Genomic DNA, 56,847 nt, shown 5'->3' with positions numbered 1-56,847 from the left:
CCCGGTCCTGCTCCACGATGGCCAGGGCCAGCGCCTGGCGGTGATCGCGCTGGACAGCGCCACTGCCAGCAGCTTTGCCGCCTTCGCCAGCGCCGCGAGCGAGCGCCATTACCTGTATCTGACCGCCACCCGCGCCCGCGTGCTCGGCGTGGAGGCGCCCGAGGGCGCGCGCCTGCCACTGGCTGGCGTTGCGTTCGATGCCCTGCCCTCGTTGGGCTACCTGCGCGAACCCGGACCGATGCCCGCAGCCTGGAGCGCAGGCGATGCGTTCGATGCCGGCGCGGTGGAACTGGCCCGGCTGGGCCTGCTGTTGCCGGCGATGGTGGCCGTACGCTTGGACCCAGACGACGCCACGTTCGATGGCGCGGCCGAGGTTGCCCTGTGCGATCTGGCCGAAGGCGCTGCGCACGCCGCACATGATTACGAACTGGTGGCACGTTCGCCGGTGCCGCTGCGCGACGTCGGCATGACCACCTTCGCGGTGTTCCGCGGTGGCGTCGCCCAGCGCGACCAGGTTGCGATCATCGTCGGCGAACCGGACCTGTCCGCAGTGGTGCCGGTGCGCGTGCATTCGTCCTGCCTCACCGGCGACCTGTTCGGTTCGCTCAAGTGCGATTGCGGCGACCAGTTGCGACGTGGCCTGCGCAAGTTGAAGGAACTGGGCGGCGGCGTGCTGCTGTACCTGGACCAGGAAGGCCGCGGTACCGGCATCGCCGCGAAGATGCGCGCCTACGGTTACCAGCATGACGGCCTGGATACCATCGAGGCCGATGCGCAGCTGGGCTTCGGCGCCGACGAGCGCCGCTATGGCAGCGCGGTGGCGATGCTGCGCGGGCTGGGTGTATCCCGTGTTGCCCTGCTCAGCAACAACCCGACCAAGGCACAGCGCCTGCGCAATGCCGGCATCGAAGTGCTGGACTGTATTCCGGTCACCGGCGAGATCACCGCCGAGAACGAGCACTACCTGCGCACCAAGGCCGACCGCGCCGGCCATCTGCTGGATGTCGACGCGCTGATCCAGGCCGCCCAGTAACGCGGGCGACCTGCTAACGTCTGCGCGGTGCGGCCATCACCGCGCCTGCCCGCCCTGCTGCCCGACGGACGCCCGCGTGACCGAACTTCCTTTGCCTGTTGCTGCCACCGAAATGCCCCTCGACCACTGGCACCCCCTGCCGCGGCGCGCTGCCCGGCTGGCGGCACTGGAGGGCGCCTTCGGCGGTCTGTTCATCCCCGGCGCACCGCTGGTCGCCCTCTGGTGGTTCTTCGATCTTCCGGGTGGTCTGTGGGCGGCGATGCTGGGCCTGCTGGTCGGCCTCGCCTTCGGTGGCTGGATCGGTCATCGCCGCATGACCCGCACCCGCTGGCGGCTGGACGCGCAGGGTCTGGGCCTGCGCCGCGACCTGATGTGGCAGCTGGAGACCCGCATCCCCATTTCGCGCGTGCAGCACCTGGACCTGCGTCGCGGGCCTCTGGAGCGGCGTGCAGGCCTGGCCACGCTGATCGTGCACACCGCCGGCACCCGCCTGAGTGCGGTCACCGTCAGCGGCCTGGACGAAGCCGATGCCGAGCGCCTGCGTGACACCCTGGCCCATCAGCTCGACCAGGACGCCGACGCCCTGTGAGCCTGCCGCCGCCCCTGCCGCCGTCGCTGCCCAGCGGTGGCGAAGAGCATCGACTGCACCCGTGGTCGTGGCTGTTCGTACTGCTTATGCAGCTGCGCCACTATTTCCTGCCACTGGTCGCGTTGCTGGTGTTCGGCCAACGCGGCGACCGCGATCCGATGTGGGCACAGTTGATCCCGTTGACCGCCATCGCCGCGCTGGTGCTGGTGTCGGTGCTGCAGTACCTCAGCTACCGCTATCGCATCGGCAACGATGCGATCACCGTGCGCAGCGGCCTGCTGGCGCGCAACCGGCGCGAGATTCCCTTCGCCCGCATCCACAACGTGGAAGTGCGGCAGAACCCGTTGCACCGGTTGTTCGGGGTTGCCGAACTGCGCCTGGAATCGGCCGGCGGGGTGCGTCCGGAAGCGGAGATGCGCGTGCTGCGGCTGGACCAGGCGTTGGCCCTGGAACAACTGGTGCGCCAGCGTGGACAGGCGCCCCAGCCAACGCCGGGCGACGCGCCGGCTGCCGATGTCGTGCCATCCGACGACGAGCAGGTACTGCTGCGCCTGTCGAGCTGGGATGTGCTGCGCATGGGCTTGCTGTCCAACCGTGGCTGGGCGCTGGCGATCGCCGCCTTCGGCGTCCTGTTCCAGACCGTACCGCGCCAGACGATGGACGATGCCATCCAGCGCGGTGGGCGCGAGGCCTTCGGCTACGCCAGCCATCTGCATGCCGGGGTGACCGGTGGGCTGGTGCTGTTGGCGGCGGCGTTGCTGCTGGGCTGGCTGTTGTTGCGGGTGCTGTCGGTGGTGTTGACGCTGCTGCGCTATCACGGCTTCACCCTCAGTGAGCGCGAGCGGCGCCTGACCGTCTCCACCGGCCTGCTCAGCCGCACCCGCAGCAGCGTCGCGCGCCGCCGCATCCAGGCATGGACGCTGGGCGAGAGCACCCTGCAGCGCTGGTTCGGGTTGCGCCAGCTGCGTATCGACAGCGCCGCCGGTGGCCCCGCGCGCGACGACGACCGCGCGCTGCGCGAACTTGCTCCTCTGGCTGGCGCGGGCACCTGCGACGACCTGGTGCGCCATCTGCTGCCACAGCTGCAATGGCCACCACAGCAGTGGCAGCCGATACCGCAACGCGGTTGGTGGCGATTGTCGTTGTCCACCCTGCTGACGGTGCCGTTGCTGACCGCCGCGCTGTACTGGCGCTGGGGCCTGCCGGCCTTGGTACTGCTGGCCTGGCTGCCGGTCAGCCTGTTGATCGCGCACCGGCAGATGGCACGGATGGGCTGGCACCTGGATGGCCAGTTCGTGGCGGTGCGAGGTGGCTGGTGGAAGCGCTGGTGGCGCTGGGCCGAGCTGGACAAGGTGCAGGGCCTGCGCCTGCAGCGTTCGCCGCTGGACAAGCTGCTGGGTACGGCCAGCCTGCAGCTGGACACCGCCGGTGCGCATGGCGATGTGGCACTGGCACTGCGCTACCTGCCGCAGGCGCGCGCACATGCCTTGATGGAAGAACTGGCGACGGCGCTGGCACGGCGCAAGCTGCGCTGGTAAGCGGTCGATCGTTGAACCGCCATCCACGCATGGCGTGGATCTACTACTACACGCGCTGCTCTACGGTAGTGGCGGCCGCTGGCCGGCAAACGCAGGCATTCCGGTGGTTGCCGGCCAGCGCCCGGCACTACCCACATCAACGCTGCGACGGCCCCCAGTAGCCTAGGTCCTTGCGGATCTGCAGGTCCCGGACCCAACTACCAAACGGCTTGCGACGCAGCGTGCCCATCTCGCCGGACAGGAAATCCTCGGTGGCGGCGATCACCCGCTCGCTGGACAGGCCATCGCGGTAGGGGTGGATGGCATCGGCGTAGCGCACGATCTCCGCCTGCAACGCAGCATCGGGATGCAGCGCGTGCGCCAGCATTGCCGGCAACTGCTGCGGATCGTCGAAATCGATCATGTGCGGCTTCGGCACGCGGTTGCGGAAGGTCACCACCGGCTTGTGCTGGACGATGAACTCGGAAACGATCGATGAGGTGTCCGATACCAGCACGTCGGCGGCGCGCTGGGCGGCCATCACCTGCTCCGGTTCGATGAACCGCGCATTGGCGCCGGCCAGCGCGCGGTAGCGTTCGAACAGTTCCGGCGGGCACTTCGGATGCAGGGTCAGCAGCCAGTAGTGCTGCCCGGCGGCGATGTCGGCCGCGATCTGCGCATGCAGGTGCGGGGCGGCGCTCAAGCGCTCGGTAAAGGTAGATCCAAACAGGATCACCGGGCGTCCACCGGCTGCACTGCGCAACGCGGCACTGTCGCCGCCGTCGTCGCGGAACAGCGGGTCCAGCTTCGGCCAGCCGGTTTCCGCCACGGCGAAATGGCCCTGCACTGCCGCGATCTCGCGGAACGGCGCGGTGGTGGCAGGGCCCTGCGTGCAGTACAGGTCGAACATGCCGCGCACCCGGAAGTGGCCACGCGCACTGTCGCGTTTTTCCACGTTGAAGCCATGGAACAGCTGCACCTTGGCCCCCGACAGGAAGGTCGGCACCCAGTTGGCCGCGCTGAACACCGCCCGCGGCCGCATCGCCAGGGCCTGCTTCAGGCCGATGTTGGGCACGCCGGGCAGCTGGCTGCCAGCCGCACCATCTTCGAACCAGGCCGCCACTTCCTGGCCGGAAGCGTGCAAGGCCTGCACCAACGGGGCGAGAATAGGCAGCGCATAGCGCTCCGTCGCAAACAACAGGTACCCGGCCATCATGTCCTCCACGACCGCTCCCATCGAACGGCCTCGCATCTCGGCCTGCATTATCGCGTTCAACGAGGCCGGGCGCATCGGCGACTGCCTGGCCTCGCTGGCCTTCTGCGATGAGATCGTGGTGGTGGACTCCCTGTCCACCGACGCCACGGTGGCCATCGCCGAGGCTGCCGGCGCCCGCGTGCTGCAGCGTCCGTTCGATGGCTTTCGCAGCCAGAAGGCGTTCTGCGTCGAGCAGGCTACCCACGAGTGGGTACTGTGCCTGGACGCCGACGAGCGCATCAGCCCGGAACTGCGCACGGCCATCGAGCAGGCCCGCGACGGCGGCTTTGCAGGTCATGCGGGTTACCGCTTCGCGCGCCTGTCGGAGTACTTCGGCAGGTTCCTGCGCCACGGCAATGCCTATCCGGACCGGGTGCTGCGCCTGTTCGACCGCCGCCAGGGCGGCTGGCGCGGCAAGCGCGAGATCCATGAGGCGGCCAGCGTCGATGGCACCGTCGGCACCCTGCGCGGGGACCTCATCCACTTCCCCTACCGCTCGCTGCAGCAGCAGCTGGCCAAGACCGAGAAGTACGCACGGATGATGGCCGAGCACGAGTTCGCGCGCGGCAAGCGGGCCACCCTCGGCAAGCTGGTACTGGCGCCAGCCTGGCGGTTCTGGCGCGGCTTCCTGTTCCGTGGCGGCTTCCGCGACGGCTGGCATGGCCTGGTGTATGCCTATGTGCGCGCCAACTATGTGCGGCAGAAGACCATCATGCTGTGGATGCTGGGCAACGGTCAGGCCGTGTCCGACCCGCCCAACCCCTGAACGGGAAGTCGGCCAGGGCTGGACGCTACGGCGCGATCTTTGCCCGGTGCCGGGCACCTTCCACGATCGACAGGCCGGTCAGCAGGCCGACGATGGTGACGTAGAAGCTTGCGGTCATCTGGTGCGCGAACATCGACTGGGTCAGCCCGCACAGGATGTAGGACACCACCACCATCACGCCGGCGGCGGCGGGGCCGCGGAAGGTGGTGTGCCCGCTGCGCCGGTGCAGGCGTACGAATACCCAGAGGGGCACGCCATACACGGCCAGAAGCAGCAACACGCCCGGCAGGCCCTGGGTAGCTCCCCACTCGGCCAGATCGTTGTGCGCATGGCGCAGGTGGCAGCGGATTTCCTGCGGGTTCTCGCGGCAGACCGGCACCCGCTTCATGGCCGTGTCGAAGTGGCCGATGCCTATCCCGGTCAACGGATGATCGAGGAAGGTCTCCCACGCCACCTGCAGGCGCTCGACGCGCGCCCCGGCCGAAGAGTCACTGTCACCCTGCTCCATGCGCTGCACATCGCTGTGCAGTTCGGACAACCGCACCTGGTGGCGCAGTTCGGGCACCGACAGCAGCAGGGTCGCGCCGATGGCCAGCATGCCGGCAAGCACTGAAAGACGCGCCACGCCGGTGCGCCAGCGCAGGCTCAGTGCCAGCACCACCAGCAGCGCCAGCAGAGCCGCGAACACGCCTCGGCTTCCGGTCAGGATGATGGTTCCGCACCCGGCGGCCATGCCGACGATTACCAGCGACCAGCGCCGCGACGGCCGGCAGAACACCAGCAGCACCATCAGCATCATCACGATGTCGGCGAGCACGATCGCGTTGGTGAACAGTTCGGCGCGTGGCGCGCCCTGGGCCACCTGCAGCGCCGAAAGCACGAAGGTGCCCACCAGCCCGGCCAATGCACCGCGCCACAGCCAGCGCATGTCCGGGCGCAGCGCACACACCCACAGTGCGATCCACGGGATGACCAGGAAGCGGGATCGATTGTCGACATCGCGCAGGCCCTGTTCGAACAGCACGACCGACACGAGGGCCATCGCCAGCACCGCCAGCATCAGCCAGCTGAGGACCTTGATCGGCTGCATGTCCATACGCCGAGCCTGCCACAGCAGGCCGGGCACCATCGCCGTGCTGACCAGCAGCAGCAGCGCGTAGGGCAACAGGTTGATCGGAATCGTCAGCACCAGCGCCGGCATGCAGAACAGGCCGATCTGCGCCAGCCAGTGCGCCGCACGCGGACGCCTCCCTGCGGGGACGCCCAGCGGATCGCCGATCGTGGATTCCAGGTTGTGCTTTGAAGCTGCCACGTCGAAAAAGTTCGCTGCAATCCGGCGGAATGAACGGGATCACCGATACGGCCGATCCCACGCTGACGTTTTACTGCCTTTGCTGCCGCTTGGGCAGTCTGGACAAGCGCGGGCCAGGATGGTTATTCCTCACGCTGCAATCGCCGTTCACGTTCGCGCTCCTCCGCGCTGGCCACGCACCGGCCCTGCACCGCAGTGGCCGGTACCAGCCACCAACGGCGGCGGTTGGCGATCCCGGCCAGCTCGGCACGGTCGCGGTCGATGCAGGGCAGCAGCGCGTCTTCGTGGACCAGCAGCCAGCGGCGCCGGGGCGCCAGCTGTTGCCATTCCACGGCTGCGGCCAGCTGCGCATCCCAGGGCTCGTTGAAACCGAAGGTGGCTGCCGGGCGGTCTGCCATCAGCAGATTCTGCTCTTTCCAGGCCACCAGCCCCAGCTCCGCATCGGCGCCGATACGCTGGCCGGTGTGCCGCATCAGGCCGCGGGCGGAACTTGAATCATTCAGCAGCGGATAGCCGATCAGGCTGTACAGCACCCAGACGGCAGTGAGGGTCGAAACCAGTGCCAGCTGACGGCGGCCGCGCCCGAACAACAGCAGGCTGGCCACACCCCAGCCGCCCATTGCCATGGCCGCCCAGGCCAGGGCGTTCATCTCGCCATTGCCGATGCCCCGCGTCTGCATCAGCCGCACTTCGAAGCCGGGCTTGCCCAGCAGGGCAGACAATCCGGCGGCCAACGTCCCCAGCGACAGCAGCAGGGTGAACGCGCCCAGCAGCCATTGCACATCGCGCCGGCGCAGCAGCCCCGGCAGCAACGGCGCCAGCGCCAGGCAGAACATCGGCAGCGCCGGCAGGATGTAGACGTCGCGCTTGCCATTGGGGATCGAGAAGAACAGCACGATCAGCGCCCACCAGCCCAGCAGCAACAGATAGCGCGCGTCCCGACGCTGCAGCCGGCGCCGCCAGGCCGGGATCGCCCACGGCACCGCCAGGAAGGCGGGAATCCACATCGACGGCATGGTGCCCAGGAAGTACCACCAGGGCTGGTGGTGGTCCCACGATTGCGCATAGCGCTTGGCGGTCTGCCGGAACAGGATGTCGTTCATGTACGCCAGGTACTCGCCGGAGCGGGTCGCCAGCGCGGTCATCACCATCGGCACCAGCCACAGCGCGACGGCCAGCACGAACGCCAACGGCGCCAACCAGAAGCGCAGGTCGCGTGCATGCAGCCGCACCCGCGGCCAGTGCAGCGCCGAACCGATCACCGCTGGCACGATCATCAGCAGCGCGATCACGCCCACGCCCTTGGTGATCACCCCGATGCCGGCAAAGAACCAGCCCAACCACCACCAGCGCCAGGCGGGCCCCAGCAGCAGGTGGCGCAGCAGACCATAGTTGGCCAGGGTGATGAAAAACACCACCAGCGGGTCGATCTGCGCCTTCTTCGACTGGAACGTGAACTGCAGGGCGAACAGCAGCGCCCAGCCAGCGTACAGGCCGATCTGGCGTGTCCACAGGCGCCGGCCGAGGTCGACCACGCACCACAGCGTGCCCAGTGCAGCGATCAGCGAAGGCAGCAGGAACGCCACGCGCCAGTTGCCGATCACGCTGTACAGCGTGGCCTGCCACCACATCAGCATCGGCGGCTTGTCCGAGTACAGCTCCAGCCCACGGTGCGGGAACAGCCAGTCGCCGCTGTCCACCATCTGCTTGGCGACCAGGGCGAAGCGCGGTTCGTCCGAGGGCCAGGGATCGCGTAGTCCCAGCCCGGCACCCAACACCAACAGGGCCATCACAACGAACAGCCATGTCTGGCGTGACGCACGGGTTTTCAGCATGGGGGCTCGGACAGCGGTTGGGTCAGCCCTTTTTTAGCAGACGCGCGTAGAAAAATCCGTCAGCATCGTTTTCACCGGGCAGGCGCTGGCGAGCAATACCGTCACAATCCAGACCAAATGCGTCATCCAGCGCGACCGCTTCCGCATCCGCGTGCCATTTCAGGAAGCCCTTCACCTGATCGACGTTCTCCGCGCGCAGGATCGAGCAGGTGGCATAAAGCAGCACGCCACCTGGGCGCAGCATCGACCAGCAGGCTTCCAGCAACCGGGCCTGGATGCCGAGCAGCGCATCAATGTCCTCCGCCCGCCGATGGAACATCACGTCCGGCTGCCGGCGGATGACGCCGGTGGCCGAGCACGGTGCGTCCAGCAGGATCGCGTCGAACGGAACGCCGTCCCACCATGCCCCCGGATCGCTGGCATCGGCCACCTGCACCTGCGCGCCTTCGCCCACACCGGTACGGGCGAACGTATCCTTGGCGCGCGCCAGACGACGCGCATCGATATCCAGCGCCAGCAATTGCAGGCTGGGGTCACGCTCGAGCAGGTGCGCCGACTTGCCGCCCGGGGCAGCACATGCGTCGAGCACGCGGCTGCCAGTCGGCGGCGCCAGCGCGTCAGCAGCACACTGCGCCGACAGATCCTGCACCGACAGCAGGCCTTCGCCGAAACCGGGCAGCTGGTTCACCGGAACCGGCACGGCCAGCCGCAGCGCATCGGCGCTCAGTGGGCAGGCTTCGGCGGCAATGCCCGCCTCGGCCAAGGCCGCCATCATCTTGTCGCGCCCGCCCTGCTGGCGGTTGGCACGCAGCCAAAGCGGCGCTGGCTGCAGGCTGGCAGCGAAGATCGCCTCGGCCTGTGTCGGCCAGTCGCGCTCGATGGCCTCGGCCAGCCAGACCGGAAATGCGTCGCGTGCCGGTTGTTCGGGGAAGCCCTCGCGCTGGGCGCGGCGCAGGATCGCATTGACCAGACCCGCCTGGCGTTCACGGCCAAGTGCGCGCGCAGCATCGACCGTGGCCGACAGCGCCGCATGGGCGGGCAGTTCCAGCACATCCAGCTGGGCGAAGCCCACCATCAGCAGCGTGCGCAGGTCGGCATCGCGTGCGGACAGCGGCTTCTGCATCCACGCCTGCAGGGCAGCGTCATAGGTGCTGCGACGGCGCAGCACCGCAAAGCACAACGCTTCAAGCAGTGCGCGGTCGCGGGTGTCGGCCAGCTTGGGCAGCGCCCAGGCCAGCTCGGCCTTGAGCGAACGACCGCGGGTGAACACCTGCGCCAGCACGCGCGCAGCCAGCATACGGGTGGCCGCGCCCGGCGCCGCCTTGGCGATGGAGAAATCGTTTGCCTTGCTCACCCGTCAGACCCCCACGCGCAGGTCACGGCGGGCATTGAGGTAGTCGGCGGCGGTAATCGCCTTGCCGCCCTCCCGCTGCAGTACACGCAGACGCAGCGCGCCCTGCCCGCAGGCGATGTCGATGCCCTCACGGCCAGCGGCCAGCACCGTGCCCGGCGCTTGGCCATGGGCCACATCCAGCGCCACCGCGCCGTGGATGCGCACGCGCTCACCGGCCAGCAGTGCCTCGGCAATCGGCCACGGGTTGAACGCACGCACCGTGCGCGCCAGCGCTTCGGCGTCCTGCGCCCAGTCCAGTTTTGCCTCGGCCTTGTCCAGCTTGTGCGCGTAAGTCACACCCTGCTCCGGCTGCGGCCGCGCGATCGGCTTGATGCCGGCGCGCAGCAGGCCCAGTCCGTCGGACAGCACCTGTGCGCCGAGCTCGGCCAGCTTGTCGTGCAGCTGGCCACCGGTATCGGTGGCGGCGATGGGCAGCTCCTGGTGCAGCAGCACCGGGCCCGTATCAAGGCCAGCTTCCATCTGCATCAGGCAGATGCCGGTCTTGTCGTCACCGGCCTGGATGGCACGCTGGATCGGTGCAGCACCGCGCCAGCGCGGCAACAGCGAACCATGCACGTTCCAGCAACCATGGGTCGGGATGGTCAGTACCGCCTTGGGCAGGATCAGGCCATAGGCCACCACCACCATCAGGTCCGGCTGCAGGTCACGCAGCTGCTGCTGGGCCACCTCGTCCTTCAGCGTTTCCGGCTGGTACACGGGGATGCCGCGGGCGACCGCTTCCAGCTTGACCGGCGAAGGCGCCAACCCACGGCCGCGACCGGCCGGGCGATCAGGCTGCGTATAGACAGCCACCACCTCGTGATGACGCGCGGCCGCGCGCAGCGACGACACCGCGAATTCCGGCGTACCGGCAAAGACAATCCTCATGGCAACCCCACTTGCAGGATGAAATCGTGCAGGAAAAAAAACGGCGCCGTCGGCCGGCGCCATGCAGCCCGCGCGTCACGCGCAGGCGCGGGCCACCCCGAAGGGCGGCCCACAACAGCCATCACGCCACGTGCTTGCGCTGTTTGGCCAGCTTCTTGCGGACCATCTCGCGCTTCAGCGGCGACAGGTAGTCGATGAACAGCTTGCCGTCCAGATGGTCCATCTCGTGCTGCACGCAGACCGCCAGCAGGCCGTCGGTGGTCAACTCCTGCGGCTGCCCCTGGCGATCCAGGAACTTGACGGTGATGGTGTCGGCACGGGTCACGTCGGCGAAGATGCCGGGCACCGACAGGCAGCCTTCCTGGTACACCTGGCCCCCGTCCTTGGCGACGATTTCCGGGTTGATGAAGACGCGCGGCTCGTTCTTTTCTTCGCTTACGTCGATGACCATGAAGCGCTGGTGCACGTCCACCTGGCTGGCAGCCAGTCCGATGCCCGGCGCGTCGTACATGGTCTCGAACATGTTGTCGAGCAGCTCCTGGAACGCCGGCGTGGTCACTTCGGCGGCATCGATCAACGCAGCCTTGGTACGCAGGCGCGGATCGGGGAACTCAAGGATGGGGAGTAAAGCCATGGCAGTTTCCGGGGTTGGGGCCGGGTTACGCCGGCATACGTCGCAGATTCTAGCTCCAACGCTTGCCTTGCGCCCCGGTTTCTGGACTATAGTGCGCGAACCTGTTGGGGAATCAGGGCTTCACACCTATGTTGCTTCGTTTTCGTACGGTCGTCGCCGCGGCGATGCTGACCGTGGCTGCCTATGCTACCGCCGTGGAAGTGAATGGCGGGCACCCGGACACCTATGTGGTCCGCAAAGGGGACACCCTGTGGGATATCGCAGGACGTTTCCTGCAGAAACCATGGCTGTGGCCGGAGATCTGGCAGGCCAATCCGCAGGTCGCCAATCCACACCTGATCTATCCCGGTGACGTCCTCAGCCTGGCCTACCTGGACCGTGTAACGGCCCAGCCCGGTCCGCGCCAGGAAGCCCCGGTCACCGGCGTGCCGCTGGCACAGGTGGAACCGTTCCTGAAACAGCTCAGCGTGGTCGACAGCATCGAGCAGCTGCCGTACGTGGTCGCGCTGGAAGACAACCGCCTGCGCGCCACCGGTGGGCAGACCGCCTATGTGCGCCTGGCCGACGCCCAGACCGGGCAGCGCTGGGCCGTGGTCCGCCCGACCGTGCGCTACGCCCAGCCCAAGCCAACCGAGGACCTGACCGCCAATGGCGATGTCACCCCGGGCAGCGGCAACCTCTGGAAGGCCTTCAGCGCGCCCAACCACCGCCGTGGCGTACTGGGTTACGAGCTGGCACAGGTCGGCACCGGCACCATCACCAAGGTGGCTGGCGGCAAGACCGAAGCGTCGACCCTGGTCCTGGACAACGCCAGTGGCGGCCGTGAAGTGCGTGCCGGCGACCGTCTGGTGCCGGTCGAGGCCACGCCGTACGACCTGCAGTTCTTCCCGCATGTGCCCGCAGCCGGCGTGGAAGGCGTGGATGTGCGCGTACTGGCAGTCACCGACATGTTCAGCACCGGCGGCCCGCGCGATGTGATCGCGATTTCGGCTGGCCGCGCCCAGGGCGTGGACAACGGCACCGTGTTCTCGCTGTGGCGCCATGGCAGCCACGTGGCGCACCGGATGAAGTTCCCGGGGTCCTCGCGCATGGACGATTCGGTCAGCACTGGCGCCGGCCGGGTCAGCCTGCCGGATGAGTACGCCGCGCATGCCATGGTCTTCCGCACCTTCGACAACGTCAGCTATGCGTTGGTGATGCAAGGTGTGAAGCCGGTACGTGTGGGCTACAGCGCGCTGCATCCGGACGCGAAATGAGCCAGCGCCGGGCCCCGCCCGGCTTCGGCAGGGAGTGCCGGCCGCATCGGCCGGCAACCTCCGGGATACCCTGACAGCGATACGCGAAGGCGCCCTAGGGCGCCTTTGTTGCGTGAGGCCGATAGTCGGGGGATGACTGAACATGTACATGAGGCGCTGCTGCGCCTGTTGATCGCGGGGGGAGGCCTGGCACCCAGGCGCGCCCTGTTGCAGACCGCCGGCAATGCGGATGCAGCGCTGGCGCTGGGCGTTGCAGGCTGGCGAGCCCACGGTTGCACGCCGGAACAATGCGCTGCGCTGCAGCGTCCCGATACCCGCGCCCTCGCACTTGCGCAGCGCTGGCTGCAGCAGCCTGATCATCATCTGCTGGCCTGCAACGATCCGGCCTTCCCGCCCCTCCTTCTTGATGCACCCAACCCGCCCTTGGCCCTGTTCGTTGCCGGGGATCCAGCCATCGCCTGGCGCCCCGCGGTGGCCCTGGTCGGCAGTCGTTCACCCACTCCTGCCGGTCGCGCCCTCGCCGCCCGGTTTGCCACCTGTTTCGTCGAGGCCGGGCTGGCGGTGACCAGTGGATTGGCGGCGGGCATCGATGCGGCCGCCCACCAGGCGGCGCTGGACGCAGGCGGCTGCACCCTCGCGGTGATCGGCACCGGCCCGGACCGCGCCTATCCCACCAGCCATGCCCGCCTGCAGGCAACAATCGCTACCGAAGGCGCAGTGCTCAGCGAGTACCTGCCAGGCACGCCCGCACGGCCGGGCCACTTCCCCGCGCGCAACCGGCTGGTGGCCGGGCTGACCCTGGCCACGGTGGTGGTCGAGGCCGCGCAACGTTCGGGCGCCCTGATCACCGCCCGGCTGGCAGCCGAAGCCGGCCGCGAGGTCTGCGCGATACCCGGTTCGGTGCTCAATCCACGCGCCGCTGGCTGCCACCGGCTCATCCGTGAAGGGGTTGCCCTGGTCGAACGTCCCGAGGAAGTGCTGGAACTGCTGGCCCCGGCATTGCGTCACCAGCTTCCGGGCTTGCAAACCCGGCTTGCCACCCCCACTGAACAGGCAGCGCCGGCGGACCTGCCGGCTTGCTGGGCGAACGACGCTGACTACCAGCGCTTGTGGCAGGCGCTGGGGCACGACCCAATCAGTATGGATTCACTGATCACGCACTGTGGATTGACGGCGTCGGAGGTGTCCTCCATGCTGCTGGCCATGGAACTTGCGGGGATCGTGGTGTGCGTACACGGCCGCTACTGTCGACGTCCCTAGTTTCTTCACCTCCACAGCGTCGCGCGACGCAGGCCGAGGGGCAATGAAAGAGAGCATCCTGGATGTACTGTTGTACCTGTTTGAACACTATTTCAGCGAAGATGCGGACCTGATCCGTGACCGCGACTCACTGCAGAATGGCCTGATCCAGGCCGGTTTCAGCCCCACTGAGATCAACAAGGCATTCGAATGGCTCGATGCCCTGGCAGCGCAGCGCCCAAGCGCGGCCCAGGCCCGGGTCGATGGCCCGGTGCGCATCTATCACGGCCCGGAGCTGGACAAACTTGATGTGGAATGCCGTGGTTTCCTGCTGTACCTGGAACAGCACGGCATCCTCGATGCCGGCCAGCGCGAGCTGGTGCTGGACCGGGCAATGGCCCTGGACCAGGACGAACTGGACCTGGACGACCTGAAATGGGTGGTGCTGATGGTGCTGTTCAACCAGCCCGGCGCCGAGGCGGCCTACGCCTGGATGGAAACGCAGATGTTCGTGGACGAGCCAGAACCCCTGCACTGACCGTACACTTGGGGGCCGTGCGCATTCAGGAGCGTCCCCCGTGAGTGAGTGGTTCCATGCCGAAGGCAACCGCCAGCAAGGCCCGTTGCCCTCGGAACAGTTGATCGAGCTGTTCCGTAGCAACCAGATCACCCTGGACACCCTGGTCTGGCGCGACGGCTTGCCGCAATGGCAGCCGTTGCGCAACGTGGTCGACGAACTGGGCCTGATCGTGCCCGCTGTTGATGCAGCCGCCACTGCCGCTGCGGCGCCGCCACCTCCTGCCGCTCCTCTGCCGCCAACCCTGCCACCTGCGTCGCCCTATGCGACCACGCCGATGGACGCTGCACCGGCCGCGAAGAAGGGCCTGTCCGGCTGCGCGTTGACCGCCATCATCGGTGGCGTTGCCCTGCTGGTGGTGGTGCCGATCCTGGCCATCCTGGCGGCCATCGCCCTACCGGCCTACAACGACTACACCATCAAGGCCAAGGTCGCCGGCGCGATCACGGCGCTGCAGCCGCTGAAGGACAAGGTCCAGCATTTCGCCGATGACCAGGGCCGTTGCCCGGGCGCCAACGACGCTGGCTTCCCGGCAGCGGACGAATTCGCAGGCCAGGGCCTGTCGGCCGTGCATATCGGCCGCTTCAACAATGGTCACTGCGGCATCGAAGCAACGCTGGCGGTTCCGGGCAAGAGCCAGGACGGCGACCTGCTGTGGCTCGAGTACGACCGTGACAGCGGGCGCTGGGAATGCAGCGGCGAAAGCGACGACAAGTATCTGCCCACGCAATGCCACGGCTGAGCCGCGCATCGGGCAAACCCACCAAGGACGACCCAACAGGGGACATGCAATGACTGAGTGGTACTACGCCGAAGGACAGCAACGCCAAGGCCCGTTGGAGATCACCGAGATCCGCCAGCGTTTCCAGCGCGGCCAGTTGACCCTGGACACCCTGGTCTGGCGCGAAGGCATGGGACAGTGGGCACCGCTGCGACAGATGGTGGACGAACTGGGCCTGCAGACCCTGGCTGATGCCAGCACCTCCACCGCCACCGGTGGCTTCGACCTGCGCAACGACTACGCCGCGATCGACAACGGCACCGCGCCATTGCCGGGCACCGGCGCCCTCAGCGGCTCGCCGTACACTGCGCCCGGCGCAGGTGGTGGTGACTATTCGCAGCCGGTGCAGGGTGGCGAAGTGGTCTACGCGGGCTTCTGGAAGCGCTTTGCCGCCTACCTGATCGACTATTTCGTCCTGCTGATTCCCAGCGGCGTGGTCGGTGGCGTGCTGGGCTTCGTGCTCGGCGCCGGCATGGGGGCGACCGGCAGCGGCGAAACAGCGGTGGAAGTGGTTACCCAGCTGATCAGTGGCCTGGCTGGCCTGTTCATCGCCGCCGCCTACTACGGCTGGTTCCATGCCTCCCGTGGCGGCGCCACCCTCGGCAAGATGGCCATCGGCATCAAGGTCGTGCGCGGCAACGGCGATCGCCTGACCCTGGGTCGCAGCATCGGCCGCTACTTCGCCACCATCCTCAGTGGCCTGACCCTCTGCATCGGCTACCTGATGGCCGCCTTCACCGAGCGCAAGCAGGGCTTGCATGACCTCATCTGCGACACCGTAGTGGTCGACCGCTGGGCCTACACCGACCAACCGCAGCTGCAGCGCCGCGAGCTGGGCACGGTGACCATCGTGATCCTGGTGCTGGGCGGCCTGCTGATGCTGGCCGGTTTCGCCGCGATCATCATCGCCGTCGGCGTCATCGCCAACATGGCGTCGTGATCGGGGATCGAGGGCCAATGCGCCGTCGCGGACGGCCATCCTCACGCCCCCCTGCTTGACAATGGCAGGCCGGGCGTGATTCCTCTAATAAGGTGAAACCTGAACGCCCGGCACAGTCCCGGGCGTTCAGTTTATTGATTTGCCCGTGGCCGCTTCACTAATGCGGCCGTTTGCTCCACCCTAGCGGCCCTTCCCCGCGGCTTACCCACAGACCCTGCTGCCATGCCCAAGCACCTGCTCATCGTTGAATCGCCGGCCAAAGCCAAGACGATCAACAAATACCTCGGCAAGGACTACACGGTCCTGGCCTCGTATGGGCACGTGCGTGACCTGATCCCGAAGGAAGGCGCGGTTGACCCGGACAACGGGTTCGCCATGCATTACGACGTGATCGAGAAGAACGAAAAGCATGTCGATGCGATCGCCAAGGCCGCAAAGGGCGCCGACGACATCCTGCTGGCGACCGATCCGGATCGCGAGGGTGAAGCGATCAGCTGGCATATCGCCGAGATCCTGAAAGAGCGCGGGCTGGTCAAGGACAAGCCGATGCAGCGCGTGGTCTTCACCGAGATCACGCCGCGCGCGATCAAGGAAGCGATCAGCCAGCCGCGCGAGATCGCCAGCGATCTGGTCGATGCCCAGCAGGCGCGCCGCGCGCTGGACTACCTGGTCGGTTTCAACCTGTCGCCGGTGCTGTGGCGCAAGGTCCAGCGCGGCCTGTCGGCAGGCCGCGTGCAGAGCCCGGCGCTGCGCATGATCGTCGAGCGCGAGGAAGAGATCGAAGCCTTCATCGCCCGCGAGTACTGGTCGATCGCCGCCGAGTGCGCGCATCCCTCGCAGCACTTCAACGCCAAGCTGGTCAAACTGGACGGGCAGAAGTTCGAGCAGTTCACCGTCACCGACGGCGACACCGCCGAGGCCGCCCGCCTGCGCATCCAGCAGGCCGCACAGGGCGCCCTGCATGTCACAGACGTGGCCAGCAAGGAGCGCAAGCGCCGCCCCGCGCCGCCGTTCACCACCTCCACGCTGCAGCAGGAAGCCTCGCGCAAGCTCGGCTTCACCACGCGCAAAACCATGCAGGTTGCGCAGAAGCTGTACGAAGGCGTGGACATCGGCGGCGACGAAGGCACGGTCGGCCTGATCTCGTACATGCGTACCGACTCGGTGAACCTGTCGCAGGACGCGCTGGCCGAAATCCGCGACGTGATCGCCCGTGATTACGGCATCGCCTCGCTGCCCGACCAGCCCAACACCTACCAGACCAAGTCCAAGAACGCCCAGGAAGCGCACGAAGCGGTGCGCCCGACCTCGGCATTGCGTACCCCGGCCCAGGTCGCGCGGTTCCTGACCGACGACGAGCGCAAGCTGTACGAGCTGATCTGGAAGCGTGCAGTGGCCTGCCAGATGATCCCGGCCACGCTCAACACCGTCAGCGTGGATCTGTCGGCCGGCAGCGAACACGTGTTCCGCGCCAGCGGCACCACGGTGGTGGTGCCCGGCTTCCTGGCCGTGTACGAGGAAGGCAAGGACAGCAAGAGCGCCGAGGATGACGACGAAGGCCGCAAGCTGCCGGCGATGAAGCCGGGCGACCGCGTGCCGCTGGAGCGCATCGTGGCCGACCAGCACTTCACCCAGCCTCCGCCGCGCTTCACCGAAGCGGCACTGGTGAAGGCGCTGGAAGAATACGGCATCGGTCGTCCTTCGACCTACGCCTCGATCATCCAGACCCTGCTGTTCCGCAAGTACGTGGAAATGGAAGGCCGCAGCTTCCGCCCGTCCGATGTTGGCCGTGCGGTGTCCAAGTTCCTGTCCAGCCACTTCACCCAGTACGTCGACTACGACTTCACCGCCAAGCTGGAAGACGAGCTCGATGCCGTCTCGCGCGGCGAGGAAGAGTGGATTCCGCTGATGTCGCGCTTCTGGGGACCGTTCAAGGAACTGGTCGAAGACAAGAAGGAATCGGTCGACCGTGCCGAGGCCAGTGGTGCGCGCGAACTGGGTACCGACCCGAAGACCGGCAAGCCGGTCAGCGTGCGCCTGGGCCGGTTCGGGCCATACGCGGCCATCGGCAGCACCGCCGAGGATGCCGAGGACAAGCCCAAGTTCGCTTCGCTGCGGCCGGGCCAGTCAATGCACACCATTTCCCTGGAAGACGCGCTGGAGCTGTTCCTGATGCCGCGCGCGCTGGGTGAGGACAAGGGCGAGGACGTCAGCGTCGGCATCGGCCGCTTCGGCCCGTTCGCCAAGCGCGGCAGCACCTACGCCTCGCTGAAGAAGGAAGACGACCCGTACACCATCGACCTGGCCCGCGCCGTGTTCCTGATCGAAGAGAAGGAAGAAATCGCGCGCAACCGGATCATCAAGGAGTTCGACGGCAGCGACATCCAGGTGCTGAACGGTCGCTTCGGCCCGTACATCAGCGACGGAAAGATGAACGGCAAGATCCCCAAGGATCGTGAACCGGCATCGCTGACCCTGGCCGAGGTGCAGCAGTTGATGGAAGAGACCGGCAAGCCGGTGCGCAAGGGCTTCGGCGCCAAGAAGGCCGCCGCCAAGAAGGCCCCGGCAAAGAAGGCGGCGGTGAAGAAGGAAGCCGCGCCGAAGAAGGCCGCTGCCAAGAAGGCACCGGCAAAGAAGGCGGCTGCGAAGAAGGCCGTGGCCAAGAAGGCACCGGCAAAGAAGGCCGTCAAGAAGGCTGCCAAGTAGATTCACGCCATGCGTGGATGAGGTGCCAAGGCGTGCGGACCAACGGTCCGCACCCACCGCTCCACCCGCTCTGCACGCAGCGGGGGGATAATGAAGGCCCACGCCGGGCCCGGTCGCCGCCATGAAAGAACTCACACTGGACACCGCAGTCGCCACGCTCCGCAGTGGCGGGGTGATTGCCTACCCGACCGAAGCGGTCTGGGGCCTGGGTTGCGATCCTGCGCACGAGGCAGCGGTGCACACGCTGCTGCGACTGAAGCAGCGCCCGATCGAGAAAGGCATGATCCTGGTGGCCGCTGACCTGTCGCAGCTGCAGGGCTGGGTGCGCCTGCAGGCGCTGCCCGATGCACGCCAGCGCGCAGTGCTCGCCAGCTGGCCCGGCGCCAACACCTGGATCCTGCCCGCCGGTACCCGCGCGCCCGGCTGGATCACCGGCGAACACAGCGGCATCGCGGTACGCATCAGCGCCCACCCGCTGGTCGCAGCGCTGTGCCAGGCCTGGGGTGGCCCCCTGGTATCAACCAGCGCCAACCTTGCCGGCGAGCCCCCCGCGCGCAGCCGCGAAGAACTGGACCCACGCCTGCTGCGCCTGCTCGACGGCATCCTCGATGGGCAGACCGGCGGCCTGGCCCAACCCACGCCGATCCGCGACGCGCTCAGTGGCAACGTACTGCGCTCCTGACAGGTCGATTGCGTCGGCGTTGCCGATCGCGCACGCTGCGCCCATGACCCTGCTGCGCCCTGTCCTGTCTCTGGCCCTGCTGCTGTCGTTGCCGGCCCTTGCCGCCGACGACGTGCGGGTCTACCGCTGCGTCGCCAGCAATGGTGCCGTCGCGCTGCAGGACAAGCCCTGCACGGCCGGCCGCCAGCAAGTGCGCGACCTGCAACGGCCGCGCGACCCGCCGCCACGGGTGGTCAGCACTGAGGCCGCGCCGCCCGCACCGGTGCAGACGCCAGCGATGCGCGAGCGCGAGGTGCGCCATGTCTACATCCAGCCGCCACAGCCGATGTACGAATGCGTGAGTGAAGACGGCGACCGTTACACCAGCGACAACAACGAAGGGAATCCGCGCTGGGTGCCGCTGTGGACCACGGTCTGGTACCCGCATGGTCATCCTGGCGGTGCGTACCCCGGACCGCATCCGGGGCCGCGTCCGGCCGGCAGCGGCAACACCATCGGTACCCCCATCGGCGGCGGGCCTGCGGTGTATCGCCCGCCGTCAGTGGGCGTCGGTGTCAACGTGCCTGCCGGCAACATCCTGGTGCGCGATACCTGCCACGCCCTGCCCCCGCAGGAAGTGTGCGCACGCCTGCGTGATCGTCGCTGGGAACTGGACCGGCGCTACAACAGCGCGCTGCAGAGCGAGCGCACCGCGATCAGCAAGGAGCAGCGTGGCATCGACGCGCGGCTGGCGCAGGACTGCGGCGGCTGAGACCCACGCTGAGGACGGTACCCCCGCTTTGGTAGACGCCCACCTTGGTGGGCGCTGGCAAACAGCGGTGCCAACCAAGGTTGGCAACTACCACGGCATGGGCACTGCGGGTGCCAACCAAGGTTGGCAACTACCGGGGCATGTGCCACCGCTGTAGGCTGATCGCATGAGAAGACTGATCTGGCTGGCCATGGGCCTGTTGTCCGGCAACGCGTTGGCCGACGACATGGTGATCTACCGCTGCATGGGCAGCAGCGATGTTCCTACGTTGCAACGCACCCCCTGCCCCGCCGGCACCCGCCAGCAGATCCAGCGCGTCCCTGCGCCAGCTGCCGCAGCACCAGCTGCGCCGGTGCAGGACCGCCCCCTTCCGCCGCCTGCAGCGATGCCGTCCGTGGACGCCGCCGCCGAGCCTGCCGCGACGCAGCCACGTGAGGGCCGCACGATCATGGAAGCACGCATGGTCGAGCACGAAGGCGGCGACGCCATCCTCGACAGCGCGATGCTGCCACGGGCGACCGACGCCACGGCGGTGGATGGCAGCGTGCCACCGAAGCCTCCGCTGCCGACGATCTTCCAGTGCATCGACACGCAGGGCGGTTCCTACCTGCATGAGTACGAGGCTGCACCAGGCCGCTGCGAACTGTTGAACGTGCAGGGCCTGGGCGGAGCGACACCGGTGAACGCCGCCAGCTGCGAGGTGGTCAGGGACCGCTGCACTGAAGTGGTCGAAGCGCAGCGCTGCGGGAGCTGGCAGCAGCGCTTCCGCGATGCACGCGGACGCGAGCGCTTTGCTGCGCCGGAAAACCAACCGGCAGCGCGCGGCGAACGCGAGCGCCTGCAGACCGTGCTGGAAGCCAGCGACTGCCCCGTACCGAAGTAGAGAGCATCCACGCCCGCCGTGGATGTCTCCATCCGCAGCGGGTGGTCCCGTCAGAACCCGTATCGCAGGAAGCCGCCATCCACCGCGATGCATTCGCCGGTGACATAGCTCGACGCCGGCACGCACAGGAAGCCCACGGCCGAGGCCACTTCCTCCGGCTCACCGATGCGCCGCATCGGCGTGCGTCCGATCACTTCCTCGTAGTAGTCGGTATCGGACAGCGGACCGGAAGTGCGACGGGTCCGGATGTACCAGGGCGCTACTGCATTGACCCGGATGCCATCCTCGGCCCACTCCACCGCGAGGTTGCGGGTCATCTGGTGCATCGCCGCCTTGGTCATGCCATAGACCACGCCGCTGCGCACATGGGTCAGGCCAGACACGCTGCCGACGTTGACGATGGCCGATGAAGCGTGGCGCGCGAGCAACGGATGCGCATAGCGCGACAGTTCGAACGCCGAGAACAGATTGGTCTCGAAAATGCCGCGCCACTCGTCTTCGGAATACTCCGTGGCGGGCTTGGTGATGTTGCCACCGGCATTGTTGACCAGGATGTGGAGGCCGTCGGCGTGGTCCTCGACCCAGTCCAGGATCTGCCGGCGGTCTTCGTCGTCGGACACATCGGCGGCCAAGGCGTGCACCTGGTGCTGCGGATACACATCCAGCAGTTCGTCGCGGGCACTCTCCAGCATGTCCAGGTCGCGGCCGACGATCATCAGATCGGCGCCGAGACCGGCCAGTTCATGCGCGATCGCCAGGCCGATACCGGCGCTGGCACCGGTGATCAGGGCCGTCTGCCCATCCAGGCGCCACCGTTGCTGGGTCATATGTCCTCCGGGGCCGCGCCCACTGTGTTTCGATGCGGCAAGGATACGCGCTCACGACCGTCCACCGCCCGGGATGCGACACTGACTACACGTCCCTCGTGGAGAGCTGCCATGCGCGTCCTGATTCCCGTTCTGCTGTCGGCCGCACTGCTGGCCGGGTGCCAGCGTCCCGCACCGCCGAATCCGGAACGACCACCGGAACCGCAGGCATTGGCCAAGGCAGTCAATCAACCACTGGACCGCGCCAAAGGCGTGCAGAAGACCCTGGACGAGGCGGCCGAACGCGAGCGCAAGGCAGAGGCCGACGCGCAGTAGATGCCCGCATACAACAACGCCCGGCCAAGGCCGGGCGCTGTGCGTTCAGTAGTTCCACGCCATGCGTGGACATCCCCAGTAGACCCACGCCATGCGTGGATGGGCCATCAGAACCCGCAGAAGCAATACGCCAGCGACTTCACCGGTGCACCATTGCCCTTCTCGCGGGCCGCGTTCTCAACGAAGCGCAGCTGCGTATCGATTTCCGGCATCGTGCGCGCCAGCATCATCCGGCCCACGCCGGAATCGGCCAGCATCCAGGCGCCGGCGTGGCTGCCAGCGAAGCCGCTGACGAACTGCGCGAACGGCGTCGCCGCCTTCTCGATGTAACGCACGCGGTACTTGTCGGTCGCGCCCAGCTTGGCCCGGCCAGCAGCGTCAGCCACGGCGTCCTTCAGGCCACCGAAGGCATCGACCAGACCGCGCTCCTTGGCCTGTGCACCGCTCCAGACGCGTCCACGGGCCACTTCGTCAATCGCCTCGACCGGCTTCTTGCGGGCCTCGGCAACACGGCCGGTGAAATCGGCATAGCCCTTGTTGATCACCGACTGGATGACCTGGCCCACCGCCGGGTCCATCGGCCGGGTGACGTCGAAGGCACCGGCGAAACGGGTGGTGCCGACGCCATCGGTGTGCACGCCGAACTTGTCCAGCGCACGGCTGAAGTTGGGGATCATGCCGAAGATGCCGATCGAACCGGTGATGGTCGACGGATCGGCATAGATGCGATCGGCGTTCATGCTGATCCAGTAACCGCCGGACGCAGCGAGGTCACCCATGGACACCACCACCGGCTTGCCGGCAGCCTGAAGTGCCACCACTTCGCGACGGATCTGCTCGGAGGCGTAGACTTCGCCACCCGGCGAATCCACGCGCAGCACGACGGCCTTGACGTCGTCATCGTCGCGGGCCGCACGCAGCAGCGCCGAGGTCGATTCACCACCGATACGGCCGGCCGGCAGATCGCCGCCACTGATTTCACCGGAGGCCACGATGACCGCGACCTGCGGACGCGAATCAACCGGGTTGCGGCGCGCATCGAGCTGGGCCATGTAGGTGCCGAAATCGATGTTGCGGAAACCACCGTCGGCGTCTTCATCGGCCACGCCGCGCTCGATCATCAGATCCTCGAATTCCTCGCGGGTCTTCAGCGCCGTAACCAGCTTCTGCTGCAGGGCGAACTTGGCCAGGTCGCCGCCGGCGGCAGCGACGCCTTCAGGCAGGGTGTCGATGCCGGCCGCCAGCTGTGCCGGATCCAGGCGGCGGACCTTGGCGATATCGCCGAGGTAGCGCTGCCACACATCGTTCATCCAGAACAGATCGGCTTCCTTGGATGCCGGCGACGCCGCGTCGAGCACGTACGGCTCGGCGGCCGACTTGTACTCGCCCACCTTGAACAGGTGCACGTCCACGCCCAGCTTGTCCTGCAGGCCGGTGCGGAAATACTGGCGGTAGCGACCCAGGCCTTCCAGCACCACCGAACCCATGGGGTCCAGGTAGACCTCGTCGGCCTGTGCGGCCAGCAGGTACTGCGACTGCCCCATGCTCTCGCTGAAGGCCACCAGCTGCTTGCCCGAAGCGCGCAGTTCCTGCAGCGCGGCGGACACTTCGCGCAGCGAGGCGAAACCGGACGGCTGCAGCTTGTCCAGTTCCAGCACCACCCGCTCGATCTTCTTGTCGTCGCGCGCGCTCTCGATCACCCGGATCAGATCGCGCAGCTGCACTTCCTCGGCACCGTTGTCACCGACGGCCTTGGCCAGCGCGCGGCTGACCGGATCGGCACTGTACTGCTCGACCAGGCGGCCTTCCGGCGCGATCACCAGGGTGGTGCGGTCCTGCAGCGCCTTGCTGGCACCTGCGCCCATGCCCGCAGCGACGATGAACATCACCAGCACCAGCAGCAACAGGCCGAAGAACACCAGGTTGAGGATCAACCGGCGGGTGAAATTCATCACGTCCCACAGCCCGATGAAGAAGCTGGCGACAGGATTGCGGTTCGCCGGGGGCAGCGGCGGCACGGGTTGGTTCATGGAGCACTCCGGATGGCTTCTTGCCGTGGTAACAGCATAGCCGGTGCCGCGTGAGGCAGCATCGGACACAAGTCAGGGGATCGCCAGTCACGGTTGCCCGGGACCGGCGTGATGTCAGGCCAGCCTGGACTGGCCAATGCGTTTGCTGCTGCGGCTCAGGCGCCAGCCCATCAGGATGGCGGCGGCGGTCAGGCCGACGATCAGGCCGATCCACATGCCCTGCGGCCCCATGCCCAGGCCCAGGCCGAGCCCGGCACCCAGCGGCATCCCCAGGCCCCAGTAGGCGAACATGGCGATGAACATCGGCACGCGGGTGTCCTTCAGGCCGCGCAGCGCGCCGGCCGACAGCACCTGGATGCCATCGGGGAACTGGAAGGTGGCCGCGTACAGCAGCAGGGTCGAAGCCAGACCGGCCACGGCCAGGTCGTTGGTGTAGACGCCGACGATGGCGTCGTGGCCGAACAGCAGTGCCGCCGCCGACAGCGTCTGCGTACCCATGATGATCGCGTAGCCGGCCCACGCCGCACGACGCACGCCGAAGCCATCACCACGGCCAACCGCATGGCCGACCCGCACGGTGGTCGCCTCGGCCACGCCCATCGGGATCATGAAGCACAGCTGCGCCACGTTGATCGCAATCTGGTGCGCGGCCGCTTCATTGGCGCCCAGGCGACCAATCAGCAATGCAGTGACGATGAACAGGCCACCTTCCATCAGCACGGTGATGCCGATCGGCAGGCCGGTGCGCAGCAGGTCCCAGATCGCTGACCAGCGCGGCCCCTCGAAGTGCGAGAACAGCTGCAGGTGGGCAAAGCGCTTGGTGAACCACAGGTAGGTACCGAAGGCGATCGCCTGCAGCCACATCATCACCGCCGAGGCGATGCCCAGGCCTTCAGCGCCCATTTCCGGGAAGCCCAGCTTGCCGTTGGCCAGCACGTACCCCATCGGCGCCAGCACCAGCAGGCCACCAAAACCGAGCAGCATGGTCGGCAGCGTCCAATGCATGCCTTCACTGAGATAGCGCATGCAGAAGTACAGCGTCAGCGCCGGGCCACCCCAGCGCACCGCATGCAGGAAGGCCGTTGCGCCGGGCACGATGTCCGGGGCGATGCCGAATGCCGGCAGCAGCGGCGGCACCACGGTGAGGAAGGTGAACATGATCAGGCCCAGGCCCAGCGCCAGCCACAGCGCCTGCCGGAACAGCGGGCCGATCTCGCGCTCACGGCCGGCGCCATGCAGCTGCGACACCGAGGCGGTGAGCGATATCAGCGTGCCGATCGGGATCAGCATCGGCAGCCACAGCAGCGCAGTGCCGATGGTCACTGCGGCCAGGGTGGATGTCGCATGGTGGCCGGCAATCACGTTGTCGACGAAGGAGATCAGACCGGTGGAGACGTGCCCGAGCACAAGCGGCAGGGCAAGCAGACCGGTAGCGCCGACTTCCTTGCTGAAGCGCGGCGCGGAGGTTGCAGTAGACATAAGGTGCTTGACGCGAACTACGGTTGCGCGCGAAGGGCACAGGCACCGGGTTGCGGCCGGCCATCTTACGCGCGCTGGGCGGTCATTCCCATGACTGCCCCATAAAGGGGACGGAGGGAATTAAGTCGTATCCGGCACAGTCGAGCCAAAAAACGACTTAATTCCCTCCGTCCCCTTTTTGCTTACTGCCCGGCCTGGCGCTTGAGCCAGGTGTCGCGTTCGGCGGCGGGGACCGTCAGGAATGCGCTGCGTACGCTGTCGCGTTCCTGCGGCGGCGTGCGCTGGGCGACCAGGGCCAGCTGCGCCAACTGCGACGGACTCAACTGGCGCAGCACGGCAAGCACGGCATCGCGCTGTTGCGGCGGTACGAAGCCGAACAGGCCGTGCAGCTTGGGGAACTCGGCGCCCAGTTGCGGGCCCAGCCGCCAGCCTTCGCGGAAAGCCTGGTCCTGTGCCTGGAACTGCGCGCGCAGCCGTTGCTGCTGATCGGCCGGCAACGCGGCAAAGCGGCTGGCGGCCTGGCGGATGCGCTCGCGCTCGCCCTCCGGCAGGGCGCGCCACGCGGCGTAGTCGCTGCGACGCTGGCGTTGCTGGGCGGGATCGAGTTGCGCGAATGCCGCCGCCGCAGTGGGCGCGGCCGATGGTGTTGCCGACGGTGCGGGCAGCGGCACGTTCACTGATTGCGGAGCAGCCGCCAGCGACAGCGGCAGGGCCAGCAGCAGGCCGGCGAAGAAGAGCTTATTCATCGGCAGCAGAGGTTTCCAGCGCTGCGCCGACCGGTTCCGGACGGGTCGGCTTGGGTTGTGACTCGTCCACCGGCAACGGGCCACCGGCGGCACTCCAGGCATGCATGTCGGCCTCGGCCAGCAGCGGGTAATCGCGGTCGGCCAGCATCGCGGCATCTTCGCTGGCCTGCGCATCGCTGCCCGCAGCGGGGCGGACATCGCTGGCTGGCAGCGCCTCGACGGTGACCGGCCCGGCCTCACCCACCACGCCTTCGGGCAGGGGGCCATCGGCAATCAGCGCACGGCCCTGCCAATGGCGCCAGCCCAACGCAGCCAGCAGCAGCACCGCCACGGTGATCAACAGGATCACCGGGCCACGCCAGCGCGGCTTGGCATTGGGGCGGCGACGCTTGCCGCTTGTAGATGCGCGTTCGTCGCGCGGCGGCGCACGCCAACTGGAAGCAGGTGCCTGGTTGTTGGCCGCTGGCGCGGACGGCTGCTGCAGCTGCTGCAGGCGCTTGGCCGGCAGATCGCGGACACGCAGCTGCACCTGTTCGGCCAGAGCGCGCCATGCAGCGGCGTCGGGCTGGCCATCGGCATCGCGTGGGCAGGCCGTGGCCAACAGGCGCTGATAGCCTTCTTCGTCGACATCCAGAACGCGGGTGGCGATGCCTTCGTCCAGGCTGCCCCCCACCCGCAGCAGCAGGGCCAGCCGCGGCAAGGGTGCCATCTCACCCAGCGCGGCCAGCGAAGGCGGCCACTGACCGGTGGCGGGCTCGCGCAGCGCCTGGCGCTGGCCCAGCAGGGTCCAGAAGCGGCTGGGCCACTGCGCCATCGGCAGGTCGCTGGCGACCGCGGCGAAGGCGCGCATCACCGCCACCAGCGTCTGTTCGGCACGGGCGGGGTCACCGCACTGCAGTTCGGCCACGACCAGGGCACGGCGTTCGACGCCACGCAGAAATGCCGACAGCGCGCCGGCCGCGGTCGAGGAAACAGGGGCGGGCACAGCCGTCATCGGTCACTCCAAAGGTCTGCCGGCATGATAGCGGCAGCCCATCGCTGCCCGGCAGGACTTGCGATTGCAGACGCTTTCTGCTGCAGGTTGTGCACAGCACCACGCGGGAACCGGGCGATTCCTGCGTGAATGGCTGAATTCACCCTGTTTCAGCAATGTTTCACACTTAAGTTATTGATTTTTATTACTTTTAAAGTGTGGCTATTTTTTGACCAACCGAAGCGTGAGGCCGTCGCCATCGGCCTCATACGGCGCCATGAGCCGCTAACGCACAGACTTATCCACAGAAGATGTGGATAAGACTGAATCTCCAATAGACACCGATATTTAGGTGACATTTATGATTCGCCGGAGGGCATGGCAGTCGCATCTGCCACTGCCATGCGCCCTCGCATGGGCCGTTACACTGACCCGATGCTTGCCCCTGAATCCGGCCCTGTCCCGACCCTGCAGGTTGCCCTGCCCGTGCCCCTGCCGCGCCTGTTCGACTACCTGCCACCGCAGGGCGAAGGCCCGTCGGTAGCGGTCGGCTGCCGGCTGAAGGTGCCGTTCGGCAACCGCGAACTGATCGGCGTGGTGGCAGGGCATGGGCAGGTGGAGGACAGCCAGGGGCTGCGCCAGGCACTGGCCTGGTGTGACACGACACCGCTGTTGCAGGGCGAGTTGTGGCAGAGCCTGCAGTGGCTGGCCCGCTATACCCACGCCCCCTTGGGCGAAGTACTGAGCACCGCCCTGCCCGGCCCGCTGCGGCATGGCGAACCGCTGCCCGACACCCATCACTGGGGCTGGCAGCTGACAGCCGAAGGCCATGCCCAGCGCGAGAAGCTGCGCGCCGGCAGCCGTCCACGGCAATTGGCCGAGCTGCTGGCCGAAGCCGTGGTGGACGAAGATGTCCTGTCCGCACGCATGCAGGACTGGCGGGTGGCCGCACGCAGCCTGGGCAAGCGCGACCTGGCCGAGCGCATCGCCCTGAGCGTGGTGCCGCAGCACGCCCAGCCCCTGCCCGGCCCCACCCTCAATCCGGAGCAGGCCGAGGCCGTGGCCGCGATCACCGCCACCGAAAGCTTCCAGGCATTCCTGCTGGACGGGGTGACCGGCAGCGGCAAGACCGAGGTCTACCTGCAGGCGATCATCCATTGCCTGGCGCAGGGCAAGCAGGCCTTGGTGCTGGTGCCCGAGATCGGCCTGACCCCGCAGACCCTGGCACGCTTCCGCGGCCGTCTCGGCATTGCCGTGCACGCGCTGCACTCGGGACTGACCGACAACGAGCGCGCGCGGGTCTGGGCCGCGGCCTCGCGCGGCGAAGCACGGGTGATCGTGGGTACGCGTTCGGCGGTGTTCATCCCGCTGCCGCAACCTGGCCTGCTGATCGTGGACGAAGAGCACGACGGCAGCTACAAGCAGCAGGACGGCATCCGCTACCACGCACGTGATTTCGCTCTGGTGCGGGCCAAGGCGCAGGGCATTCCGGTGCTGCTGGGCAGCGCCACGCCGTCATTGGAAACCCTGCACAACGCCTATGCCGGCCGCTATGAGCACCTGCGCCTGAAACAGCGCGCCGGTGATGCCCGACCGCCGCGCGTGCGCATCCTCGACGTCCGCAAGCGTCCGCTGCGCGATGGCCTTTCCGCCGACGTGCTGGCCGGCATCGGCGAACACCTGCAGCGTGGCCAGCAGGTGTTGGTGTTCAAGAACCGCCGCGGCTATGCACCGGTGCTGCTGTGCCACGACTGCGGTTGGACTGCACCCTGCAACCGCTGCGATGCACCGATGACCGTGCATGGCGGTGGCCGTCGCCTGCAATGCCACCACTGCGGTGCGCGGCAGCCGGCACCACTGGCCTGCCCCGCCTGTGGCAGCCTGGCGCTGCAGCCACAGGGCATCGGCACCGAGCGACTGGAAGAACACCTGGTCAGTGCCTTCGCCGATTTTCCGGTGGTGCGCATCGACCGTGGCACCACCGCCCGCCGCGATGCACTGGAGCAGCAGCTGGCCAAGCTTGGCAACGCGCCCGGCATCCTGGTCGGCACGCAGATCCTGGCCAAGGGCCACGACCTGCCCAAGCTGACGCTGGTGGTGGTGGTGGGCATCGACGAAGGCCTGTTCTCGGCCGATTTCCGCGCCAGCGAAAAACTGGCGCAGCAGCTGATCCAGGTAGCCGGCCGCGCCGGTCGCGCGCGCGATCCGGGTGAAGTGTGGCTGCAGACCCATCATCCGGGCCATCCGCTGCTGGAGACGCTGGTGAACGGTGGCTACCACCCGTTCGCGCAGGCCGAACTCAACCAGCGCCAGGCAGCCGGGTTCCCGCCCTTCGCGCACCTGGCATTGATGCGTGCCGAAGCGCAGCAGGTCGAGCACGCCAACGCGTTCCTGCTCGCTGCGCGGAAACTGCTGGGTGAACAGGACATGGTGGAGGCCTACGGGCCGATGCCGGCGCCGATGCCACGCCGTGCCGGTTATCAGCGCACGCAGCTGCTGCTGTCGGCGGCACAGCGGCCGCCGCTGCATGGGGTACTGGCACAGCTGGTGCCGCAGTTGTACGCGCTGCCGGAGGCACGCAAGGTGCGCTGGTCGCTGGATGTGGATCCGACGGATCTGTACTGAGGGCAACGCGCTGGGGTCGGAGCCCACCCGCTGGGTGGGATCCGGCCCCGATGGCTTGAGGTCGGATCCCCGCAGAAAAGGGCTCTGACCCCGAACGTCGCCCCTTCGCTTACGTCATCGGTGACATCACGCCGCGCTGGTACGCCGGGCGTTCGCGCAGGCGTGCATACCACTCGGCCAGGTGCGGCAGGTCCGGGCGTTGGATCGGCAGCTCGAACCACGCGTAGATCAACGAGCCCAGCGCGATGTCACCCATGGCGAACGTCTCGCCCGACAGCCACGGCTGCTTGGCCAGGGTTGCGTTGGGCAGCGCCAGGAAATCACCGGCGCGCACGATCGCCGCATTGATGCGCGCCTCATCGCGGTCGGCCGGTGCGGTGCGCATGATGCCCCAGATCAGTTCGGAGTACAGGGGCGCCATCCGCGAGGTGCTCCAGTCCATCCACTTTTCGGCCTGGGCGCGTTCCATCGGATCTTCGGCATACAGCGTGCCCAGCGAATAGCGCGCGCTCAGGTAGCGCACGATGGTGTTCGACTCCCACAGCGGCAGGCCGTGGTCTTCGATCACCGGCACCAGGCCGTTCGGGTTCATCGCCACGTACTCCGGCGACTGCGTGCCACCGTGGCTGCCACCCACTTCGATGGACTCGTACGGCAGGCCGATTTCCTCGGCGCACCACAGCACCTTGCGGACGTTGCTGGAATTGCGGCGGCCCCAGATCTTCAACATGCGGGTTTCCTTGCGTGCAGCAGTGCGCCGCGATGGCGCGGAGCCGCTACGATACGCCCATCCACAGGGAGAGACGACATGACCGCATGGGATGCAGTGAACTACACGCTTCTGGCAGCAGGACTGGTGATGCTGGTGCTCGGGTACCGGCGCTCGAACCGCAACATGCTGCTGTGCGCCGGCGTACTGCTGCTGGCCTTCAATGGCGTTGAAGACTTCGCCAACGGATTTGCGGAAGGCTACGCCGGCTCCAGCGCACGTACGCTGTAGCCTCACCGTGTCTTCCGCAGTGCTGCGCGACCGGCACACGCTGGGCAACGCCCGGCGCTACCGGTTCTTCTTCGGCAGCGCGCGTACGTAGGAGGATTTACCGTCCTTCTTCAGTTCGAACAAACCAATCGCCGCCAGCAGGTCACTGAGTTTTCCGTAACCGTAGTTGCGCGGATCGAACGAGGCCTGGTTGCCGATCTGGCTGCCGACCGGACCCAGGTGCGACCAGCCATCCTCGCCTTCTGCCGAGGACACCGCACGGCGCAGCATCTTCACCAGACGCGTGTCGCTGCGCATCTCCGCCCCGCTCTTGCGTGGGCGCGCATCATCGCTGGTGGCCTGCTCGCTGGGCGCCTGTCCGTTCGATGATTGTTCGTTCGCTGCCTGCTCCACATCCTGCACGCTGGCGTGGGTCTGGCCCAACGCTTCGAGGTAGGTGAACTTCGAGCACGCGTTGACGAAGGGTTCCGGCGTTTTCTTTTCGCCGAAGCCATACACCTTCACGCCATCGGTCAGCAGGCGCATCACCATCGGGGTGAAGTCGGCATCGCTGGACACGATCGCGAAACCATCGAGGTTGCGCGCGTACAGCAGATCCATCGCGTCGATCACCATCGCCATGTCCGACGCGTTCTTGCCCTTGCTGTAGGCGAACTGCTGGATCGGCCGGATCGCGTACTCGTGCAGCACCGCCTCCCAGCCTTTCAGCCGAGGGCTCTTCCAGTTGCCGTAGGCACGGCGGACGTTGGCCACACCGTAGCGCGCGACCTCGGCCAGGACTTCGTCGATCTTCGAGGCCGGTGCATTGTCGGCGTCGATCAACAGGGCGATGCGCTTTTCCGGTTCGCTCATGGACTCCTCACGGGCAGTTGCCTGAACCCGAGTATCGCCGATCCCGATGCACGCTGACGTGACAAGGAGCGGCCGTGCGAAGATGCCAGGCACTTCCCCCATGCCCCCCTGGAGTGAGTCGATGAGTCGTGATCGCGTCCCCCACCTGGTCGTTGTCGGCGGCGGTTTCGCCGGCCTGTGGGCCACCCGTGCGCTGGCCCGCGAACGCATACGCATCACCCTGGTCGACCGTCGCAACCACCACCTGTTCCAGCCGCTGCTTTACCAGGTGGCCACCGCCGGGCTGTCCGCTCCGGATATCGCCGCACCGCTGCGCCATATCCTCGGCCACCAGCGCAACGTGGAGGTGCGGCTGGGCGAAGTGGTAGCCATCGACAAGCAGGCCCGCCAGGTGCGCATGGCCGATGGCAGCACGCTGGACTACGACAGCCTGCTGCTGGCCACCGGCGCCACCCATGCCTACTTCGGCCACGACGAATGGGCGGACGATGCGCCCGGCCTGAAGACCCTGGACGATGCCATCGCCCTGCGCCGCAAACTGCTGCTGGCGTTCGAACGCGCCGAAGCCGAACCGGACCCGGAAAAGAAGGCGGCATGGCTGAGCTTTGCCGTGGTGGGCGGTGGGCCGACCGGCGTCGAGCTGGCCGGCACCCTCGCGGAAATCGCCCGGCATACGCTGCGCAATGAATTCCGCCACATCGATCCGGCCAGCGCCAAGGTACGGCTGGTCGAGGCCGGTCCGCGCGTGTTGTCCACCTTCCCCGAAGTGCTTTCGCTGAAGGCACGCCGGCAGCTGGAAAAGCTGGGCGTGGAAGTGATGACCGGCACGCCGGTGAGCCACATCGATGGACAGGGCTTCAACCTGGGCGACCAGTTCGTGCCCGCGCGCACCGTGGTCTGGGCCGCCGGCGTGGCCGCCTCACCGCTGGCGCGCACTCTGGACGTACCGCTGGACCGCGCCGGTCGCGTGCAGGTGCAGCCCGACCTGACCCTGCCTGGTCACCCGGAACTGTTCGTGGCCGGCGACCTTGCTGCGCTGAACCAGGCCAACGGCAAGCCGGTACCGGGCGTTGCGCCTGCCGCCAAGCAGATGGGCAAGTATGTTGCTGAAACGATCCGCGCACGCCTGCACGACAAGCCCGCACCCGGGCCGTTCAAGTACGCCGACTTCGGCAACCTGGCCACCATCGGCCGCATGGCCGCGATCGTGCACCTGGGCAAGCTGCAGCTGTCCGGCGTGCTGGCCTGGTGGTTCTGGCTGGCCGCGCACGTGTTCTTCCTGATCGGGTTCCGCAACCGCGTCGTGGTGCTGTTGAACTGGGCGGTGGCGTACTGGAGCTATCAGCGCAGCGCGCGGATCATCTTCGGCGACGACCGCGAAGACCGGCGACCGAAGCGGTAGGGTCCACGTGCAACGGGGTCGGATCCCTTTCCGCAGGAAAGGGCTCTGACCCGCCCCTGCAGTAGATCCACCCCATGCGTGGATGAGTTCCCGCACTCCCCCCATCTTCAGCCACGCGTCAGCCCCGTGTATTTTGAGCAGCCGCAGTCAGGAATGATGGCTGTGCCTTCCGCCGCACTCATCAAGCAACATATCGAATCACCTTTCCGTTGCAACTGAAGCCCAATTCAAACGCCATGTCGATAGCACGTTCCGCGCTACCCACGACATATTCCTGTAGCCCCTGATACTTTGAATACTGCGGGCTGATGACATGGAACTTCGCATCATTCACGGGAGAGAAGAAGCCCTTTCCACATAGGGCATTGTCAGGCAAACCGTACTGCGCATCGTCGACGCCGGGCACGGGGATGGAGATACTCAGCTCGAATTCCTTATCGGAAGGAAATCGCCTCGCGCGCTTGAAGATTCCAATGGCGTTGGTGTTGCGGATCGTCACGCCCACCAGCAGTCGCCATCCTTCCAAGTCAATGACGTTTACCTGTTGGATCCTGGCATTCAGAAACTGATTCACCTTGTCGGTGGCTTCAACATCATCCAGTGCATCAACGATGTTGGGTGATTCGCTCGAAATGATGGATCTGATCTGCGATTGCATCGACGTCCTACGGGACAACACCGGACACCAAAGTTTGCCGAAAATCGATCGATCAAACAAATCTGCCACTCCGCGCACGAAGACCTATGCCGATATGGTCCGTGGGACAGCATGTGGAGATATCTCGATTTTCAACGGTTGCAGCCATCCGACAGGCCAATCGACAGCGGGCAGCCCATACGACCTGAGTGCAGATTCGAGTGCCGGAAACGACATAGATCGCAGCGCGGTCATCATCTTCGGTGATGATCAGGATGATCGGCGACCGAAGCAGTAGGGCCACGACTATCAGGAGTTCTACGCCTGAGAGTAGATCCACGCCATGCGTGGATGAATCCCCGTGCAGGCTGCATGAGGCGCGGCCTCGCGTGGCGTGGCCCTACTGCCTCATGGGACCGCCCGGGACCCGCCGTTTCGACCATGCCCGGCAGAAATCTTCTTTCCTCGCGGTATCGGCAATCTGTGCGGCACTCCAATGCCGGGTGATCCAGATCGCCAACGCGGTGCTGCTCAGATGCCAGCGCAGCATGTCGTGCTGCGGCTGCCGCCACAGGTGGCGGCGGGCAATCCAGTAGGCCTCCCGCTCGACATCCGGCACCTTCTTCTTCATCGCATCCTTGTCGAAAAACTGCGCGGTGAAGCTCCAGGGGCTAATCGGTTGGTGCCCCATGCGCGGCTCACTGCTGCATGCCGCCACACCACTGGGCGCGCGGTCGGCGGGCTGCGGCCAGCCCTCCACCCAAGCGAGCCCAAGCAGGTACAACAGCCCCGGTAGCAGGGCAACGAAGGCCAGCAACAGCAGTAGCGCGATCCATGCACGGCCAGCAGCACGCATGCGTCACTCCGTCTTCGGCTTCGGGTACCACAGCGCGTTGACGATGACCCAGCGCTGCTCGAAGCGGCCCATGTGGAAGTAGTCGACGAACCACGGGGTTTCCAGCCGCACCGATGCGGCGTTGCCGGTCACGTCCAGCACCGTGCAGCGGCGATCCCATTGATCTTTCGGGGTCTTCAACGCGCCCTGCTTCGTCAACGCAACCAGCTCTTCCTTCGACATCCGGCGCAGGCCCAGGCGTTCGTCCGGTGTATCACCGAGCACCGCGCGCTTGGCCAGGTCCGGATGCAGGGAGCGGGCGACGCGCTGCGGGTCGGCCTCCAGCTGGCCATCCACGTAGTCATGGCAGGTGGCTTCGATGGCTGCGATCGTGGCGGCGTCGGCGGCGGGGCTTGCTGCTGCGGAAAGTGCGAACAACAGGGCAACGGTGGACATCCGGGTCTCCAGCGCTGAGGGCTGGGCGATCATGGCATGGCCGGATGCGCCCCATCCACGCATGGCGTGGATCTACTGCAACAGCCACGCCAGTTTGCGTTCGCGCGGCTGCCGCTTGAGCTCCCATTCGGCACGCGAGGCCGCTGCACGGTCCGGGTACTCACGCACCGCCAGGACCCGCAGTGGCGGCCGCGACCGGGTGTAGCGGGCCCCCTTGCCGGCCTGGTGTGCAGCAAAACGGGCCTGCACGTCGGTGCTGATGCCGGCGTAATAGCTGCCGTCGCGGCATTCGAGCAGGTACAGGAACCACGGGCGGGAGGGCGAAACCATTGCCGGATTATGCCGTGCTGCACTGCAGCGGATATACTGGCGACCGAATGCAGGAGAGAGGCGCCGCGCTGGCGCCCGCCGAAGGCGCAGGCTCCCATGATCGCTCAGGCCGGTGGGCTGGAATCCCACCAACCATGCATTCGACTCGCCGAGCTGGAGAGAGGTCACCGGGCACGCCCGGGACGATCCGCCGAAGGGGCACGCGGCTCACGCCGCTGAACTCTCAGGCAAAAGGACAGCGGGAGCGGCACCGGTCATCGTCATCCCGTCATTGCGCAGGCAGTGGCGATAGTGATGCATGGCCGGCCACACCGCGCCCGGAGCCTGTCCCATGCTGCTGTCCATCATCTACCTGATCGCCATTTCCGCCGAAGCCATGACCGGTGCCCTGTCTGCCGGCCGCCGCCGCATGGACCTGTTCGGCGTGGTGATGATCGCCTGTGTCACCGCCCTCGGTGGCGGCTCGCTGCGCGACATCCTGCTTGGCCACTATCCGCTGGGCTGGGTGAAACACCCTGAGTACCTCGGCTTCACTGTGTGCGCCGCACTGATCGCCACCTGGGTGGCGCGCTGGATGCACCACTTCCGCCGCACCTTCCTGGTGCTGGACGGGCTGGGCCTGATCGCCTTCACGCTGATCGGCTGCTCGATCGCGCGCGAGGCCGGCCATGCACTGCCGATCGTGCTGATCGCCGGCATGCTCACCGGTGCCTTCGGCGGCGTGCTGCGCGACATCCTCTGCAACGAGGTGCCGTTGATCTTCCAGAAAGAGCTGTACGCCATCATCTCGCTGCTGACCGGTGCGGTGTATCTGCTGTTGCTGCACTGGGGCGTGGCCGATGCCACGGCGATCCTGTGCTGCCTGGGTGGCGGGTTCGCCGTGCGCCTGCTGGCGATCCATTACCGCTGGGAAATGCCGAAGTTCGTGTACCACGACGAAGTGCATTGATCGTTTGACGGTGGTGCCGGCCGCTGGCCGGCAGCACTGCGCACGCCTGCAGATTCCAACAGGTTGCCAGCCGGCAGCCGGCATTTCTGGTTGGGTCGCATGACCAAGGTCACGCGGCGACGACCCCCGTAAACCGCTACCATTAGCGCCCCGTCGCACGCGCGACGGCATCCAGCCACGCCGCGTCCGCGGCCCCGCCAGACAATCCCCCTCCCCGCTGCCCGTGGCCCTTCGTGGTGCCGACGGGCCCGCATGACCCTGCGTGCACGCAGGGCGCAGGATGCCCATGTCTGTCGCCGAAAACTCCCGCTCACGTCGTGCCCGCCTGCTGCTGGTCGTTGCCGGTCTTGCCCTTGTCGCTGGCCTGGCGTGGTGGCTGTGGCCGCGGGCCGAGGCGGGCAGTGGCGAAGCCGGCAGCGGCAAGACGGTGCCTGTACGCATCGCCCTTGCCAGCGCCGAGCCGCTGGTGCTGCGGATGAAGGCGGTCGGTACGGTCACTCCGCTGCACAGCGTGGTGGTGCGCAGCCGCGTGGACGGCGAACTGATGCGCCTGCATTTCCAGGAAGGCCAGCAGGTCAACGCCGGCGACCTGCTGGCACAGATCGATCCCCGCCCCTACGAAGTGAAGCTTGCGCACGCACAGGGTACGCAGCAGCAGAACCTGGCCGAGCTGGAGAATGCCGAGCGCCAGCTGCAGCGCTATCGCGAACTGCAGCGACAGAACTACGTGTCGGCACAGGAACTGAGCGACCAGCAGAGCAAGGTGCGGCAGCTGCAGGGGCGCCGCCTCAGCGACCAGGCATCGGTGGACGAAGCACGCCTGCAGTTGCAGTACACGCGCATCATCGCCCCGGTCAGCGGCCGTGTCGGCCTGCGCCGGCTGGACGTAGGCAATCTGGTGCACGCCAGCGATACCGAAGGCCTGGTCACGCTGGCGCAGACGGCGCCGATCAGCGTGCTGTTCACCGTGCCCGAGCCGGAGCTTCCCGCCCTGCTCGATGCGGTGCAGGCGCAGCCGGCGCTGGCGGTGGAAAGCTGGGACCGCGAAGAACGACGGCAGCTCGCCAGCGGCACCCTGTCCAGCGTCGACAACCGCATCGATACCGCCACCGGCACGCTGAAGCTGCGCGCGCAGTTCGACAACGCCGACCAGGCGCTGTTCCCCAACCAGTTCGTCAATGTGCGCCTGCAGCTGGGCGAGCATCCCGCGCTGCTGGTTCCCGACGCTGCCGTGCAGTTCGGCAGTCAGGGCAACTACGTGCACATCATCGACAAGGACAACAAGGCACAACGACGCACGGTGGTACTCGGCCCGGCGGATGACGGTCGCGTTGCGGTGCGTTCCGGTCTGGTGGCCGGTGACAAGGTGGTGATCGAAGGCATCGATGGGCTGGAAGACGGCACCGCGGTGGAGATCATCACCGAGGAGGCATCGACCAAGGCCGGCGCATGAACCTCTCGCGCGCCTTCATCCTGCGCCCGGTCGCCACCACCCTGCTGATGGTGGCGCTGCTGCTGTCCGGGGTACTGGCCTATCGCCTGCTGCCGGTGGCGGCGCTGCCGCAGGTCGACTACCCGATCATCCAGATCACCACGCTGTACCCCGGTGCCAGCCCCGAGCTGACCACGCGCACCATCACCGCGCCGCTGGAGCGCCAGCTCGGGCAGATTCCCGGCCTGAAACTGCTGTCGTCCACCAGTTCCGGTGGCGCCTCGGTGATCACCCTGCAGTTCGGCCTGGAGGTGTCGCTGGGCGTGGCCGAACAGGATGTGCAGGCGGCGATCAACGCGGCTGGCAGTTTCCTGCCAGGCGACCTGCCGGTGCCACCGGTGTACCGCAAGGTCAATCCGGCCGACACGCCGATCCTGACCCTGGCGGTGACCTCGCAGGGCCTGTCACTGCCACAAGTGCACGATCTGGTCGACACCCGCATCGCGCAGCGGCTGGCGCAGTTGCCGGGCGTGGGTCTGGTCAGCCTGGCCGGTGGCCAGCGCCCCGCCGTGCGCATCCAGGTCAATCCGGCCGCACTGGCCGCCAACAACCTTGGCATGGACCACATCCGCACCGCGATCGCTGCGGCCAACGTCAACCTGCCCAAGGGCAGCTTCGATGGCCCGATCCGCGCGGTGATGCTCGATGCCAACGACCAGATGCGCAGCGTTGCCGAATACCGTGCACTGGTGCTGGCCTGGCGCGACGGCGCACCGCTGCGGCTGGGCGATGTCGCCACCATCACCGACGGCGCCGAGAACCGCCAGCTGGCGGCATGGAGCGGCACCACCCCGGCGGTGCTGGTGAACATCCAGCGCCAACCCGGCGCGAACGTCATCGCCGTGGTCGGACAGGTGCGTGCGTTGCTGCCGCAGCTGCAGGCCACGCTACCGGCCGGCGTGCAGATGACCGTGCTCAGCGACCGCACCGAATCGATCCGCGCGTCCGTGCGCGGCGTACAGAAGGAACTGGTGCTGGCCATCGCGCTGGTGGTGCTGGTGACCTGGGTGTTCCTGCGCAACCTGCCGGCTACGCTGATTCCCAGCGTGGCGGTGCCGCTGTCGCTGATCGGTACGTTCGCGGTGATGCTGCTGGCCGGCTATTCGCTCAACAACCTCACGCTGATGGCGTTGACCATCGCCACCGGCTTCGTGGTGGACGATGCGATCGTGATGCTGGAGAACATCGCCCGCCACTTGGAAGACGGCGAAAGCCCGCGCGAGGCAGCGCTGAAAGGTGCCAGCGAGATTGGTTTCACCCTGGTGTCGCTGACGGTATCGTTGATCGCCGTGCTGATCCCGCTGTTGTTCATGGCCGACCTGGTGGGCGCGCTGTTCCATGAGTTCGCAGTGACGCTGGCGGTGGCCATCGGCATTTCGCTGATGGTGTCGCTGACCTTGACGCCGATGCTGTGTGCGCGCTTCCTGAAACCACATGCCAAAGGGTCAGCGCCCCACGGGGATCTGACCCCGCCCGGGTCGGATCCGGTCAGGGCTCCGACCCCGAAGCGCGACGTGTTCGATCGCATCATTGCCCTGTACGACCGCCAGCTGCGCTGGGTGCTGCAGCGCCAGCCACTGATGCTGCTGGCGACCGTGGCCACGCTTGCGCTGACGGTGGCGCTGTATTTCGCCGTGCCCAAGGGCTTCTTCCCGGTGCAGGATGCCGGCCTGGTGCAGGGCATCAGCGAAGCCCCGCAGGCGATCTCGTTCCAGGCCATGCGCGAGCGCCAGCTTGCCCTGGCCACGGCCATCGAACAGGACCCAGCCGTGGCCAGCCTGTCTTCCTACATCGGCGTGGACGGCAACAATGCCGCCCTCAATACCGGCCGCCTGCTGATCGAACTGAAGCCACACGGCGAGCGCGAGGGCGCCGACGTGGTGATGGCGCGGCTGCAGCAGCGCGTGGCCAGGATTCCCGGTATCACCCTGTACCTGCAACCGGTGCAGGAGCTGGGCATCGAAGACCGCATCAGCCGCAACCAGTACCAGTTCACCCTGACCACGCCGGACCTGCAGACGCTGGAAACCTGGACACCGAAGCTGTTGCACGCGCTTCGCCAGTCGCCGGCGCTGCGCGATGTGGCCAGCGACCTGCAGATGCAGGGCCGGCAGGCCAGGGTGAGCATCGACCGCGATGCCGCCGCGCGCCTTGGCGTGAGTGTGGAAGCGGTGGCCGACGCACTGTACGACGCCTACGGGCAACGGCAGATCTCCACCATTTTCACCCAGGCCAGCCAGTACCGGGTGGTGCTGGAGGCCGATCCGGCGCGGCAACCGGGACCGGAGGCGATCAGCGGCCTGCGCGTGCGCAGCAGCAACGGCCAGACCGTGCCGCTGGGCGCGGTCGCGCGCATCGAGCAGGGGCCGACGGCGCTGCTGCGCAACCATGTCGGCCAGTTCCCGGCGGCCACGCTGTCGTTCAACCTTGCGCCCGGCGCATCGCTGGGCGAAGCGGTGGATGCCGTGCATGCCGCGCAGGCGCAGGTGGCATTGCCGCAGAGCATCGAGCTGCGCCTGCAGGGCGCGGCGGCGGCCTTCAGCAGCTCGCTGTCGAGCACGCTGTGGCTGATCCTTGCCGCTGTGGTGGTGATGTACATCGTGCTGGGCGTGCTCTACGAGAGCTTCATCCACCCCATCACCATTCTCTCCACCCTGCCCTCGGCGACCGTGGGCGCCCTGGCCGCGTTGTGGGTGAGCGGACGCAGCCTGGACCTGATCGCGGTGATCGGCATCGTGCTGCTGATCGGCCTGGTGAAGAAGAACGCAATCATGATGATCGACTTCGCCTTGGACGCGCAGCGCACGCGCGGCATGAGTCCGCGTGAAGCGATCCACCAGGCAGCGCTGCTTCGCTTCCGGCCGATCCTGATGACCACCCTGGCCGCGCTGTTCGGCGCGGTACCGCTGATGCTGGCCAGTGGCTCGGGCGCCGAGCTGCGGCAGCCGCTGGGCTGGGTGATGGTGGGTGGCCTGATGGTCAGCCAGGTATTGACCCTGTTCACCACGCCGGTGATCTACCTGGCCTTCGACCGGCTGCAGCGTGGCCGCGCGACAGCACCGGCAACCGCTGGCGAGGCCGGCGCATGACCCCTGTGGCACGCCTGGCACAGGCCTGCGTGCAGCGTCCGGTGGCGACCCTCCTGTTGGCGGTGGCGCTGGTACTGGCCGGCCTGCTGGCGCTGCGCCTGCTGCCGGTGGCACCGCTGCCCCAGGTCGACTATCCCGCCATTGAAGTCAGTGCCAGCCTGCCTGGCGCCTCGCCCGAATCGATGGCGGCCACCGTCGCCACGCCGCTGGAGCGTGCGCTGGGCAGCCTGCCCGGCATCTCGCGCATCGATTCGGCCAGCACCCAGGGGCAGACCGAGATCGAACTGAAGTTCGTGCTCGGCCGCGACATCGACGAGGCCGCGCGCGAAGTGCAGGCCGCGATCAACCTCGCCCGCGGCCAGCTGCCCAGCGGCATGCCGGGCATGCCGCAGTACCGCAAGGTCAATCCGTCGCAGGCGCCGATCCTGGCGCTGGCGCTGACCTCCGATACGCTCTCGCCGGGACAGCTGTACGACCTGGGTTCGACCGTGCTGGCACAGAAGCTGTCGCAGGTACCCGGCGTGGGCGAAGTGCAGGTGGGCGGCAGCGCGCTGCCGGCGGTTCGCGTGTCGCTGGATCCCAATGCCCTCAATCACGCAGGCCTGGCGCTGGAGGACGTGGCACAGGCGATCAACCGCGCCAATGCAGTGCGCCCACTGGGTGCGGTCGCAGGCGCGCGGCAGCATTGGCAACTGGAGGCGCCTTTGCAGCTGCGCCAGGCCGCGCAGTACCGGGAACTGGCGTTGAAGGCCAGCGATGACCGCCTGCTGCGGCTGGGCGATGTCGCCGCCGTCGCCGATGGCGTGGAGGATCGCTATGCCAGTGGCTTCCACAACGAACGCCCCGCCGTGCTGCTGATCGTCAGCCGCCAGCCCGGCGCCAACATCATCGCCACCGTCGATGCGATCCAGGCACAGCTGCCGCAGTTGCACGCATTGCTGCCGAGCACGGTGGACATGCGGCTGGTGATGGATCGCTCCCCGGTGATCCGCGCCACCCTGCACGAAGCAGAAGTGACCCTGCTGCTGGCGATCGCGCTGGTGGTGCTGGTGGTGCTCGGCTTCCTTGGCCACTGGCGTGCGGCCCTGGTACCCGGCGTGGCCATTCCGGTGGTGCTGTTCGGCACGCTGGCGTTGATCGCACTGATGGGCTTCTCGCTCAATACGCTCTCGCTGATGGCCCTGATCGTAGCGGCGGTACTGGTGGTGGACGACGCCATCGTGGTGCTGGAGAACATCGCGCGCCATCGCGAACTGGGCGCCGACCGCTGGCAGGCGGCGGTGCGCGGTGCATCGGAAGTGGGCGCTACGTTGCTATCGATGAACCTGGCGCTGGCAGTGGTGTTCGTCTCGATCCTGTTCCTGGACGATTTCGTCGAGCGCCTGTTCCGCGAATTCTCGCTGACCCTGGTGGCGGCGATGACGGTGTCGGTGCTGGTGGCACTCAGCCTGGTGCCGATGCTGTGCGCGCGCCTGTTCGTCGATGACGCACAACAGCCCACGCGCTGGCAGCGCGGCAGCAATGCGCTGTTCGAGCGCGTGCGTGGCGCCTATCTGCGCACCCTGCAGGCCAGCCTGCGGCAACTGCGCTGGCCATTGCTGGCCTTCGTGGCAGTGATCGCACTCAATGCCTGGCTGTTCCAGCAGGTACCCAAGGGCATCGTTCCGCAGCAGGACACCGCACAGCTGCGCGGCTTCGCGCGTGGCGATGACGGCCTGTCCTTCCAGGCGATGCAGCCGAAGATCGATGCCTACCGCAGACTGCTGCTGTCCGACCCGGCCATCGAGGACATCATCGGGTATATCGGTGGCAGCAACGGAGTCAACAACGCCTTCATCATGATCAAGATGAAGCCGCTGGCCGAGCGCGGTGTCTCCAGCCAGCAGGTGATCGATCGACTGCGTGCGCGCCTGCCCAAGCTGCCCGGCGGTAATCTGTACCTGTGGGTGGACCAGGACATCCGCCTGGAAGGCGCCGGCAGCAGCGGCAAGTACGAATTCCAGTTGCTCTCGGCCGATACCGCGCCACTGCGCCAATGGGCACCGAAGGTCGCTGCTGCGCTGCGTGGCCTGCCGGAACTGGTGGACGTGGAAGCGCAGGGCGAGGCCGGCATGCGCCAGGTGATGCTGGACATCGACCGCGAGGCAGCGGCGCGCCACGGCGTGGACCTGCGCACCGTAGCCAACATGCTCAACAACGCCTTCAGCCAGCGCCAGGTCGCCACGTTGTACGACAGCCTCAACCAGTACCGGGTGGTGATGGAGCTGGACCCGAAGCACACCCAAGACCCGGGCACGCTGGCACGGCTGCAGGTGATCGATGGCAGCGGCCAGCGCATTCCCCTGTCGAGCATCGCCAGCTGGCGCTATGGCATGGCGCCGGACCGCGTGTACCACAGCGAGCAGTTCGCCTCGATCTGGATCGAGTTCGCGCTGGCACCCGGCGTGGGCCTGGAACAGGCCACCCGGGCGATTGATGCGGCGATGGCCAAACTGATGCTGCCGCGCTCGGTGCAGGCCAAGCTGTCCGGCGAGGCCGGCGGCCTGGAGCAGCTGCGTTCGCGCCAGTTGTGGCTGGTGCTGGGTGCGACGCTGGCGGTGTACCTGGTGCTGGGCATCCTCTACGAGAGTTTCCTGCAGCCCTTGGTGATCCTGTCCACGCTGCCGTCGGCCGGCATCGGGGCGCTGTTGGCGCTGTGGCTGTTCGGCAACGAATTGAACCTGATCGCCCTGCTCGGCCTGTTCCTGCTGGTGGGCGTGGTGATGAAGAACACGATCCTGCTGGTCGACTTCGCCCTGGCCGGCGAACGCCGCGGGCTGAGCGCGCAGGATGCGGTGATGGAAGCGGCACGACTGCGCCTGCGGCCGATCCTGATGACCTCGCTGGCGGCACTGCTGGGTACGTTGCCGCTGATGCTGGCCAACGGTGAAGGTTGGGAGCTGCGGCAGCCGCTGGGCATCGCCATCGTCGGCGGGTTGCTGGTCAGCCAGTGGTTGACGCTGTACACCACGCCGGCGATGTATCTGGCGTTGGCGCGAGTACGGGCGGGGCGGTGAGCCGGTCGGCTTCATCCACGCATGGCGTGGATCTACTGCGGCCATCGCCGGTTCGGGTCTCACACCACCCCGGCGATGTACCTGGCGCTGTCGCACATACGCAGCGCCAGGCGCATCGCCGGTGCAGACGGGCCGGTCTCCAACTCCGACCGGCCCTGATCGCGGCCGCACCCCCGCAGGCACTGGCCGCCATCCACACACGTGCCGCACTCAAGCGGCTTCGGACACCTTCACTTCACGGCGGGCGCGCACGGCAGCGGCGAGCCGCTCCAGCACCTGCATGGTGGTGTCCCAATCAATGCAGCCATCGGTGATGCTCTGGCCGTAGACCAGCGGCTGGCCTTCCACCAGCTCCTGGCGGCCACCCACCAGATGGCTTTCGACCATCACACCGACGATGCGCTGCTCGCCATCTTCCAGCTGGATGGCGATGTCTTCGATCACCTTCGGCTGGTTTTCGTGATTCTTCAGGCTGTTGGCGTGGCTGGCATCGATCATCAGGCGCGTCGGCAGCTTGGCCTTGGCCAGTGCCTGACAGGCATCGGCCACGCTGGCCGCGTCGTAGTTCGGCTGCTTGCCACCACGCAGGATCACATGGCAGTCGGGGTTGCCGGTGGTGGAGACGATGGCGGTGCCGCCCTGCTTGGTGACCGACAGGAAGTGATGCGGATTGGAGGCCGCGCCCACGGCATCGGCGGCGATCTTGACGTTGCCGTCGGTGCCGTTCTTGAAGCCAACCGGGCACGAGAGCCCCGACGCAAGCTCGCGATGCACCTGGCTTTCGGTGGTGCGTGCGCCGATCGCGCCCCATGCCACCAGGTCGGCGATGTACTGCGGCGAGATCACGTCGAGGAACTCGACGCCGGCAGGCAGGCCGAGCTTGTTGATGTCGCGCAGCAGGCCACGGGCGATGCGCAGGCCCTTGTCGATCTTGAAGCTGCCGTCCAGGTCCGGATCGTTGATCAGGCCCTTCCAGCCCACCGTGGTGCGCGGCTTCTCGAAGTACACGCGCATGACGATTTCCAGCTCGCCGGCCAGCGCATCGCGCAGCGGCTTCAGGCGCTGTGCGTACTCGATGGCGGCTTTCGGATCGTGGATCGAGCACGGCCCGACCACCACCGCCAGGCGGTCGTCGCGGCCATGCAGGATCTGGTGCAGGGCGGCGCGCGAAGCGCTGACGGTGTCGGAGGCTTCGTCATCACAGGGCAGCATCGCCAGCAGCTGGGCAGGCGGTGTCAGCGGTTCGATGGTGCGGATACGCAGGTCGTCGGTGTGCGGGGGCATGGTGAGGGGTCTCTACGGAACGTTGGGGGTCCGCAGCGTGGCGACATGAAAAAAGCCGCCAGGTTCGCTGGCGGCTTTCGGGAATGCGTCTGAAGCTTTCTTCAGGGTGAGCGCAATCCTTCCTCCGCCGGGGGCTTCGGAAAGTAATACCAATAAAAGCTGGCGTGGGTTGCGTTCATGGGATCTATTGATAACACAGGGTTTTGGCGGGTGCCAACTGTTTCATCCGCAACTGCGGGCGCGGTTCAGCGGACTATCGGCCGCCATGCACTTCCACGTCCAGCAGCAGCGTCTCGTGAATGTCGACCCAACGCTCCACCACGCGGTCCAGTTCCTGCCTGGCCTCATCAAGCTGTTCGGGGTTGAGCATGGACCTGGCCGTATACAGATCGGACACCAGCTGCCGCAGGGTGGCTTCCTGGATGGCCACCACCGGCCCTTCCAGGCCGGGTACCTGCAGCGCTGGACTGCTGCCCAGCGCTCCGTACAACGTGACCTGGATCTTGCTCTGCATGCTCGACTTCCCTGCGGATGGACACGGCCGAGCGCCATCTTTACCCGGAATGGATGACACGCGCATGTGCCACGAGGGTGCCGGAATGCAGTCCGATGAGGCGGTGGCGCATGGGGTCTCCCTTGAAGGTCATGGGGTTGCCGGCCAGCGGCCGGCACTGCCGGGAAACGCGGGTGAACGGTACGGCGCTACAGCGAGCGCAGCGCGCGCTTGCGGATGTACTTATTGGCTGCGCTGTTGTGCGTTGACTGCCACCGCGTGCACACATCGCGCACCCAGTCGGGCTGGCTCTTGCCGGCGTCGTTCAGCCAGTTGCCGACCGAGTCCTGCACATAGCGCTCGGGATCGTCAGCGAGGGCCTCCAGCAAGGGCAACGCGTGCTCGGGTTGCTGCTTGAACAGCGCAATGTGCGTGGCCCATACACCGCGGGGGCGAAGCGCCTCACAGGCGAAGCGGCGCTGATGCGGCGAGCGCTGCTGCGTCCAGGGTTGCAGCAGGGCAAGCGCTTCCAGCGGCTCGGCGACGATATCGCTGCGCAAGGCCAACCATGCCCATTCGCGCACACCGAAGTGCGGATCATCTGCCAGTGAACGCATGGCCTGCAGCTTGTCGGCCAATGCCGCCTGCGCGTCGGCGCCGATCAGATAGCAGGCCCATCCGCGCACGGTGTCGGAGGGATGCGCCTGCCTGCGCTGCACGTCGCCCTGCCCTGCCTCGCGCAGTAGCGCTGCGGCCAATGCCATGCGCTGGGTGATCCCCTTGCCTGCGGCGGCCTGCATGCGCTGTATCGAGGCCGGTGGCAAGGTCGGTGCCACCGCCTGCAGCAACGCAGCGAAGTCCACAGCCAGGCACTCGGCCAGATGCGTGCTGGCTGCACTGCCCGCATTCAATTCCCGCAGACGTGCCGTGGCGATGGTATTGCTCATGTACCTGCTTCCTGGCCCGCGTCGGTGTGTCGCCAGACCTTTTCCAACAGCAGCGACAACTGCACCTGTTCGCTGGAATCAAGACCGTTGAACAGTCCGCCGATCCATTGTGTGTGCTGGTCGAACAGATCGCCGGCCAAGCGCTTGCCGCGGGCCGTCAGCACGATCTGCAGACGGCGGCCATCCTCGGCATCGTTGCGCCGCTGCAGCAGGCCGTCACGCTGCAGGCCATCGAGCAACCCGCTGATGGTGGCGCGGGTGACGCCAGCACGCTCGGCCAACTCGTGCGGAGGCAACGTGCCACCAGCACCGTGCAGCAGGAACAGCACAATGAAACGGCCCTCGCTGAGGCCGTGCGGCGCCAGGCGTGAAGCGCAGTCACGGTCGATCGCGCTGGACAAGGCCAGCAGCTGGAAGCACAGGCGCAGCTGGGCCAGGTGGGGATCGCCGCGACGGCCAGCCTCCTGGATGAGAGCCGTGTGTTTTGCTTCAATCATCCATCATATCCGTGATGATTAGGCGCCTTATTATATTATCGATCCCGCAAGGCGCAAGTCCGGACCGGGCTGCCGCAGGGCATGACCCGGCACCGCCCCGGGGCGTGGGTGCGGTCGACCGGCGCCGGCAGTCGAAGCTGCGGTAGCATCGCGCCACGTCCCGCCAGGAGTTCCACGCATGTGCCGTGTCGTCCTGTTGTTGCTGACGCTGTTGCCGATGGCCGTAGTCGCTGCGCCACCACCGCTGCCATCGCCAGCCCGCATTGATGCCCAGGCGCAACGGCTGATGCAGGCCGCACACGCACGTGGCATGGCGCTGGCGGTGATCGACGCTGGCAAGGTGGTGCACGTGGCCGCCTATGGCGAGCGCAACGCCGCCGGCGAACCGCTGCGTACCGACACCGTGATGTACGCCGCTTCGCTGACCAAGATGGCCTTTGGCCACCTGGTCGCGCAGCTGGCACAGGACCAGGTGATCGCGCTGGACGCCGGCATTGCCACGTATCTGGACAAGCCGTTGCCGGACTACCCCGTCGATACGAAGCACTACGCCGATTACAGCGTATTGGCCGGCGACGAACGCTGGCGCCGGCTCACCCCGCGCCTGCTGCTCAATCATGGCAGCGGCTTTGCCAACTTCGCGTTTCTGGAACCGGATGGCAGGCTGCGATTCCATTTCGATCCGGGCAGCCGCTACGGCTATTCCGGCGAAGGCTTGATCCTGCTGCAGTTCGTGCTCGAACGGGGACGCCTTGGCCAGGACGTCGGCGCGCTGATGCAGCGCCGCGTGTTCGACCGCTTCGGCATGCCCCGCACCAGCATGATGTGGCGCGAGGATTTCGCCACCAACCTGGCCGACGGCTGGACCACCGATGGCACGCCCGAGCCGCATGACGAGCGCAGCCGGGTGCGGGCCGCCGGCTCGATGGATACCACCATCGCCGACATGGCCAACTTCGCAGCGGGCTATGTGCGCGGCGAAGGCCTTTCAGCGGCGATGCGGCAGGAGCTGGTACGTCCGCAGCTGCCGATCACCACGGCCAGCCAGTTTCCGACCCTGCAGGCGGAACTGCCGGTAGCGGAGCGGCGCAGGAACCTGGCAGCCGGCCTGGGCGTGGTCACCTTCCGCGGGCCGCAGGGGCCCGGCTTCTACAAGGGCGGCCACGATGATGCGGTGGGCAACACCCTGGTGTGCATCGAGCAGGGCCAGCGCTGCGTGGTGATGCTGGGCAACGATGTCCGCGCCGAGGCGGCGTTTCCGGCGCTGGTGGCGTTCGTGCTGGGCGATACCGGAGTGCCGTGGAACTGGGAGTACGGCGCGGAGAAGGTGTTCGTGCGCTGACGCCATCCACGCATGGCGTGGATCTACTGGCATGGACCCATTGGCATGGACCCATTGGCGGCAACACGCCACCCACAAAAAAACCCCGCCTTGCGGCGGGGTTTTTCATTGCAGCAGTGCAGCGGGACTTAGAAGTCCATGCCGCCCATGCCACCCATACCGCCCATGCCACCGGCGCCACCCATGGCCGGCTCGTCCTTCTTCGGAGCGTCGGCAACCATGGCTTCGGTGGTGATCATCAGGCCAGCGATCGAGGCTGCGTTCTGCAGCGCCGAACGGGTCACCTTGGTCGGGTCCAGGATGCCGAACTGCAGCATGTCGCCGAACTCGCCGGTGGCGGCGTTGTAGCCGAAGCTGCCGGTGCCTTCCTTGACCTTGTTGACGATGACCGACGGCTCTTCACCGGCATTGGCAACGATTTCGCGCAGCGGGGCTTCCATCGCACGCAGGGCGATCTGGATGCCGTGGTTCTGGTCTTCGTTGGCACCCTTCAGGCCAGCCAGTGCGGAGACCGCACGGACCAGGGCAACGCCGCCGCCCGGAACCACGCCTTCTTCAACGGCCGCACGGGTCGCGTGCAGGGCGTCGTCGACGCGATCCTTCTTTTCCTTCATTTCGATTTCGGTCGAAGCGCCGACCTTGATCACTGCCACGCCACCGGCCAGCTTGGCCACGCGTTCCTGCAGCTTTTCGCGGTCGTAATCCGAGGAGGTGTCTTCGATCTGGGTCTTGATCTGCGCAACGCGCGAATCGACCGCAGCCTTGTCACCCACGCCATCGATGATGGTGGTGTTTTCCTTGGAGACCTGCACCTTCTTGGCGCGGCCCAGGTCCTTGATGGTGGCCTTTTCCAGCGACAGGCCGACTTCCTCGGAGATCACGGTGCCGCCAGTCAGCACGGCCATGTCTTCCAGCATCGCCTTGCGACGGTCGCCGAAGCCCGGAGCCTTGACGGCCACGACCTTGACGATGCCGCGGATGGTGTTGACCACCAGGGTCGCCAGCGCTTCGCCTTCGACTTCCTCGGCAACGATCAGCAGCGGCTTGCCGGCCTTGGCGACGCCTTCCAGCACCGGCAGCAGGTCACGGACGTTGGAGATCTTCTTGTCGTGCAGCAGGATGTACGGGTCATCCAGGTCAGCGGTCTGCGACTGCTGGTTGTTGATGAAGTACGGGGACAGGTAGCCGCGGTCGAACTGCATGCCCTTGACCACGTCCAGCTCGTTGTCCAGGCCCGAGCCTTCTTCAACGGTGATCACGCCTTCCTTGCCGACTTCCTTCATCGCGTTGGCGATGATCTGGCCGATCGACTCGTCCGAGTTGGCCGAGATCGTGCCGACCTGGGCAATGGCCTTGTCGTCAGCGGTCGGCTTGGAGATGTTCTTCAGCTCGGCGACGGCAGCCACGACGGCCTTGTCGATACCGCGCTTGAGGTCCATCGGGTTCATGCCGGCAGCAACGGCCTTGGCGCCTTCGCGGATCAGGGCCTGGGCCAGCACGGTGGCGGTGGTGGTGCCGTCGCCGGCGTCGTCGTTGGTACGCGACGCGACTTCCTTCACCATCTGCGCGCCCATGTTCTCGAACTTGTCAGCCAGTTCGATTTCCTTGGCGACGGACACGCCGTCCTTGGTGATGGTCGGGGCGCCGAAGCTCTTCTCGAGCACGACGTTGCGGCCCTTCGGGCCCAGGGTGGCCTTGACGGCATTGGCGAGAACGTTGACGCCGCGCACCATGCGCGAACGGGCGTCTTCACCGAAACGAATATCCTTGGCAGCCATTGCGTTTACCTCTGTGTAGAGCCGAGCGGAGCCCGGCTGCTTTTAGCGGAAATGGGGTGTAGCTGAAGCAGGTCGCGCTGACACTCAGCCGATGACGGCGAGCACGTCGTCTTCGCGCAGGACCTTGTACTCGACGCCTTCGCTCTTGTACGAGCTGCCGGCGTACTGGCCGTAGATGACCTTGTCACCGACCTTCAGCGACGGAGCGCGCACGTTGCCGTTGTCCAGCGGCTTGCCCGGGCCCACGGCCACGACTTCACCCTTGGTGGACTTTTCCTTGGCGGAGTCCGGGATCAGGATGCCACCGGCGGAAACTTCGTCGGCTTCGATCGGCTTGACCACAACGCGGTCGTGCAGCGGCTTGATGCTCATGTGGGACCTCTTAAGTTATTGATTGGTCTGAAAAAGTCCGGCGATGTTAGCACTCACACCAGGTGACTGCCAGCAACGCGCGTGAAAAAGCCCGACAGGTCGGGAGCACGACAGAGATGGAGACCTCCGCAGGCCTTTCAAGGCCCGCCCCCGAAATTTTTCCCGGCGGCCCGGCGGCACTCCATCCCTGCGCGGACGCCTTTATAGGGATGCGTCGCGGCAAGCCAAGGGGGAATTGGCCGCCATTTGGTGACCGCCGTCGCACTGTCAGATATCTGGCGTTCATTAACGGCAAAGTGTCACCGGATCGGCTTTAGGGTGGCCCGGCATTCCCAATCACAAGGAGTAGTCGATGCGATTGCTGTCCCCGCTCGCCACCGCCTGCCTGCTGGCCCTGGCTGCTGCGCCGGCCCAGGCCGAGGTCTTCATCAACGAACTGCACTACGACGACAGCACCGCTGCCGGTGACGTCGGCGAAGCCATCGAAGTGGTCGCTACCGCCGGCGAGGATCTGTCCGGCTACCGCCTGTACCTCTACAACGGCAGCAATCCGTCGGCCGCCACGGTCTACGCCAACAACGCGGTACCGGCCGGAACTGCGGCCAGCTGCGGTAGCGCCTCCCTGGCCGTGGTCACCTACCCCACCAATGGTCTGCAGAACGGTCCCAACGACGGCATCGCCCTGGTCGACGCCAGCGGCAAGGTGGTCCAGTTCCTCAGCTACGAGGGCGCGATCACCGCCTCCGCCGGCCCCGCCGCCGGCATGACCAGCCAGAACATTCCCGTTGCCGAAACCAACAGCACCGCTGCGGGCACCTCGCTGCAGCTGACCGGCAGCGGCAGCCAGTACGCGCACTTCACCTGGGCCGAATCGGCCAGGCAGACCTTCGGCAGCTGCAACAACAACCAGACCTTCAGTGGCGGTGGCACCCCGGGCCCGAACACGCCGCCGTCGGTATCCACCACCACGCCGGCACAGGGCAGCAGCACCTTCCCTGCCGCCGCCGACCTGGAAGTGGTGTTCAGCGAGACGGTCAACCTCGCCAGCGGCGCCTTCGCACTGACCTGCGGCACCTCCGGCAGCGTGCCGCTGACCTGGCCGGCCAGCGGCAAGAGTGTGAAGCTGTCGACCAACACCGCGCTGGTGGCCGGTGAAGCCTGCCGCTTCGACATCCGTGCTGCACGCATCACCGACGCACAGGGTGCCCGTCCGGCGACCGACAGCCGCATCGCCTTCACCGTGGCCACCACCACCGGCAATCCGGATCCGGGCAATCCCGGCGGCCCGGCGGGTTATTACTCCAAGGTCAACACCAGCAGCCCCAGCCAGCTGCGCTGCTCGCTGCACGCCACCATCAAGGGCCACACTGCGTATCCGTACAGTGGCTCGGGCACCAGCACCTGGACCATCCTGGAGATCGCCGACGAAGATCCGAACAACAGTGGCCGGATCCTCGACGCCTATCGCAACCGCAGCTACACCAAGGTGACCGACCGTGCAGGCAGTGGCGGCGGCCTGAAGTACAACCGCGAGCACACCTGGCCGAACTCGCTGGGCTTTGCCAGCACCACCGGCGACAAGGGCCTGCCGTATGCGCCCTATACCGACACCCACATGCTGTACCTGACCGACGCACAGTGGAACGCCGACCGCGGCAACAAGCCGTTCGGCAAGTGCGACGCCAACTGCGGCGAGCGTGCCACCGAGGCCAACAACGGCCAGGGCGGCGGCAGCGGCGGCTATCCGGGCAATTCGAACTGGGTACGTACGCCGGATGGCAACGCTGGCACTTTTGAAGTGTGGGGTGCACGCAAGGGCGACATGGCACGCGCGGTGATGTACATGGCCATCCGCTACGAAGGGGGCAAGGATGCGGCCACCGGCCAGTCCGAACCGGACCTGGAACTGACCGACGACCGCAGCAAGATCGTCAAGACCAGCAGCTCGCCGGCCTACATGGGCCTGCTGTCGACCTTGATCGACTGGCATCTTGCTGATCCGCCGAGCGCTGCAGAACGTGCCCGCAATGACGTGATCTACAGCTTCCAGGGCAACCGCAACCCGTTCATCGACCACCCCGAGTGGGCCACTCCGGGCCTGTTCACCTCGGCCAAGCCCGCGACCTGCCAGCTGGCCAACTGACACCGTTTGAAGAAAGTTGTATTTCCCCTGTCCGATCCTGACCCGGTCGGACAGGGGCCCTATACTCGACGGTCATGTCGACCGTCGATCCCGTCCTGCTGCTGTTGACCACCTGCCCGGACCGGGCCAGTGCCGAGCGCATCGCGCACGCGCTGGTCGCCGAGCATCTGGCTGCCTGCGTGACCCGCCTGGACGGCGCACAGTCGACCTACCGCTGGCAGGGCGAGGTCACCACCGATGCCGAGCTGCAGCTGCTGGTGAAAACCACCGCAAGCCGTGTCGATGACGCCATCGCCCGGATCGTCGAACTGCATCCGTATGAACTCCCGGAGTGCATCGCGGTCGAAACCCGGGCCGGCCTGCCGGCGTATCTGGACTGGATCCGGGCACAGACCCGGGAGGACACTGATTGAAGACTCTGTTTGCGCGTGGCGCCGCCTTGTGCGCCCTGTTGTGGCTTTCATTGCCAGCCTTCGCGCTGGATGAGAAGGATCTGCTGCCGGTGGACCAGGCGTTCGCGCTGACCGCCAGCGCGCCCGAGCGTGGCCAGATCCAACTGCAGTTCAAGATCGCCCCCGGCTATTACCTGTATCGCCACCGCACCACGGTGAAGGCTGATCCGGCGTTCAACGCCGCTGCGCTGCAGATGCCCGCAGGCAAGAAGCACCACGACGATTTCTTCGGTGAGGTGGAGACCTACCGCGAGCGCCTGCAGGCCACCCTGCCCGGCGCGCCCTCCGATGCCGCCGGCACCATCAGCCTGGAAGTGCGTTACCAGGGCTGCGCCGATGCTGGTGTGTGCTACCCGCCGCAGAAGCGCGTGGTGCAGGTGACCCTGCCCGGTGCAGGCGGTGCGGCGGCCACGCTGCCGACCGCACGCGCCACCGGCGCCAGTGCATTCAACAACCCGCTGGCCGGCGCCGGCAGTGGCGGTGGCCTGCGGCTGCCGGGCACCAGCAACAGCCAGGCACTGCCGCTGCCGTCGGAACAGGCATTCGGCTTCGATGCCATCGCCAGCGATGGCAACACCCTGCTGCTGCGCTTCAGCCCGGCACCGGGCTATTACCTGTATCGCGACCGCACCTCGCTGAAGCTGGAAGGCAGCGCCGGGGTACTGGCCGACAAGCCGCGCTGGCCGGCGGCGCAGTCGCACCGCGACGAGCACTTCGGTGACGTGGCGGTCTATTTCAACCAGGTGGAAGTGCCGGTGCCGCTGCGCCGCAGCCGCGCCGAGGCGGTCGACAGCACGCTGGTGGTGACCTTCCAGGGCTGCCAGACCGATGGCATCTGCTACCCGCCGATGACCCGCCGGGTGAAGTTGTCGATCCCCGCCGGCAAGGCCAACGCCACCAGTGATGCACCTGCCGCACGCGACGAAGTGATTCGTTCGCTGCCGGGTTCGGCCACTGCCGGCACCCGCGAGGGCGCCAACGGCACACCGCTGCGCCTGCTTCCGACCGTGCCCAACGACGCGCCGGCCGCCACGGGTGGTGCCGACGCCAGCAACGGCGCGCGCGATGCCTTCGCCGCAGACGCACAGCAGGACAATGCGCTGCGTACCAAGGCGCCGAGCCGCGTGCCGAAAACCGACAGTTCACTGCTGTGGGTACTGCTGCTGGCGCTGGGCGGTGGCCTGGTGCTGAATCTGATGCCCTGCGTGCTGCCGATCCTGTCGCTGAAAGTGCTGAGCCTGGCGCAGAGCGGTGAAAGCCCCGAGCGCGCCCGCAGCCACGCCATGTGGTACACGCTGGGCGTGCTGGTCGCCTTCGCGGTGATCGGCGCGCTGATGGTCGGCCTGCGCATGCTGGGCAATGCGGTCGGCATCGGTTTCCAGCTGCAGCATCCTGGCGTGGTCGCGGCGTTGGCCTACATCATGTTCGCGGTGGGCCTGAGCCTGTCCGGCGTGTTCACCATGGGCGGCGGCATCGGCAACTTCGGCCAGTCGCTGGCGCGACGCAGTGGCCCCGCCGGCGACTTCTTCACCGGCGTGCTGGCCTGCGTGGTCGGCAGTGCCTGCGTGGGACCGTTCTTCGGCCCGGCGGTGGCCTATGCCTTCGTTGCACCGCCGGTGGCGGCGATGCTGGTGTTCCTGTTCCTCGGCCTGGGCCTGGCCCTGCCGTTCCTGCTGATCGGCTTCGTGCCGGCGCTGGCCCGTCGCCTGCCCAAGCCGGGCCAGTGGATGGAAACCCTCAAGCATGTGCTGGCCTTCCCGATGTACGCCGCCGCGTTGTGGCTGCTGTGGGTGCTGGGCAAGCAGCGCGGCGTGGATGGCATGGCACTGGCGCTGGGTGGCCTGCTGCTGCTCACCGGTGGCCTGTGGCTGTTCGAGCGCAGCCGCTGGCGCAGCCAGCGCGCGGCCGGGCTGCTGGGCGTGCTGCTGGTGATCGCCGCGCTGGTGCCGGTGTGGGCCGTGACCCAGCTGGCACCGCCGGCACGTGCCGCGCAGGCGAGCAGCGAGAACGTGGTGGATTACTCGCCGCAGATGCTGGACCGCCTGCGCGCCGACAACCGCGTGGTGTTCGTCAACATGACCGCCGACTGGTGCGTGAGCTGCAAGGCCAACGAGCGCGCGGTGCTGTCGCGCCCGGAGTTCAAGGAACTGCTCAAGCGCACCAACGCGGTGTACATGCGGGGCGACTACACCAATGTCGACCCGCAGATCACCGCGTTCCTGGATGAGCACAAGGCCGTGGGCGTGCCGCTGTACGTGGTGTACGGCCCCGGCGCCCCGCCGACGGTGCTGCCGACCCTGCTGACCCAGGCGCTGGTGGAAGAAGCCCTGCTGCGCACCGCGCGATGAAGTGGCAACGGCCAGCGCTGCTGTGGACAGCAGTGCTGGCTGCCGGTCTTGGCCTATGGGCCGGCAACCGGCTGGCGCCGGAGCCGGCGACGGAAGCTGCGGCGCCTGCCGTATCGCCCCCGGCGCTGCCGAGGCTGCGCCCCGGTGATCCGCTGCCGGCGCTGGTCCTGCCCGATGGCGAAGGCCACGCGCTGGATATCCGCGAACGCTTCAAGGGCCGGCCACTGCTGGTCAATGTCTGGGCCAGCTGGTGCGGCCCCTGTGTGGAAGAGATGCCCGAGCTGGCCCGCTTTGCCGAGGGCCAGGGCGCACGCGGCGTGCAGGTGTTGGGCCTGGCACTGGATACGCCTGACAGCGTGCGTGATTTCCTGCAGCGGGTGCCGGTGGACTATCCCATCGTGCTCGATACCCCCGGCCCACGCGATGCCAGCGTGCAGTTGGGCAACGCGCAGGGCCTGCTGCCCTACAGCGTGTTGTTCGACGCGCAGGGACGGATGGTGAAGGCCAAGCTCGGACCGTTCGCGCACGGCGAAATCGAAGGCTGGGCGAAGTAGGTCGGCAGGGCTGCGCCCTGCACCTGCAGATGCTTTCAAGCAACAGCTACAGCAACAGCGACAGCGGGCTTCCGTGGGATGGCGGGGCGGTGTCGGACTGCGGGGACGCCGCAAGTACGTCCTTGTAGGCTTGGCCGCGGCTTGCTCGTGTGCGCTGTCCTGCGCGCACGGCAAGACCCGGGTCGGGCGTCCTGCCCAACCCGCCCGAGGCATGCCTCGGGCCCATGCCGCGGACACCCCGCACTCCGACACCGCCCCACCTCTGACAGTTTCCCGCGATCTGGTAGGTCCACGCCATGCGTGGATGACTCCATCGAATTCGAATATTTCGACAATTGATCGAGAAGCATCCACGCGTGGCGTGGATCTACATCTACCTGTCGACCAAGGTCGACACCCACCAAGAGCAGGCCATGCCTTCCCGACAGATCGCGGAAATCTGTCGAAGGCGGGGTGGGTCCGGTTGCGGGGGCGTGAGCCGCATGGATGCGGCGACCGAGCTTACAT

The 56,847-nt window shown here is 67.0% G+C and carries 49 protein-coding genes and 2 riboswitches (1 of these 51 only partly in view); of the genes, 26 read left to right on the top strand and 23 right to left on the bottom strand.

Annotated features, from left to right (window positions below; genetic code table 11):
• The 3 genes from ribA to AC07UW_RS04980 all read left to right on the top strand — a co-directional run.
• Positions 1-1,033 carry the 3' portion of a GTP cyclohydrolase II RibA gene (gene ribA, locus AC07UW_RS04990; protein WP_495211550.1) on the top strand. It extends 101 nt beyond the left edge of the window, so only the last 1,033 of its 1,134 coding nucleotides appear in the window; the start codon falls outside the window, past its left edge; the stop codon is at positions 1,031-1,033.
• A gap of 112 nt (positions 1,034-1,145) precedes the next feature.
• Entirely contained in the window at positions 1,146-1,622 is a 477-nt protein-coding gene (locus AC07UW_RS04985; protein ID WP_394123373.1) for a PH domain-containing protein, read from the top strand.
• A complete protein-coding gene (locus AC07UW_RS04980; RefSeq protein ID WP_495211549.1) occupies positions 1,619-3,160 on the top strand; it encodes a PH domain-containing protein in 1,542 nt (513 codons plus the stop codon). The genes AC07UW_RS04985 and AC07UW_RS04980 overlap by 4 nt, the downstream gene beginning before the upstream one ends.
• A 136-nt stretch (positions 3,161-3,296) precedes the next feature.
• On the opposite strand, the gene AC07UW_RS04975 is transcribed toward AC07UW_RS04980, so the two are convergent.
• Complete coding sequence (locus AC07UW_RS04975) at positions 3,297-4,355, bottom strand: CDP-glycerol glycerophosphotransferase family protein (protein ID WP_336032837.1); 1,059 nt, start codon at positions 4,353-4,355, stop codon at positions 3,297-3,299.
• Between AC07UW_RS04975 and AC07UW_RS04970 the strand changes: the two genes are divergently transcribed.
• Positions 4,354-5,160, top strand: coding sequence for a glycosyltransferase family 2 protein (locus tag AC07UW_RS04970; protein WP_312110434.1), 807 nt, complete (start codon positions 4,354-4,356; stop codon positions 5,158-5,160). The genes AC07UW_RS04975 and AC07UW_RS04970 overlap by 2 nt on opposite strands.
• Before the next feature lie 25 nt (positions 5,161-5,185).
• Here AC07UW_RS04970 and AC07UW_RS04965 read toward each other — a convergent pair whose 3' ends face one another.
• The 5 genes from AC07UW_RS04965 to def form a co-directional block, all read right to left on the bottom strand.
• A complete protein-coding gene (locus AC07UW_RS04965; protein WP_495211746.1) occupies positions 5,186-6,361 on the bottom strand; it encodes an O-antigen ligase family protein in 1,176 nt (391 codons plus the stop codon).
• A gap of 233 nt (positions 6,362-6,594) precedes the next feature.
• Complete coding sequence (locus AC07UW_RS04960) at positions 6,595-8,307, bottom strand: glycosyltransferase family 39 protein (RefSeq protein WP_495211548.1); 1,713 nt, start codon at positions 8,305-8,307, stop codon at positions 6,595-6,597.
• Positions 8,308-8,329: 22 nt separating this feature from the next.
• Positions 8,330-9,661, bottom strand: coding sequence for a 16S rRNA (cytosine(967)-C(5))-methyltransferase RsmB (rsmB, locus tag AC07UW_RS04955; protein WP_495211547.1), 1,332 nt, complete (start codon positions 9,659-9,661; stop codon positions 8,330-8,332).
• Between the two features lie 3 nt (positions 9,662-9,664).
• Entirely contained in the window at positions 9,665-10,588 is a 924-nt protein-coding gene (fmt, locus tag AC07UW_RS04950; protein WP_223496790.1) for a methionyl-tRNA formyltransferase, read from the bottom strand.
• Positions 10,589-10,709: 121 nt separating this feature from the next.
• The gene (def, locus tag AC07UW_RS04945) at positions 10,710-11,222 is read right to left on the bottom strand and encodes a peptide deformylase (RefSeq protein ID WP_025879059.1); all 513 of its coding nucleotides are present in this window, start codon (positions 11,220-11,222) and stop codon (positions 10,710-10,712) included.
• Between the two features lie 128 nt (positions 11,223-11,350).
• Between def and AC07UW_RS04940 the strand changes: the two genes are divergently transcribed.
• The 9 genes from AC07UW_RS04940 to AC07UW_RS04900 all read left to right on the top strand — a co-directional run bounded on the left by AC07UW_RS04940 (position 11,351) and on the right by AC07UW_RS04900 (position 21,037).
• Positions 11,351-12,478 (top strand): LysM peptidoglycan-binding domain-containing protein, encoded by a 1,128-nt coding sequence (locus AC07UW_RS04940; RefSeq protein WP_223496792.1) that lies wholly within the window; start codon positions 11,351-11,353, stop codon positions 12,476-12,478.
• A gap of 132 nt (positions 12,479-12,610) precedes the next feature.
• A complete protein-coding gene (dprA, locus tag AC07UW_RS04935) occupies positions 12,611-13,738 on the top strand; it encodes a DNA-processing protein DprA (RefSeq protein ID WP_223496794.1) in 1,128 nt (375 codons plus the stop codon).
• Between the two features lie 43 nt (positions 13,739-13,781).
• Entirely contained in the window at positions 13,782-14,255 is a 474-nt protein-coding gene (locus AC07UW_RS04930) for a DUF494 family protein (RefSeq protein ID WP_025879062.1), read from the top strand.
• Positions 14,256-14,295: 40 nt separating this feature from the next.
• A complete protein-coding gene (locus AC07UW_RS04925; RefSeq protein WP_317850522.1) occupies positions 14,296-15,036 on the top strand; it encodes a GYF domain-containing protein in 741 nt (246 codons plus the stop codon).
• A 49-nt stretch (positions 15,037-15,085) separates the two neighbouring features.
• Positions 15,086-16,015 (top strand): RDD family protein, encoded by a 930-nt coding sequence (locus tag AC07UW_RS04920; protein WP_336032519.1) that lies wholly within the window; start codon positions 15,086-15,088, stop codon positions 16,013-16,015.
• Positions 16,016-16,237: 222 nt separating this feature from the next.
• Positions 16,238-18,721 carry a DNA topoisomerase I gene (locus tag AC07UW_RS04915; protein ID WP_117311514.1) on the top strand — a complete coding sequence of 828 codons (2,484 nt, stop codon included), beginning with the start codon at positions 16,238-16,240 and terminating at the stop codon, positions 18,719-18,721.
• Positions 18,722-18,842: 121 nt separating this feature from the next.
• On the top strand, positions 18,843-19,403 hold the full coding sequence (tsaC, locus tag AC07UW_RS04910) for an L-threonylcarbamoyladenylate synthase type 1 TsaC (RefSeq protein WP_032952114.1): 561 nt from the start codon (positions 18,843-18,845) through the stop codon (positions 19,401-19,403).
• 43 nt (positions 19,404-19,446) lie between these two features.
• On the top strand, positions 19,447-20,154 hold the full coding sequence (locus AC07UW_RS04905; RefSeq protein ID WP_105164726.1) for a hypothetical protein: 708 nt from the start codon (positions 19,447-19,449) through the stop codon (positions 20,152-20,154).
• Positions 20,155-20,320: 166 nt separating this feature from the next.
• Positions 20,321-21,037, top strand: coding sequence for a hypothetical protein (locus AC07UW_RS04900; RefSeq protein ID WP_495211546.1), 717 nt, complete (start codon positions 20,321-20,323; stop codon positions 21,035-21,037).
• 50 nt (positions 21,038-21,087) lie between these two features.
• Here AC07UW_RS04900 and AC07UW_RS04895 read toward each other — a convergent pair whose 3' ends face one another.
• Positions 21,088-21,864 carry an SDR family oxidoreductase gene (locus tag AC07UW_RS04895; RefSeq protein WP_495211545.1) on the bottom strand — a complete coding sequence of 259 codons (777 nt, stop codon included), beginning with the start codon at positions 21,862-21,864 and terminating at the stop codon, positions 21,088-21,090.
• Between the two features lie 111 nt (positions 21,865-21,975).
• Between AC07UW_RS04895 and AC07UW_RS04890 the strand changes: the two genes are divergently transcribed.
• Positions 21,976-22,179 carry a hypothetical protein gene (locus AC07UW_RS04890; protein ID WP_312109868.1) on the top strand — a complete coding sequence of 68 codons (204 nt, stop codon included), beginning with the start codon at positions 21,976-21,978 and terminating at the stop codon, positions 22,177-22,179.
• Between the two features lie 107 nt (positions 22,180-22,286).
• On the opposite strand, the gene sppA is transcribed toward AC07UW_RS04890, so the two are convergent.
• From sppA to AC07UW_RS04870, 4 genes are all read right to left on the bottom strand, one after another.
• Positions 22,287-24,209, bottom strand: coding sequence for a signal peptide peptidase SppA (gene sppA / locus AC07UW_RS04885; protein ID WP_495211544.1), 1,923 nt, complete (start codon positions 24,207-24,209; stop codon positions 22,287-22,289).
• Between the two features lie 114 nt (positions 24,210-24,323).
• Positions 24,324-25,688, bottom strand: a complete 1,365-nt coding sequence (locus tag AC07UW_RS04880; protein WP_495211543.1) for an MATE family efflux transporter — start codon at positions 25,686-25,688, stop codon at positions 24,324-24,326.
• A 182-nt stretch (positions 25,689-25,870) separates the two neighbouring features.
• Positions 25,871-26,434, bottom strand: coding sequence for a DUF3106 domain-containing protein (locus AC07UW_RS04875; protein ID WP_495211542.1), 564 nt, complete (start codon positions 26,432-26,434; stop codon positions 25,871-25,873).
• Positions 26,427-27,428, bottom strand: a complete 1,002-nt coding sequence (locus AC07UW_RS04870; protein ID WP_495211541.1) for a hypothetical protein — start codon at positions 27,426-27,428, stop codon at positions 26,427-26,429. The genes AC07UW_RS04875 and AC07UW_RS04870 overlap by 8 nt, the downstream gene beginning before the upstream one ends.
• A gap of 414 nt (positions 27,429-27,842) precedes the next feature.
• On the opposite strand from AC07UW_RS04870, the gene AC07UW_RS04865 reads away from it, so the two are divergent.
• Complete coding sequence (locus AC07UW_RS04865) at positions 27,843-30,032, top strand: primosomal protein N' (protein WP_495211745.1); 2,190 nt, start codon at positions 27,843-27,845, stop codon at positions 30,030-30,032.
• Positions 30,033-30,141: 109 nt separating this feature from the next.
• Here AC07UW_RS04865 and AC07UW_RS04860 read toward each other — a convergent pair whose 3' ends face one another.
• Positions 30,142-30,762, bottom strand: a complete 621-nt coding sequence (locus AC07UW_RS04860) for a glutathione S-transferase family protein (RefSeq protein WP_033832343.1) — start codon at positions 30,760-30,762, stop codon at positions 30,142-30,144.
• A gap of 78 nt (positions 30,763-30,840) precedes the next feature.
• Between AC07UW_RS04860 and AC07UW_RS04855 the strand changes: the two genes are divergently transcribed.
• Positions 30,841-31,032: a hypothetical protein gene (locus tag AC07UW_RS04855; protein ID WP_025879391.1), complete on the top strand. Its 192-nt coding sequence runs from the start codon at positions 30,841-30,843 to the stop codon at positions 31,030-31,032.
• Positions 31,033-31,089: 57 nt separating this feature from the next.
• Here the strand turns inward: AC07UW_RS04855 and AC07UW_RS04850 are convergent, their stop codons facing one another.
• The gene (locus AC07UW_RS04850; RefSeq protein WP_025879390.1) at positions 31,090-31,884 is read right to left on the bottom strand and encodes an NYN domain-containing protein; all 795 of its coding nucleotides are present in this window, start codon (positions 31,882-31,884) and stop codon (positions 31,090-31,092) included.
• A gap of 121 nt (positions 31,885-32,005) precedes the next feature.
• On the opposite strand from AC07UW_RS04850, the gene AC07UW_RS04845 reads away from it, so the two are divergent.
• Entirely contained in the window at positions 32,006-33,286 is a 1,281-nt protein-coding gene (locus tag AC07UW_RS04845) for an NAD(P)/FAD-dependent oxidoreductase (RefSeq protein WP_495211540.1), read from the top strand.
• Between the two features lie 181 nt (positions 33,287-33,467).
• On the opposite strand, the gene imm9 is transcribed toward AC07UW_RS04845, so the two are convergent.
• The 4 genes from imm9 to AC07UW_RS04825 all read right to left on the bottom strand — a co-directional run bounded on the left by imm9 (position 33,468) and on the right by AC07UW_RS04825 (position 35,544).
• Complete coding sequence (imm9, locus tag AC07UW_RS04840; RefSeq protein ID WP_495211539.1) at positions 33,468-33,944, bottom strand: Imm9 family immunity protein; 477 nt, start codon at positions 33,942-33,944, stop codon at positions 33,468-33,470.
• Positions 33,945-34,323: 379 nt separating this feature from the next.
• Positions 34,324-34,779 carry a hypothetical protein gene (locus AC07UW_RS04835; protein WP_495211538.1) on the bottom strand — a complete coding sequence of 152 codons (456 nt, stop codon included), beginning with the start codon at positions 34,777-34,779 and terminating at the stop codon, positions 34,324-34,326.
• 3 nt (positions 34,780-34,782) lie between these two features.
• Positions 34,783-35,214 carry a nuclear transport factor 2 family protein gene (locus AC07UW_RS04830; RefSeq protein WP_495211537.1) on the bottom strand — a complete coding sequence of 144 codons (432 nt, stop codon included), beginning with the start codon at positions 35,212-35,214 and terminating at the stop codon, positions 34,783-34,785.
• 72 nt (positions 35,215-35,286) lie between these two features.
• Positions 35,287-35,544 carry a GIY-YIG nuclease family protein gene (locus tag AC07UW_RS04825; protein ID WP_032952084.1) on the bottom strand — a complete coding sequence of 86 codons (258 nt, stop codon included), beginning with the start codon at positions 35,542-35,544 and terminating at the stop codon, positions 35,287-35,289.
• A gap of 40 nt (positions 35,545-35,584) precedes the next feature.
• Positions 35,585-35,674: riboswitch (glycine riboswitch) on the top strand.
• Positions 35,675-35,687: 13 nt separating this feature from the next.
• A riboswitch (glycine riboswitch) is annotated at positions 35,688-35,791 on the top strand.
• A gap of 84 nt (positions 35,792-35,875) precedes the next feature.
• Here AC07UW_RS04825 and AC07UW_RS04820 point away from each other — a divergent pair.
• The 4 genes from AC07UW_RS04820 (at position 35,876) to AC07UW_RS04805 (ending at position 44,130) form a co-directional block, all read left to right on the top strand.
• A complete protein-coding gene (locus AC07UW_RS04820) occupies positions 35,876-36,493 on the top strand; it encodes a trimeric intracellular cation channel family protein (RefSeq protein WP_032952083.1) in 618 nt (205 codons plus the stop codon).
• Positions 36,494-36,779: 286 nt separating this feature from the next.
• Entirely contained in the window at positions 36,780-37,946 is a 1,167-nt protein-coding gene (locus tag AC07UW_RS04815; RefSeq protein WP_495211536.1) for an MdtA/MuxA family multidrug efflux RND transporter periplasmic adaptor subunit, read from the top strand.
• Positions 37,943-41,074 carry a multidrug efflux RND transporter permease subunit gene (locus AC07UW_RS04810; protein WP_495211535.1) on the top strand — a complete coding sequence of 1,044 codons (3,132 nt, stop codon included), beginning with the start codon at positions 37,943-37,945 and terminating at the stop codon, positions 41,072-41,074. The genes AC07UW_RS04815 and AC07UW_RS04810 overlap by 4 nt, the downstream gene beginning before the upstream one ends.
• Positions 41,071-44,130 carry an efflux RND transporter permease subunit gene (locus tag AC07UW_RS04805; protein WP_495211534.1) on the top strand — a complete coding sequence of 1,020 codons (3,060 nt, stop codon included), beginning with the start codon at positions 41,071-41,073 and terminating at the stop codon, positions 44,128-44,130. Before AC07UW_RS04810 ends, AC07UW_RS04805 begins: the two co-directional genes overlap by 4 nt.
• Before the next feature lie 210 nt (positions 44,131-44,340).
• Here the strand turns inward: AC07UW_RS04805 and AC07UW_RS04800 are convergent, their stop codons facing one another.
• From AC07UW_RS04800 to AC07UW_RS04785, 4 genes are all read right to left on the bottom strand, one after another.
• Entirely contained in the window at positions 44,341-45,414 is a 1,074-nt protein-coding gene (locus AC07UW_RS04800) for a 3-deoxy-7-phosphoheptulonate synthase (protein ID WP_495211533.1), read from the bottom strand.
• A gap of 253 nt (positions 45,415-45,667) precedes the next feature.
• Entirely contained in the window at positions 45,668-45,928 is a 261-nt protein-coding gene (locus AC07UW_RS04795) for a hypothetical protein (protein WP_025878654.1), read from the bottom strand.
• Between the two features lie 188 nt (positions 45,929-46,116).
• Positions 46,117-46,854: a DNA alkylation repair protein gene (locus AC07UW_RS04790; protein WP_495211532.1), complete on the bottom strand. Its 738-nt coding sequence runs from the start codon at positions 46,852-46,854 to the stop codon at positions 46,117-46,119.
• Positions 46,851-47,351: a MarR family winged helix-turn-helix transcriptional regulator gene (locus AC07UW_RS04785; protein WP_223496831.1), complete on the bottom strand. Its 501-nt coding sequence runs from the start codon at positions 47,349-47,351 to the stop codon at positions 46,851-46,853. The genes AC07UW_RS04790 and AC07UW_RS04785 overlap by 4 nt, the downstream gene beginning before the upstream one ends.
• 178 nt (positions 47,352-47,529) lie before the next feature.
• Between AC07UW_RS04785 and AC07UW_RS04780 the strand changes: the two genes are divergently transcribed.
• Positions 47,530-48,693, top strand: coding sequence for a serine hydrolase domain-containing protein (locus AC07UW_RS04780; protein WP_495211531.1), 1,164 nt, complete (start codon positions 47,530-47,532; stop codon positions 48,691-48,693).
• A gap of 128 nt (positions 48,694-48,821) precedes the next feature.
• Here AC07UW_RS04780 and groL read toward each other — a convergent pair whose 3' ends face one another.
• Both groL and AC07UW_RS04770 read right to left on the bottom strand, forming a co-directional pair.
• Positions 48,822-50,471, bottom strand: coding sequence for a chaperonin GroEL (groL, locus tag AC07UW_RS04775; protein ID WP_025878650.1), 1,650 nt, complete (start codon positions 50,469-50,471; stop codon positions 48,822-48,824).
• 84 nt (positions 50,472-50,555) lie between these two features.
• Positions 50,556-50,843, bottom strand: a complete 288-nt coding sequence (locus AC07UW_RS04770; RefSeq protein WP_025878649.1) for a co-chaperone GroES — start codon at positions 50,841-50,843, stop codon at positions 50,556-50,558.
• A gap of 352 nt (positions 50,844-51,195) precedes the next feature.
• On the opposite strand from AC07UW_RS04770, the gene AC07UW_RS04765 reads away from it, so the two are divergent.
• The 4 genes from AC07UW_RS04765 to AC07UW_RS04750 all read left to right on the top strand — a co-directional run bounded on the left by AC07UW_RS04765 (position 51,196) and on the right by AC07UW_RS04750 (position 56,340).
• Positions 51,196-52,986 (top strand): endonuclease, encoded by a 1,791-nt coding sequence (locus AC07UW_RS04765; RefSeq protein ID WP_495211530.1) that lies wholly within the window; start codon positions 51,196-51,198, stop codon positions 52,984-52,986.
• A 74-nt stretch (positions 52,987-53,060) separates the two neighbouring features.
• Positions 53,061-53,399 (top strand): divalent-cation tolerance protein CutA, encoded by a 339-nt coding sequence (cutA, locus tag AC07UW_RS04760; protein ID WP_080149728.1) that lies wholly within the window; start codon positions 53,061-53,063, stop codon positions 53,397-53,399.
• Positions 53,396-55,786 (top strand): protein-disulfide reductase DsbD domain-containing protein, encoded by a 2,391-nt coding sequence (locus AC07UW_RS04755; RefSeq protein ID WP_313249903.1) that lies wholly within the window; start codon positions 53,396-53,398, stop codon positions 55,784-55,786. The genes cutA and AC07UW_RS04755 overlap by 4 nt, the downstream gene beginning before the upstream one ends.
• A complete protein-coding gene (locus AC07UW_RS04750; protein ID WP_495211529.1) occupies positions 55,783-56,340 on the top strand; it encodes a TlpA family protein disulfide reductase in 558 nt (185 codons plus the stop codon). Before AC07UW_RS04755 ends, AC07UW_RS04750 begins: the two co-directional genes overlap by 4 nt.
• Positions 56,341-56,847: the final 507 nt, after the last annotated feature.

This window comes from Stenotrophomonas sp. GW821-FHT02D01 (assembly GCF_059421765.1).
This window is presented reverse-complemented; position numbering and strand designations above follow the sequence as displayed.

Bases quoted from the DNA above. Each gene is read 5' to 3' on its own strand.
- AC07UW_RS04985 (WP_394123373.1), top strand. From the start codon at position 1,146: ATGCCCCTCGACCACTGGCACCCCCTGCCGCGGCGCGCTGCCCGGCTG.
- AC07UW_RS04970 (WP_312110434.1), top strand. From the start codon at position 4,354: ATGTCCTCCACGACCGCTCCCATCGAACGGCCTCGCATCTCGGCCTGC.
- AC07UW_RS04975 (WP_336032837.1), bottom strand. From the start codon at position 4,355: ATGATGGCCGGGTACCTGTTGTTTGCGACGGAGCGCTATGCGCTGCCT.
- AC07UW_RS04965 (WP_495211746.1), bottom strand. From the start codon at position 6,361: ATGCCGGCGCTGGTGCTGACGATTCCGATCAACCTGTTGCCCTACGCG.
- AC07UW_RS04960 (WP_495211548.1), bottom strand. From the start codon at position 8,307: ATGCTGAAAACCCGTGCGTCACGCCAGACATGGCTGTTCGTTGTGATG.
- fmt (WP_223496790.1), bottom strand. From the start codon at position 10,588: ATGAGGATTGTCTTTGCCGGTACGCCGGAATTCGCGGTGTCGTCGCTG.
- def (WP_025879059.1), bottom strand. From the start codon at position 11,222: ATGGCTTTACTCCCCATCCTTGAGTTCCCCGATCCGCGCCTGCGTACC.
- AC07UW_RS04940 (WP_223496792.1), top strand. From the start codon at position 11,351: ATGTTGCTTCGTTTTCGTACGGTCGTCGCCGCGGCGATGCTGACCGTG.
- dprA (WP_223496794.1), top strand. From the start codon at position 12,611: ATGACTGAACATGTACATGAGGCGCTGCTGCGCCTGTTGATCGCGGGG.
- AC07UW_RS04930 (WP_025879062.1), top strand. From the start codon at position 13,782: ATGAAAGAGAGCATCCTGGATGTACTGTTGTACCTGTTTGAACACTAT.
- AC07UW_RS04920 (WP_336032519.1), top strand. From the start codon at position 15,086: ATGACTGAGTGGTACTACGCCGAAGGACAGCAACGCCAAGGCCCGTTG.
- AC07UW_RS04915 (WP_117311514.1), top strand. From the start codon at position 16,238: ATGCCCAAGCACCTGCTCATCGTTGAATCGCCGGCCAAAGCCAAGACG.
- tsaC (WP_032952114.1), top strand. From the start codon at position 18,843: ATGAAAGAACTCACACTGGACACCGCAGTCGCCACGCTCCGCAGTGGC.
- AC07UW_RS04905 (WP_105164726.1), top strand. From the start codon at position 19,447: ATGACCCTGCTGCGCCCTGTCCTGTCTCTGGCCCTGCTGCTGTCGTTG.
- AC07UW_RS04900 (WP_495211546.1), top strand. From the start codon at position 20,321: ATGAGAAGACTGATCTGGCTGGCCATGGGCCTGTTGTCCGGCAACGCG.
- AC07UW_RS04895 (WP_495211545.1), bottom strand. From the start codon at position 21,864: ATGACCCAGCAACGGTGGCGCCTGGATGGGCAGACGGCCCTGATCACC.
- AC07UW_RS04890 (WP_312109868.1), top strand. From the start codon at position 21,976: ATGCGCGTCCTGATTCCCGTTCTGCTGTCGGCCGCACTGCTGGCCGGG.
- sppA (WP_495211544.1), bottom strand. From the start codon at position 24,209: ATGAACCAACCCGTGCCGCCGCTGCCCCCGGCGAACCGCAATCCTGTC.
- AC07UW_RS04880 (WP_495211543.1), bottom strand. From the start codon at position 25,688: ATGTCTACTGCAACCTCCGCGCCGCGCTTCAGCAAGGAAGTCGGCGCT.
- AC07UW_RS04875 (WP_495211542.1), bottom strand. From the start codon at position 26,434: ATGAATAAGCTCTTCTTCGCCGGCCTGCTGCTGGCCCTGCCGCTGTCG.
- AC07UW_RS04870 (WP_495211541.1), bottom strand. From the start codon at position 27,428: ATGACGGCTGTGCCCGCCCCTGTTTCCTCGACCGCGGCCGGCGCGCTG.
- AC07UW_RS04865 (WP_495211745.1), top strand. From the start codon at position 27,843: ATGCTTGCCCCTGAATCCGGCCCTGTCCCGACCCTGCAGGTTGCCCTG.
- AC07UW_RS04860 (WP_033832343.1), bottom strand. From the start codon at position 30,762: ATGTTGAAGATCTGGGGCCGCCGCAATTCCAGCAACGTCCGCAAGGTG.
- AC07UW_RS04855 (WP_025879391.1), top strand. From the start codon at position 30,841: ATGACCGCATGGGATGCAGTGAACTACACGCTTCTGGCAGCAGGACTG.
- AC07UW_RS04850 (WP_025879390.1), bottom strand. From the start codon at position 31,884: ATGAGCGAACCGGAAAAGCGCATCGCCCTGTTGATCGACGCCGACAAT.
- AC07UW_RS04845 (WP_495211540.1), top strand. From the start codon at position 32,006: ATGAGTCGTGATCGCGTCCCCCACCTGGTCGTTGTCGGCGGCGGTTTC.
- imm9 (WP_495211539.1), bottom strand. From the start codon at position 33,944: ATGCAATCGCAGATCAGATCCATCATTTCGAGCGAATCACCCAACATC.
- AC07UW_RS04835 (WP_495211538.1), bottom strand. From the start codon at position 34,779: ATGCGTGCTGCTGGCCGTGCATGGATCGCGCTACTGCTGTTGCTGGCC.
- AC07UW_RS04830 (WP_495211537.1), bottom strand. From the start codon at position 35,214: ATGTCCACCGTTGCCCTGTTGTTCGCACTTTCCGCAGCAGCAAGCCCC.
- AC07UW_RS04825 (WP_032952084.1), bottom strand. From the start codon at position 35,544: ATGGTTTCGCCCTCCCGCCCGTGGTTCCTGTACCTGCTCGAATGCCGC.
- AC07UW_RS04820 (WP_032952083.1), top strand. From the start codon at position 35,876: ATGCTGCTGTCCATCATCTACCTGATCGCCATTTCCGCCGAAGCCATG.
- AC07UW_RS04815 (WP_495211536.1), top strand. From the start codon at position 36,780: ATGTCTGTCGCCGAAAACTCCCGCTCACGTCGTGCCCGCCTGCTGCTG.
- AC07UW_RS04810 (WP_495211535.1), top strand. From the start codon at position 37,943: ATGAACCTCTCGCGCGCCTTCATCCTGCGCCCGGTCGCCACCACCCTG.
- AC07UW_RS04805 (WP_495211534.1), top strand. From the start codon at position 41,071: ATGACCCCTGTGGCACGCCTGGCACAGGCCTGCGTGCAGCGTCCGGTG.
- AC07UW_RS04800 (WP_495211533.1), bottom strand. From the start codon at position 45,414: ATGCCCCCGCACACCGACGACCTGCGTATCCGCACCATCGAACCGCTG.
- AC07UW_RS04795 (WP_025878654.1), bottom strand. From the start codon at position 45,928: ATGCAGAGCAAGATCCAGGTCACGTTGTACGGAGCGCTGGGCAGCAGT.
- AC07UW_RS04790 (WP_495211532.1), bottom strand. From the start codon at position 46,854: ATGAGCAATACCATCGCCACGGCACGTCTGCGGGAATTGAATGCGGGC.
- AC07UW_RS04785 (WP_223496831.1), bottom strand. From the start codon at position 47,351: ATGATTGAAGCAAAACACACGGCTCTCATCCAGGAGGCTGGCCGTCGC.
- AC07UW_RS04780 (WP_495211531.1), top strand. From the start codon at position 47,530: ATGTGCCGTGTCGTCCTGTTGTTGCTGACGCTGTTGCCGATGGCCGTA.
- groL (WP_025878650.1), bottom strand. From the start codon at position 50,471: ATGGCTGCCAAGGATATTCGTTTCGGTGAAGACGCCCGTTCGCGCATG.
- AC07UW_RS04770 (WP_025878649.1), bottom strand. From the start codon at position 50,843: ATGAGCATCAAGCCGCTGCACGACCGCGTTGTGGTCAAGCCGATCGAA.
- AC07UW_RS04765 (WP_495211530.1), top strand. From the start codon at position 51,196: ATGCGATTGCTGTCCCCGCTCGCCACCGCCTGCCTGCTGGCCCTGGCT.
- cutA (WP_080149728.1), top strand. From the start codon at position 53,061: ATGTCGACCGTCGATCCCGTCCTGCTGCTGTTGACCACCTGCCCGGAC.
- AC07UW_RS04750 (WP_495211529.1), top strand. From the start codon at position 55,783: ATGAAGTGGCAACGGCCAGCGCTGCTGTGGACAGCAGTGCTGGCTGCC.